The 56,114-nt window shown below is 65.8% G+C and carries 55 protein-coding genes and 7 tRNA genes (2 of these 62 running past the window's edge); 24 read left to right on the top strand and 38 right to left on the bottom strand.

Going from position 1 to position 56,114, the window contains the following annotated elements; genetic code table 11:
- The 3 genes in view from V3B41_RS00585 to V3B41_RS00575 are tightly spaced (each overlapping or abutting the next) and all read left to right on the top strand, a layout consistent with a single transcriptional unit that may run on beyond the window.
- On the top strand, positions 1-246 hold the 3' end of the coding sequence (locus V3B41_RS00585; protein ID WP_100443817.1) for a TonB-dependent receptor. The gene continues 2,226 nt to the left of window position 1, outside the view; only the last 246 of its 2,472 coding nucleotides appear in the window; its start codon lies off the left edge, out of view; it ends in the stop codon at positions 244-246.
- Entirely contained in the window at positions 233-1,033 is an 801-nt protein-coding gene (locus tag V3B41_RS00580) for a ChaN family lipoprotein (RefSeq protein WP_049429231.1), read from the top strand. Before V3B41_RS00585 ends, V3B41_RS00580 begins: the two co-directional genes overlap by 14 nt.
- Positions 1,026-1,739, top strand: a complete 714-nt coding sequence (locus V3B41_RS00575; protein WP_100443816.1) for an energy transducer TonB — start codon at positions 1,026-1,028, stop codon at positions 1,737-1,739. Before V3B41_RS00580 ends, V3B41_RS00575 begins: the two co-directional genes overlap by 8 nt.
- A 260-nt stretch (positions 1,740-1,999) precedes the next feature.
- Here the strand turns inward: V3B41_RS00575 and V3B41_RS00570 are convergent, their stop codons facing one another.
- The 7 genes from V3B41_RS00570 to V3B41_RS00540 form a co-directional block, all read right to left on the bottom strand.
- Positions 2,000-2,902: a cation diffusion facilitator family transporter gene (locus tag V3B41_RS00570; protein WP_049430542.1), complete on the bottom strand. Its 903-nt coding sequence runs from the start codon at positions 2,900-2,902 to the stop codon at positions 2,000-2,002.
- Between the two features lie 28 nt (positions 2,903-2,930).
- Positions 2,931-5,219 (bottom strand): Orn/Lys/Arg decarboxylase N-terminal domain-containing protein, encoded by a 2,289-nt coding sequence (locus tag V3B41_RS00565; RefSeq protein WP_329859613.1) that lies wholly within the window; start codon positions 5,217-5,219, stop codon positions 2,931-2,933.
- Positions 5,220-5,239: 20 nt separating this feature from the next.
- Complete coding sequence (adiC, locus tag V3B41_RS00560) at positions 5,240-6,592, bottom strand: arginine/agmatine antiporter (protein WP_049430545.1); 1,353 nt, start codon at positions 6,590-6,592, stop codon at positions 5,240-5,242.
- A 76-nt stretch (positions 6,593-6,668) separates the two neighbouring features.
- Positions 6,669-8,102, bottom strand: a complete 1,434-nt coding sequence (locus V3B41_RS00555; RefSeq protein WP_197650538.1) for a DcaP family trimeric outer membrane transporter — start codon at positions 8,100-8,102, stop codon at positions 6,669-6,671.
- 513 nt (positions 8,103-8,615) lie between these two features.
- Positions 8,616-9,458, bottom strand: coding sequence for a thiol:disulfide interchange protein DsbG (gene dsbG, locus V3B41_RS00550; protein ID WP_197650537.1), 843 nt, complete (start codon positions 9,456-9,458; stop codon positions 8,616-8,618).
- 30 nt (positions 9,459-9,488) lie between these two features.
- A complete protein-coding gene (locus V3B41_RS00545) occupies positions 9,489-10,292 on the bottom strand; it encodes a TlpA disulfide reductase family protein (protein WP_329859608.1) in 804 nt (267 codons plus the stop codon).
- Positions 10,293-10,373: 81 nt separating this feature from the next.
- Positions 10,374-11,441 carry a helix-turn-helix domain-containing protein gene (locus V3B41_RS00540; RefSeq protein ID WP_100443815.1) on the bottom strand — a complete coding sequence of 356 codons (1,068 nt, stop codon included), beginning with the start codon at positions 11,439-11,441 and terminating at the stop codon, positions 10,374-10,376.
- A 187-nt stretch (positions 11,442-11,628) separates the two neighbouring features.
- On the opposite strand from V3B41_RS00540, the gene V3B41_RS00535 reads away from it, so the two are divergent.
- The 7 genes from V3B41_RS00535 (at position 11,629) to V3B41_RS00505 (ending at position 12,965) form a co-directional block, all read left to right on the top strand.
- A complete protein-coding gene (locus V3B41_RS00535; protein ID WP_049430557.1) occupies positions 11,629-12,027 on the top strand; it encodes a heavy metal-responsive transcriptional regulator in 399 nt (132 codons plus the stop codon).
- A gap of 103 nt (positions 12,028-12,130) precedes the next feature.
- Positions 12,131-12,206, top strand: a tRNA-Ala gene (locus V3B41_RS00530).
- A 54-nt stretch (positions 12,207-12,260) separates the two neighbouring features.
- Positions 12,261-12,336, top strand: a tRNA-Glu gene (locus V3B41_RS00525).
- A 184-nt stretch (positions 12,337-12,520) separates the two neighbouring features.
- Positions 12,521-12,596: transfer RNA gene (locus V3B41_RS00520), tRNA-Ala, on the top strand.
- A 49-nt stretch (positions 12,597-12,645) separates the two neighbouring features.
- Positions 12,646-12,721, top strand: a tRNA-Glu gene (locus V3B41_RS00515).
- Positions 12,722-12,766: 45 nt separating this feature from the next.
- Positions 12,767-12,842 (top strand) — tRNA-Ala (locus V3B41_RS00510).
- A gap of 47 nt (positions 12,843-12,889) precedes the next feature.
- Positions 12,890-12,965 (top strand) — tRNA-Glu (locus tag V3B41_RS00505).
- A gap of 140 nt (positions 12,966-13,105) precedes the next feature.
- Here V3B41_RS00505 and V3B41_RS00500 read toward each other — a convergent pair.
- Complete coding sequence (locus V3B41_RS00500; protein WP_049427453.1) at positions 13,106-13,522, bottom strand: GNAT family N-acetyltransferase; 417 nt, start codon at positions 13,520-13,522, stop codon at positions 13,106-13,108.
- Positions 13,523-13,599: 77 nt separating this feature from the next.
- Here V3B41_RS00500 and V3B41_RS00495 point away from each other — a divergent pair, with 77 nt between their 5' ends.
- The gene (locus tag V3B41_RS00495; protein ID WP_049427450.1) at positions 13,600-14,556 is read left to right on the top strand and encodes an SOS response-associated peptidase family protein; all 957 of its coding nucleotides are present in this window, start codon (positions 13,600-13,602) and stop codon (positions 14,554-14,556) included.
- A 10-nt stretch (positions 14,557-14,566) separates the two neighbouring features.
- Here V3B41_RS00495 and V3B41_RS00490 read toward each other — a convergent pair whose 3' ends face one another.
- A complete protein-coding gene (locus V3B41_RS00490; RefSeq protein WP_049427448.1) occupies positions 14,567-14,947 on the bottom strand; it encodes a response regulator in 381 nt (126 codons plus the stop codon).
- 132 nt (positions 14,948-15,079) lie between these two features.
- On the opposite strand from V3B41_RS00490, the gene V3B41_RS00485 reads away from it, so the two are divergent.
- Positions 15,080-15,165: transfer RNA gene (locus tag V3B41_RS00485), tRNA-Leu, on the top strand.
- A 201-nt stretch (positions 15,166-15,366) separates the two neighbouring features.
- Positions 15,367-16,806, top strand: a complete 1,440-nt coding sequence (locus V3B41_RS00480; RefSeq protein ID WP_049427447.1) for a GGDEF domain-containing protein — start codon at positions 15,367-15,369, stop codon at positions 16,804-16,806.
- Here the strand turns inward: V3B41_RS00480 and V3B41_RS00475 are convergent.
- Entirely contained in the window at positions 16,803-18,629 is a 1,827-nt protein-coding gene (locus tag V3B41_RS00475; protein ID WP_100443814.1) for a methyl-accepting chemotaxis protein, read from the bottom strand. The genes V3B41_RS00480 and V3B41_RS00475 overlap by 4 nt on opposite strands.
- Before the next feature lie 255 nt (positions 18,630-18,884).
- The gene (locus tag V3B41_RS00470; RefSeq protein ID WP_238378688.1) at positions 18,885-19,487 is read right to left on the bottom strand and encodes a GNAT family N-acetyltransferase; all 603 of its coding nucleotides are present in this window, start codon (positions 19,485-19,487) and stop codon (positions 18,885-18,887) included.
- A gap of 96 nt (positions 19,488-19,583) precedes the next feature.
- On the opposite strand from V3B41_RS00470, the gene V3B41_RS00465 reads away from it, so the two are divergent.
- Together V3B41_RS00465 and V3B41_RS00460 are read left to right on the top strand one after the other, a co-directional pair.
- Complete coding sequence (locus V3B41_RS00465; protein WP_329859603.1) at positions 19,584-20,684, top strand: DUF5694 domain-containing protein; 1,101 nt, start codon at positions 19,584-19,586, stop codon at positions 20,682-20,684.
- Positions 20,685-20,745: 61 nt separating this feature from the next.
- Positions 20,746-21,036 carry a putative quinol monooxygenase gene (locus tag V3B41_RS00460; RefSeq protein WP_005410081.1) on the top strand — a complete coding sequence of 97 codons (291 nt, stop codon included), beginning with the start codon at positions 20,746-20,748 and terminating at the stop codon, positions 21,034-21,036.
- Here V3B41_RS00460 and V3B41_RS00455 read toward each other — a convergent pair.
- The 10 genes from V3B41_RS00455 to V3B41_RS00410 form a co-directional block, all read right to left on the bottom strand.
- On the bottom strand, positions 20,978-21,280 hold the full coding sequence (locus tag V3B41_RS00455; protein WP_080354966.1) for a hypothetical protein: 303 nt from the start codon (positions 21,278-21,280) through the stop codon (positions 20,978-20,980). The two genes, V3B41_RS00460 and V3B41_RS00455, sit on opposite strands and share 59 nt — an antisense overlap.
- A 62-nt stretch (positions 21,281-21,342) precedes the next feature.
- On the bottom strand, positions 21,343-23,532 hold the full coding sequence (locus V3B41_RS00450) for a PAS domain S-box protein (RefSeq protein WP_049427236.1): 2,190 nt from the start codon (positions 23,530-23,532) through the stop codon (positions 21,343-21,345).
- Positions 23,533-23,740: 208 nt separating this feature from the next.
- The gene (locus V3B41_RS00445) at positions 23,741-26,128 is read right to left on the bottom strand and encodes a Tex family protein (protein WP_329859599.1); all 2,388 of its coding nucleotides are present in this window, start codon (positions 26,126-26,128) and stop codon (positions 23,741-23,743) included.
- A 207-nt stretch (positions 26,129-26,335) separates the two neighbouring features.
- Positions 26,336-26,551: a hypothetical protein gene (locus V3B41_RS00440; RefSeq protein ID WP_005410085.1), complete on the bottom strand. Its 216-nt coding sequence runs from the start codon at positions 26,549-26,551 to the stop codon at positions 26,336-26,338.
- Between the two features lie 720 nt (positions 26,552-27,271).
- Positions 27,272-27,724, bottom strand: a complete 453-nt coding sequence (locus V3B41_RS00435; protein ID WP_197619826.1) for a hypothetical protein — start codon at positions 27,722-27,724, stop codon at positions 27,272-27,274.
- Positions 27,721-27,924 carry a PspC domain-containing protein gene (locus tag V3B41_RS00430; protein WP_014037612.1) on the bottom strand — a complete coding sequence of 68 codons (204 nt, stop codon included), beginning with the start codon at positions 27,922-27,924 and terminating at the stop codon, positions 27,721-27,723. Before V3B41_RS00430 ends, V3B41_RS00435 begins: the two co-directional genes overlap by 4 nt.
- Positions 27,925-27,991: 67 nt before the next feature.
- Complete coding sequence (locus V3B41_RS00425; RefSeq protein ID WP_197619825.1) at positions 27,992-28,360, bottom strand: YfeK family protein; 369 nt, start codon at positions 28,358-28,360, stop codon at positions 27,992-27,994.
- 33 nt (positions 28,361-28,393) lie between these two features.
- Entirely contained in the window at positions 28,394-29,461 is a 1,068-nt protein-coding gene (gene phaC / locus V3B41_RS00420; protein ID WP_329859594.1) for a class III poly(R)-hydroxyalkanoic acid synthase subunit PhaC, read from the bottom strand.
- On the bottom strand, positions 29,458-30,537 hold the full coding sequence (gene phaE, locus V3B41_RS00415; RefSeq protein ID WP_329859593.1) for a class III poly(R)-hydroxyalkanoic acid synthase subunit PhaE: 1,080 nt from the start codon (positions 30,535-30,537) through the stop codon (positions 29,458-29,460). The genes phaC and phaE overlap by 4 nt, the downstream gene beginning before the upstream one ends.
- A 22-nt stretch (positions 30,538-30,559) precedes the next feature.
- Entirely contained in the window at positions 30,560-31,174 is a 615-nt protein-coding gene (locus V3B41_RS00410) for a phosphatidylcholine/phosphatidylserine synthase (RefSeq protein WP_049429661.1), read from the bottom strand.
- A 350-nt stretch (positions 31,175-31,524) separates the two neighbouring features.
- Here V3B41_RS00410 and V3B41_RS00405 point away from each other — a divergent pair, with 350 nt between their 5' ends.
- Complete coding sequence (locus tag V3B41_RS00405) at positions 31,525-32,169, top strand: class I SAM-dependent methyltransferase (protein ID WP_329859591.1); 645 nt, start codon at positions 31,525-31,527, stop codon at positions 32,167-32,169.
- An 81-nt stretch (positions 32,170-32,250) separates the two neighbouring features.
- On the opposite strand, the gene V3B41_RS00400 is transcribed toward V3B41_RS00405, so the two are convergent.
- From V3B41_RS00400 to V3B41_RS00380, 5 genes are all read right to left on the bottom strand, one after another.
- Positions 32,251-33,615 carry an MATE family efflux transporter gene (locus V3B41_RS00400; RefSeq protein WP_329859589.1) on the bottom strand — a complete coding sequence of 455 codons (1,365 nt, stop codon included), beginning with the start codon at positions 33,613-33,615 and terminating at the stop codon, positions 32,251-32,253.
- A gap of 133 nt (positions 33,616-33,748) precedes the next feature.
- Positions 33,749-34,366: a DUF2239 family protein gene (locus tag V3B41_RS00395; RefSeq protein WP_197632123.1), complete on the bottom strand. Its 618-nt coding sequence runs from the start codon at positions 34,364-34,366 to the stop codon at positions 33,749-33,751.
- A 144-nt stretch (positions 34,367-34,510) separates the two neighbouring features.
- Positions 34,511-34,999 (bottom strand): NUDIX domain-containing protein, encoded by a 489-nt coding sequence (locus V3B41_RS00390; RefSeq protein ID WP_197632124.1) that lies wholly within the window; start codon positions 34,997-34,999, stop codon positions 34,511-34,513.
- Positions 35,000-35,041: 42 nt separating this feature from the next.
- Positions 35,042-35,551 (bottom strand): DUF1249 domain-containing protein, encoded by a 510-nt coding sequence (locus tag V3B41_RS00385; RefSeq protein WP_049429665.1) that lies wholly within the window; start codon positions 35,549-35,551, stop codon positions 35,042-35,044.
- Positions 35,552-35,730: 179 nt separating this feature from the next.
- Positions 35,731-36,552, bottom strand: coding sequence for a pyruvate, water dikinase regulatory protein (locus V3B41_RS00380; RefSeq protein ID WP_006452040.1), 822 nt, complete (start codon positions 36,550-36,552; stop codon positions 35,731-35,733).
- A 144-nt stretch (positions 36,553-36,696) separates the two neighbouring features.
- Between V3B41_RS00380 and ppsA the strand changes: the two genes are divergently transcribed.
- Together ppsA and V3B41_RS00370 are read left to right on the top strand one after the other, a co-directional pair.
- On the top strand, positions 36,697-39,075 hold the full coding sequence (gene ppsA, locus V3B41_RS00375) for a phosphoenolpyruvate synthase (protein WP_329859573.1): 2,379 nt from the start codon (positions 36,697-36,699) through the stop codon (positions 39,073-39,075).
- Positions 39,076-39,212: 137 nt separating this feature from the next.
- Entirely contained in the window at positions 39,213-40,109 is an 897-nt protein-coding gene (locus V3B41_RS00370) for a mechanosensitive ion channel domain-containing protein (protein ID WP_329859571.1), read from the top strand.
- Positions 40,110-40,196: 87 nt separating this feature from the next.
- Here the strand turns inward: V3B41_RS00370 and V3B41_RS00365 are convergent, their stop codons facing one another.
- The 5 genes from V3B41_RS00365 to V3B41_RS00345 all read right to left on the bottom strand — a co-directional run bounded on the left by V3B41_RS00365 (position 40,197) and on the right by V3B41_RS00345 (position 44,071).
- A complete protein-coding gene (locus V3B41_RS00365; RefSeq protein ID WP_197650389.1) occupies positions 40,197-41,312 on the bottom strand; it encodes an alkene reductase in 1,116 nt (371 codons plus the stop codon).
- Positions 41,313-41,483: 171 nt separating this feature from the next.
- Entirely contained in the window at positions 41,484-42,356 is an 873-nt protein-coding gene (locus V3B41_RS00360; RefSeq protein WP_014647556.1) for an EcsC family protein, read from the bottom strand.
- A 106-nt stretch (positions 42,357-42,462) separates the two neighbouring features.
- A complete protein-coding gene (gene orn, locus V3B41_RS00355; RefSeq protein ID WP_071227609.1) occupies positions 42,463-43,035 on the bottom strand; it encodes an oligoribonuclease in 573 nt (190 codons plus the stop codon).
- Positions 43,036-43,110: 75 nt separating this feature from the next.
- Entirely contained in the window at positions 43,111-43,635 is a 525-nt protein-coding gene (gene tadA / locus V3B41_RS00350; protein ID WP_100443812.1) for a tRNA adenosine(34) deaminase TadA, read from the bottom strand.
- A 76-nt stretch (positions 43,636-43,711) separates the two neighbouring features.
- Entirely contained in the window at positions 43,712-44,071 is a 360-nt protein-coding gene (locus tag V3B41_RS00345) for a helix-turn-helix domain-containing protein (protein ID WP_049429669.1), read from the bottom strand.
- Positions 44,072-44,149: 78 nt separating this feature from the next.
- Here V3B41_RS00345 and V3B41_RS00340 point away from each other — a divergent pair, with 78 nt between their 5' ends.
- From V3B41_RS00340 to V3B41_RS00330, 3 genes are all read left to right on the top strand, one after another.
- Positions 44,150-44,917, top strand: coding sequence for an NAD(P)H-dependent oxidoreductase (locus V3B41_RS00340; RefSeq protein ID WP_197619817.1), 768 nt, complete (start codon positions 44,150-44,152; stop codon positions 44,915-44,917).
- A 68-nt stretch (positions 44,918-44,985) separates the two neighbouring features.
- Entirely contained in the window at positions 44,986-45,423 is a 438-nt protein-coding gene (locus V3B41_RS00335; RefSeq protein WP_197619816.1) for an acetyltransferase, read from the top strand.
- A 58-nt stretch (positions 45,424-45,481) separates the two neighbouring features.
- Positions 45,482-45,688, top strand: a complete 207-nt coding sequence (locus V3B41_RS00330) for a hypothetical protein (protein ID WP_106549104.1) — start codon at positions 45,482-45,484, stop codon at positions 45,686-45,688.
- Between the two features lie 21 nt (positions 45,689-45,709).
- Here V3B41_RS00330 and V3B41_RS00325 read toward each other — a convergent pair whose 3' ends face one another.
- Positions 45,710-46,216 carry an N-acetyltransferase gene (locus V3B41_RS00325; RefSeq protein WP_197650386.1) on the bottom strand — a complete coding sequence of 169 codons (507 nt, stop codon included), beginning with the start codon at positions 46,214-46,216 and terminating at the stop codon, positions 45,710-45,712.
- Positions 46,217-46,475: 259 nt separating this feature from the next.
- Here V3B41_RS00325 and V3B41_RS00320 point away from each other — a divergent pair, with 259 nt between their 5' ends.
- From V3B41_RS00320 to V3B41_RS00310, 3 genes are read left to right on the top strand one after another with little or no spacing between them, the layout of a single operon-like run.
- Positions 46,476-47,147, top strand: coding sequence for a hypothetical protein (locus tag V3B41_RS00320; protein WP_329859563.1), 672 nt, complete (start codon positions 46,476-46,478; stop codon positions 47,145-47,147).
- A gap of 40 nt (positions 47,148-47,187) precedes the next feature.
- Complete coding sequence (locus V3B41_RS00315; RefSeq protein WP_295548719.1) at positions 47,188-47,841, top strand: hypothetical protein; 654 nt, start codon at positions 47,188-47,190, stop codon at positions 47,839-47,841.
- Positions 47,838-49,163, top strand: a complete 1,326-nt coding sequence (locus V3B41_RS00310) for an XVIPCD domain-containing protein (protein WP_295548721.1) — start codon at positions 47,838-47,840, stop codon at positions 49,161-49,163. The genes V3B41_RS00315 and V3B41_RS00310 overlap by 4 nt, the downstream gene beginning before the upstream one ends.
- A gap of 54 nt (positions 49,164-49,217) precedes the next feature.
- On the opposite strand, the gene V3B41_RS00305 is transcribed toward V3B41_RS00310, so the two are convergent.
- From V3B41_RS00305 to V3B41_RS00280, 6 genes are all read right to left on the bottom strand, one after another.
- On the bottom strand, positions 49,218-50,135 hold the full coding sequence (locus tag V3B41_RS00305; RefSeq protein ID WP_295548723.1) for a hypothetical protein: 918 nt from the start codon (positions 50,133-50,135) through the stop codon (positions 49,218-49,220).
- Positions 50,136-50,592: 457 nt separating this feature from the next.
- Complete coding sequence (locus tag V3B41_RS00300; RefSeq protein WP_295548726.1) at positions 50,593-51,597, bottom strand: XVIPCD domain-containing protein; 1,005 nt, start codon at positions 51,595-51,597, stop codon at positions 50,593-50,595.
- A 57-nt stretch (positions 51,598-51,654) separates the two neighbouring features.
- Positions 51,655-52,191 (bottom strand): hypothetical protein, encoded by a 537-nt coding sequence (locus tag V3B41_RS00295; RefSeq protein WP_295548727.1) that lies wholly within the window; start codon positions 52,189-52,191, stop codon positions 51,655-51,657.
- 1,086 nt (positions 52,192-53,277) lie between these two features.
- Positions 53,278-53,802 (bottom strand): DUF4189 domain-containing protein, encoded by a 525-nt coding sequence (locus V3B41_RS00290; RefSeq protein WP_295548729.1) that lies wholly within the window; start codon positions 53,800-53,802, stop codon positions 53,278-53,280.
- Positions 53,803-54,801: 999 nt separating this feature from the next.
- Positions 54,802-55,941 carry a type IV secretion system protein gene (locus tag V3B41_RS00285; RefSeq protein ID WP_049448488.1) on the bottom strand — a complete coding sequence of 380 codons (1,140 nt, stop codon included), beginning with the start codon at positions 55,939-55,941 and terminating at the stop codon, positions 54,802-54,804.
- Positions 55,942-56,015: 74 nt separating this feature from the next.
- Positions 56,016-56,114 carry the final stretch of a hypothetical protein gene (locus V3B41_RS00280; protein ID WP_329859557.1) on the bottom strand. The gene runs 729 nt beyond the window's last position, so the window shows 99 of its 828 coding nt (coding positions 730-828); its start codon lies off the right edge, out of view; the stop codon is at positions 56,016-56,018.

The raw sequence follows: 56,114 nt of genomic DNA, 5'->3' as shown, positions 1-56,114 counted from the left end.
TCCGGGCCCACCGAGGAAGGCTACGACTTCTTCCAGACCCGCAAGACCGGCGGCACCGGTGTGCTGCTCGACTTCTACGCCAGCTTCAAGCCACAGGCCAATACCACGCTGTGGCTGAACATCGAAAACCTGCAGAACAAGTCCTATGACAACAATGCCTCGATCGACAGCATCTTCAGCCCGATCCTGGACCGCGGCAACGGCCGTGGCCGCACCGTCTCGATGGGCATCAATGTGGCGTTCTAGCCGTCGCTGGTTGCCGCTGTGCCTGCTGGCGCTGGCGGGCGTGGCTGGCGCCCAGTCGATGCCCGGCACGGTGACCGACCTGGCCAGCGGCCAGCATCTGGACGAGGCCGCATTCGTGCAGCGTGCGGCCAATGCGCAGCGGCTGCTGCTGGGTGAACGCCATGACCTCGCCGGAGACCATGCGGCCCAGCGCTGGCTGCTGCATGCCCTGCAACAGGTGCGCCCGCAAGGCGCGCTGGTGATGGAGATGATTGCCAGCGAGCGCCAGCCGCGCCTGCAACGGGTGCAGCGCTGGCTGGCCAGGGGCACCCATGCCGAGGGTGCACGCCTGCAGGATCTGCTGGACTGGGATGCGCGCTGGCCGTGGGCCGCGTATGGCGGGCTGGTACGGGAGGCTGCCGATGCAGGCACGCCGTTGTTCGGTGGCAACCTGTCGCGTGCCGAGGTCAACGCGCTGCTGGCCTCGACCGAGGGCGTGCGATTCCCAGTGGCCGCTGCCCGCCAGCGCCTGTCGGCGGTGGTGCTGGCCCAGCACGCAGACGCGGCACCGATGCTGGAAGGGATGCTGGCCGTACAACAGGCCCGCGACACGCGCATGGCGCAGGTGCTGCTCGACGCGCCCGCACCGGCGCTGCTGGTAGCAGGTCGCTGGCATGTACTGCGCGGTACCGGGGTACCGGGCTACCTGTCACCGGATACGCCTGCGTTGGTGATCGCATTGGCTTCACCGGGTGAAACCGTCGATGCAGCTGATGCCGATCTGCTGTGGGTGCTGGACGATGAGTGAGCGCGGCCAACACTGGCAGGCGATCGCGATCACCGTCGTCCTGCATCTGCTGCCACTGCTGCTGTTGGTGCACTGGGTCGCGATGCCGCCGATGCTGCCGCCGCCGGAGCAGGACGTGCGCATCAGCCTGCGCCTGCTGGCACCGGCCACGCCGCCACAGCCGGTAGAGGAGCGCCAGGCCGAAACCCCCAGCCAGGCGCAGCAGGCCCGCGCCTCGCAGCCCACGAAGTCACCGCCGCCGCCCAAGTCTACGGCGGCGCGCGACGGAGAGCAGGCCGCCAGCGAAACGGGTGGCACGGGCCGCCAGCCAGTGCCGGTCGCCCCGCCTGCGGCCGCGACCGATGCAAGTCCCGCACCGGCATCGATCACGGCCGCGCCGCCCGCTCCGGACGCGCCACCGGCAGACTTCCAGGCCGGCGCCGCCAGCGACCAGTGGGAAGCCCGCCTGATGGCGCGGCTGGAACGTTACCGCTATTACCCCGCCGCCGCGCGCTCGCGCCGGCAGCAGGGCACTGCCTGGGTCAGGGCCAGCATCGACCGCGAAGGTCGCCTGCTGGCCCTGCGGCTGGAGCAGTCCAGTGGCCAGCCGATGCTCGATGACGCAGCCCTGCAGACCTTCCGTCGCGCCCAGCCACTCCCCCCAATTCCCGATGAACTGAAGGCACCTCAGGAACTGGTGGTACCGGTGGAGTACTACCTGCGCTAGGCGCTGTGGAGCTGCGAGGCAGTCTGCGACCTCAACCCGGGTTGAGGTCAAATACACCCCGCGCAACAGAGCAGTCCGCCATGCGCAACGATCGCAGCGTGCTGTATCGCCGGGCCGATGCTCGGCTGCTCCATGCGAACGGCAGTTGTAGAGCCGAGCCCATGCTCGGCTGCTCCATGCGAACGGCAGCCGAGCATGGGCTCGGCTCTACAGGGGAACGGAACCTGGCCGGGCGAGGCCCCGGTGCCAAAGAAGCGGGGCTACGTCCACGCCGGGTCGGCGGTGAAATCGATGGTCAGCCAGAACGTGCCGCCACGGGCATCCAGGCGTACCGCGATCTCGTCGCGCATCGCATCGACCGCGCCCACCGAACCCAACGGCGTCGTCGGGTCAGCCAGCACATGGATCTCGATGAACCGCATGCGCCCCATCTTCGCCACATGGCTGGTGAATCCGGCATAGCCGTGCTCGGCCACGAACGCCTGCATCACCTGCTGCACGCGCCGGTCCAGATCGTCCGGGGCCACCTGCAGCACCTCGCGCATGGCTTTCCAGGCGCTGCGCGCCGGCACCGGCAGCACCGCCAGGCTGATCAATGCCAGCACGATCGAATCAAGGTAAGGCACCCAGTGGTGCCACTCGCCGCCGTGCAACGCCAGTGCCAGTACGAAGGCCAGCACCACCGCCAGGCTCATCAGCCCACCCAACAGCCAGCCACGCACGTCCAGCCACAACAACGCCGAGCGCAGGCGCCGCGCACGCTGCGCGACGAACGCGGCCATCGCCAGGTTGCTGGCACTCAGCAATGCTGCCCACCACAGCGCAGGCCCGAACTTCACTTCGTGCCCGCCCGTGGTCAAACCGATCACCGCGTTGGCCAGCGCATAGACGCAGGCCAACGACAGGATCACCCCACCGAGTGCCTCGACCATCGGCTCCAGGTGCCAGTAGCCGTACTGGAAGCGCGGGCTCTGTTCCCGCGCCACCAGTCGCAGCACCGACAATGACACCAGGGTCAGGGCAACGTCGACCAGGCTGTACACGCCGTCGAACAGGATGGCCTGCGATCCCACCAGCAGGCCACCGCTGAAGCCGACCGCGCTGACCGCGATGGTGACCCCGATCGAGAACTTCAGGATGCGTTGCTCGCGCGCGGTATCCATCGTTCGCCAAAGGGCCGACCGTCGCCGGTCAGGCCTTCAGCACCTCCACCTTGTACGATGTCACGTCGCCGTCCTGCTGGATGATCAGCCCGTGCACATCCGACTCGAAGCCCGGGAAGCGCGCGTTCTGCTCGCGGGCGATGCGCAGCGACTGGATGATCGGTTCGTCACTGTCGCCGAAACGCTCGCCCGGCATGATGGTGGGAATGCCCGGCGGGTACGGAACCAGCATGGTCGCCGCGACGCGGCCACTGAGCTGCTCGATGTCGACCCGCTCGATCTCGCCCTTGACGAGGTGGTTGTAGGCATCGGCCGGGGTCATCACCGGCGTCGGCAGGTCCACGTACATCTCGCGCATCACCTTGGCCACCGAGAACTCCTGGTTGAACGCATGCAGCGCATCGCACAGGTCACGCAGGCCCCAACCAGCGTAGGCGTTCGGATAGTCGGCCGCCAGCGACGGCAGTGCCTGGCTGAGCGGCGCGTTGCGGTCGTACAGTTCCTTGAATGCCATCAGTTCGGTGACCAGCGTGCTCCACTTGCCCTTGGTGATACCCATCGAGAACAGGAACAGCACCGAGTACAGGTTGGTCTTCTCCACAGTGATGCCGCGGCCCCACAGGAACTTGCTCAGCACCGCCGCCGGAATGCCCAGCTTGCCCATGCTGCCGTCCATCGCCAGGCCCGGGGTCAGCAGGGTCACCTTGATCGGGTCGATCAGCACATAGTCGTCGACCAGGTTCTCGAAACCATGCCAGTGCGCATCCGGCTGCAGGTACCACTCCTCGCGCTTGGCCACCAGCGGTGCCGGCGTATCGCCCTTGTCCAGGCTGCGTTCGACCTTGGTGGGCTGCCACACGCTGAACCACCAGTCATCGCGGCCAAGGTCGTCACGCACGTGCAGCATCGCGCGACGGAACGCGATCGCCTCGTCATGCATTTCCTGCACCAGCGAACGGCCGGCGTCGCCTTCCATCATCTTCGACGCCACATCACAGGCCGCGATCACCCCGTAATGCGGGCTGGTCGAGGTGTGCATCATGAACGACTCGTTGAAGCGCTCGGCATCCAAGTCGCGCTGCGCCGAATTGCGCACGTGGATCATCGACGCCTGCGAGAACGCGGCCAGCAGCTTGTGCGTGGAATGCGTGGTGAAGATGATCGCATCCTGCTCGCGCGGCTTGCCCTTGGCCATGCCGTAGTGGTTCTCGTAGAACGGATGGAACGCGGCATAGGCGTACCAGGCTTCATCGAAGTGCAGGAAGTCGACCGCGCTGCCGATCTCGTCGGCGATCTTCTCGGCGTTGTAGCACAGGCCGTCATAGGTCGAGTTGGTGACCACCGCGATGCGCGGCTTGGAGCCAACCTGGTAGGCCTTGCTGGCCAGCGGGTTGGCGGCGATGCGCTGCTGCAGCGATTCCGGCGTGAACTGGTCCAGGCTGATCGGGCCGATGATGCCGTGCGCGTTGCGGCTGGGGGTGAAGTACACCGGCACCGCGCCGGTCATGATCAGCGCGTGCAGCAGCGACTTGTGGCAGTTGCGGTCGACGAACACCACGTCGCCGCGGGCCACCGTGCCGTGCCAGACGATCTTGTTGGCGGTGGAGGTGCCGTTGGTCACGAAGAAGGTATGGTCGGCACCGAAGTTGCGTGCCGCTTCGTTCTCGGCGTCCTTGATCGGGCCGGTGTGGTCGAGCAGCGAGCCCAGCTCCGGCACCGAGATCGACAGGTCGCTGCGCAGGGTGTTCTCACCGTAGAACTGGTGGAATGCACGACCGACCGGCGACTTGGTGAACGCCACGCCGCCGGCATGGCCCGGCGTGTGCCAGGAATAGTTCGACTCGGCCGCATGGTGGATCAGCGCCTTGAAGAACGGCGGCAGCAGGTTCTTCATGTAGTCTTCGGCCGCGCGCATCACCTGCCGCGAGATGAAGCTCTTGGTGTCTTCGAACAGGAAAATGAAGCCGTGGATGTACTTGAGCAGCTTGCTCGGCACCTTCTCGATGGTGCGGCGCTCGCCGTACAGGAACACCGGCAGGTTGGCGCGGCGCGCGCTCTGCTCGCGCAGGAACGCAGTCAGGCGCTGGAACTCGCCATCCACTTCCTCGCTGCCGTCGATCGAGATCAGCACCGCCGACGCCGCCACGTAGGTTCGGGCACCGGCACGGGCATCGTCCAGGTTCAGGCCACACAGCACCCGCTGGTCATTGCTGCGCAGCTCTTCAACCAGGGCACGGATCAGGATGCCGCCGATGCGCGGCGACTCGTAGTCGTTGTCGATGACAATGACCGGATAGTCCAGGGACTTGAAGTACACGTTGATTCTCCTTGTCTAACTCAGGAACGCTGGGCGCCGGCACTGATCGCCGAAGCCTCGCGGGCGCGCTGCCGCTGCTGGCGGCGCTCCTCGCTGAAGAAGGGATAGAACACGGTGATGAACAGCACGAACAGGAACGCGTACTGCACGATGGTTCCCGACGAGCCGTAGATCGCCCACAGGCAGTACACGACGGTCAGGCTGGTCAGCGTCCAGAACGCGCCGGTATGGATGATCGTGTGCGAGCGTTCGACCACGAAGTAGCAGGCCACGCACGAGTAGATGTAGGGCAGCAGGGTCAGCACCACCGCCGCCGAGGTGATCACGTCGAACTGGGCAGACGCGGTTTCCGAAGTGGAGGTGACCAGCACCGCCAGGGTCATCAGCACGGCCACGATCAGCACGCCCTTGACCGGCACGTCGTCCTTGTTGGTCTTGCTGAAAATGCTCGGGAACAGGCCGTCATCGGAGGCGGCCTTGGCGCTCTGTGCGGTCAGCAGGATCCAGCCGCCGAGCGAGCCTGCCGCACCGATGAAGGCACACAGGCTGACCAGCGCACCGCCCCAACCGCCCACCGCCTTGGCCGCAGCCAGCGCAAACGGGGCATCGGAGGTCTGCAGCTCGCCATTGGGCACCATGCCCATGATCACCGAGGAACTGGCGATGTAGGCGATCGCGGCCAGGAACACGCCGGCCAGCGTGGCACGGGCCACGTTCTTTTCCGGGTTCTCGACCACGCCCGCAGTCACCGACGCCGATTCAACGCCGATGAACGCCCACAGGGTCAGTGCCGCAGCGCTGGAGATCGCGCCGAAGTTCGACTCGCCGGACACGTTGTAGGCGCCCTTGAAGATATCGGCATCGAAGAAGAACCAGCCGAAGATGGCGATGCCCAGGATCGGGACCAGCGCAAAGCTGGTGGTGACCGTCTGCACGCGGCTGACGAAGGCCGGGCCGATCACATTGGCGAAGCTCAGCGCCCACACCAGGATCAGCACCGCGATGCAGCGCACCAGCGGCTCGGACAGGATCGGGAAAAAGTAGCTGAAGTAGCCGACCGCCGCGATCGGGATGGCGACGTTGCCGATCCAGTTGGCGAACCAGTAGATGGTGTTGGTCTGGAAGCCCATGTACGGGCCGAACCAGTCACGCGCGTATGCGTACGGACCGCCCGCCTTCGGTGCCAGCTTGCCCAGCTTGGCGAACACGAAGGCCAGCAGCAGCGCGCCCGCGGTGGTGATCAGCCAGCCCCAGATCGAGGCGGTACCGATCTTGGCCAGGCTGGAGGGCAGCAGGAACACGCCTGAGCCCATCATGTTGCCGGCGACGAGGAAGGTGGCTCCGACCACCCCGATTTTCTTTGCTTCTGCCATGACAATCTCCTGTACTGGCATGAGCCCGGTGCGGCCGGGCGTGGGGACGGTTGCGCTGGCGTAACGCCGCTGGCGCTTACTTGATGAAGTTGTATTGCAGGCTGCCCTGCACCCGGACGGTGTCGCCGCGCGCGCCGCCCTGCTGTTCCAGGCGCCCGTACAGCAGCTCCATGCCCATGGTCCACGAGGGCGCCGGGCTCCAGATCAGGTTGAACACGCCGTAGCGGCTCTGCCGGAATGCGTCGGCGGCCAATGCGGGGTTACGCTCCAGGGTCAGCTGGCCGAAGATCAGGTTCGATCGCCACAGCCCGGACCAGTAATGGGTGTAGCCAACGAAGCCGCCGTGCAGGTCCAGCGCGTCGAGACGGCCATCGGCACCGACCACCGCGTCCAGCCCGGAGCCGGTCAGGTCGGCGGTGTAGCGGCTGAGACCGCGGCCACCGAGTGCACCGAACAGCAGCAGGTCGCGCTCGCCCACCGATGCCGAGCCGCTCAGCTGCAGGCCGCCTGCCATGCGCCGGTCGCGCTCGCCTTCGCCGTCATAGGCCAGGCTGCGCGCCACCGCGCCCAGCTGCAGGTGGCCCCAGTCGCGCTCCATGCGTGCGGTCACGGTTACGTCCGGCAGACGGTTCACCGCAGCCCGCTCATCACTGGCACCGGCCAGTTCGGTCTTCGGGTCTTCGGCCGCCACGGTCAGGGTGTTGCCCTTGCCCATCGCGAAGCTGTGGTGGATGCCGGCCACCAGCAGATAGCCCGCGCCGCCGGGCCCGGCGAAATCCAGCGTGTCGGGCAGGCTGTCCGGGTCCATGAAGCTGGAATAGCCATAACCGGCATAGGTATTGCCGAGCTGGCCATAGGCATGACGCAGGCGGAACTCGTAGCCGTCGCTGCTGCCGAAGAAGTCGTTCTCCAGGTAGAAGCGCAGGTTGCCGTGCGTGGTCGGGCGCCGCGCCTCGAAGCTGAAGCGGGTCTGCTTGGCGTGGATGTTGAAGTTGGAGACATCGCGGTGGCTGCCGCCCACCGGCATCGACGAGGGAATGAACTGGTCCTCGTCGCCAGCCGCGCGCGAATCGGCGATGGCATCCAGCTTGGCGTAGCCACCGATGCGGATCACGGTATCGGTGCCCGGGATCGCAAAGAACCCCTTCAGGTCTGGATCGGTCGGACCAGCGGCGCTGTCCGGTCGCGATGCCGCGGTGGACGGATCAGCGACCGAATCGCGCTGCGGCAGTACCGGTTGCGCCACACCCGGCACCTGGATGCGATGGATCACATCGGAAGGGGCAGCGGAGGCAATCGGCCCCGTTTCAGGCAAGGCTGTTGCCTGCGCAGGCACAGCATCGCGCTGCTCCAGCCGGTCCAGCCGTTGCTGCATGCCTTCCAGCGCCTGGCGCATTGCGGCGATCTCACGCCGCAATGCCTGCGCATCCCCCGCATCACCCTGTTGGGCGTACGCCGGCGTGATCGCCAGTGCCCCCAGACACGCCAGACTCAGTACTGCCAAACGCATTGCATCCTCCCCGGACGAACACTCGCATCACGGTTCCGGAGCGCACGCATGCGCCGCCCTGGCTTCGCGTTGCCGTTGCTGGAAATGCGGGTACTGCGTCGACGACATCGGCCAGCCTGCGCGCGGCAGGCAACAGGACGATGACACTGCCCTGCCTGCACCCATGTCGCTTCCATCAAGGCCGCGCTGCCAGAGAGGTGGCGACCGCAGCGGTCTGGGTAACAAGCAGGGAGTGAGAGTGTCGTGAATGGCTGTGCCGCACTGCCCGCATCAGGGCAGCCTTGGCGCGGCATCCATGGCGCGTTGACGCTGTATTCCATGCGTCAAAGGCTAATCCACCTGTCGTTTTTGGCCTTGATTGGAATCAAGGCGCGATGCTTGATCTCAGTCACGATTCAGACGTGACCTCGAACAGGTCATGCGCAAGCGGCTGTGTCCGCCTGGGGCACAGAACGCAACAGGCCCGCATGTCGCCATGCGGGCCTGTGGGCTACATCAACATGTCGGCACGGATCAACGCGGGCCGAGCACCGTCGTCAGGTCGTCGCCCTGCGGCAGTCCGGCGCGGCGCTGCACTTGGCCCTGTGAATCCTGGAACAGGATGCCTGGCGTGCCCTGGAAGCCCATCTCCAGCATCAGGACCTGGTTGGCATCAAGCTTGCCTGCGATCTCGCGGCTGATGTTCGGCAGCGCCTTGATGCCGCCACGGTCGAACTGGTGTTCGTTCTCCAGCAGCGCCGCGCTCGGATCACGCGCGGCGAGGATGGCGGCGGCCTTGGCCGGGCTGTCCTCGCGGATCACACCCACCATGATGTGACGCAGCTGCACCTTGCCGGCATCGACCCACGGCCGCGCTGCTTCCCAGAATTTGTGGCAGTAGGGGCAGTTGGCATCGCTGAAGGTATAGATCACGCGCGGCGCGTCGGCCTTGCCGTCACGCACCCATGCGCTGGCTTCGAGCTTGGTCCACATCTTGGCCGACATCGGTGTGGCGACCAGCTTTTCGACCGCTTCGGCAGCCACATCATTGCCTTCGGCATCGAACAGGCTGCCCACCAGCACGTGCTTGCCATCGGCAGTGACATAGGCCGCTGCAGGCTGTTGACCACCCACCACACCCGCAAAACCACGCAGGCCACCCGGCGCATCGAACTCGGCAACGACCTCGAAGCCGTGCTTTTCGATGCCCTTCAGCACTGCAGGACGGTCGCCTTTGGCGGCAGAGGCAGGGGCACTCGTCGCCGGTGCCTCGGCGGCCTTGCCCGGCGGCGTCTGTGCCTGGCTGCAGGCGGCCAATGCCAGCATGACCGGCAGCAACAGCACCGCCGGGGCGGTGCGCAGGGAAGTCGACAACATGGGAACTCCGTAGTGAGATGCCCGCGCAGGCTACCGCAGCCGGCGCAGTTTGTGTTCAAGACCGGCCGCGGTCAGCTCGCCCAGGTGCAATTCACGCAGGCGCCCATCGGCATCGAAGAAGAGTGTCGAAGGATAAGCCTGCACACCCAGCGCTGTTGAAGCAGCCGCTTCATCATCCAGCAGCACATTGCCCAGCATCAGTCGCTCACCGGCAAGAAAGACCTGGACTTCATCCAGGGTTTCGCCCTGATTGAGGAATACGAACTGCACGTTGCCATGTGCCTGCTGTGCCGCTGCGAGCACCGGCATCTCCCGTCGGCAGGGGCCGCACCATGTGGCCCACAGGTTCAGCACCACCGGCCTGCCCCGGAACTGCTGCAGATCAACCGTTCCGCCCTGCAGGTCCGCGAACTGCAGCGTCGGCAATGGCATCTGCCGCTCCTGCCAGGCCGACAGCAGCTGACCACCAGCCGCCCAGAGCAGCACACCCACCAGTGCGCTTGTCAGTACCGGTGCACGCAACTGACGCCACGGCCGCAGACGCCATGATCCCCACGCCAGCCCGGCCACCAGCACCACCGTCAGGTGATAGCCACCATCGGTGACCTGCAGAATACTCCAGGGTTCCGATCGATAGAGCGCAAAATTCAGCACCACAAAACTGATACGACCACACAGCAGGCCGATCAGCAGCATGTCCAGCACCATGCTTGCTGCCGACGGCAGCGGCATTCCTGCTGCCCTGCGCGGCCAAAGACGGGCAACGATCATGGCCAGCAACGTGCACATGAGGATCAACACCACCGGCATCGGTACCGGTCCAACACTCGACATCAGCCCACCTGTTCAAGTTGCACTTGCCTGCATGGTCAAAGCGTCGCGCCCAGGTTGCAAGCGCTCGCCCGCCGCCTGTCATCAGGCCGCACTCCGCCCCAACTGCATGCCGGGGGGCGTCTGCAGGCCACGCAGGCTTCCGGCCACCGACGGCATCAACGGCCGCTCCCGCCGCTTGCAGTTGACGTGGCGACGATAGTTGGCCGGTGTCATGCCCACGATGCGGAGGAACAGACGCCGGAACGCGCTCTGATCAGCGTAGCCCACACCCCAGGCCACCTCTTCGATGCCTGCGCCCTGCTGCAGCAGGGTCTGCGCCTTGGCAATGCGCAGCCGTTGGCAGTACTCGATCGGCCGCAGACCGGTCGCCCGGAGGAAGCGCCGCTGCAAGGTTCGCGGTTCCAATCCGGAAACTTCGCAGATTGCGGCCAGCGTGGCTCCTCGTGCCGCAGTGGTATGCAGCCAGCGCTGGGCCTTCAGTACGTCGCGGTCACCGTGGGCGAAGTTGGCACTGAACCGCTCAAGATCCTGCTGGATCCCCGCGGGCACGACGATCCCGAGCTGTTGCGCGACCGCGCTCGCCACGCCTTGCCCGTGCAGCCGGTACAGCAGACGCAGGCCGAGGAACCGCCAGGCCTGCGATCCGCCGACCGTCAGCAGATCACCGTCGTCGACCAGCGCCCGCTCACTGGGGACCCAGCTCACCGCCTGCGCCTGCAACCCTGGATGTCGCCCCAGATCGGGGCCGCTGACCGTTCTTCCAGCCAGCAGTCCCGCACGGGCCAGCACGCCGACCCCATCGCTGGCGGCAGCCAGCAGGCTGCCACCGTCATAGTGGGCCCGCAACCAGTCCAGCAGGACCTCCTCGGCGCGCAGGCAGGCTCCAGGGCTGATCTGGCCGGGAACCGCGATTACCGCAGGAATGGCGGCGTCAAGCATTTCAGCACCCGCGATGCGATGTACACCGGTCTGGCTGGCGGGCACGATCCAGCGGGTGACAAGCACACGCTTGAACGGTCGGCGCTGCTGCTGGGCCAGGCGGTTTGCGACGTGGGCCATTTCGGCCAGCACCGAGGCGGCGGAGGGGTCCCCTCCCGGGTATTCGACCACCGCAACCTCGACGAATGCTTCGTTCCTGACTCCCTCCACAGACCACCTCCTCGGTTCGTTGCAGGCCATCGAACGGCCGGTTCAGGCGAAGGGTAGGAACAGGCCCATCTGCGGGGCTATGAAGAAAGTTGCAAAGTGGGCTGAATGCGCGCGCCGGGCTCAAGCCTTGACTCTAGACCAGACTCCAGGCTTCACAATGATCGGCAGGATCCGCTGGAAAACTGCCATGAACATTGGACAACTGGCCCGCCAGGCGGGCGTGCCGATCGATACGGTCCGCTATTACGAGCGGCAGCAGCTGCTGCCGACAGCGGCGCGCTCGGCTGGCGGCTACCGCATCTTCGGCGAGCCGGACCTGCGCCGGTTGCGCTTCATCCGCCGCGCCAAAGCGCTGGGCTTCTGCCTCGAGGAAATCGGCGAACTGCTGGCGCTCAGCGATCACCACCGGCAGGACATGGGAAGCGTGCGCGACACCGCCCAGGCCCGCCTGCAGGACATTTCACAACGGATGGCCGAACTGCAGCGCATGCATACCGCGCTTTCGCAGCTGGTCGATGCATGCCCCGGTCACGGCACGCTCGACCAATGCCCGATCCTGGCGGCGCTGACCGACGACAACGCATAGACATCCCTGGCGCAGATCGACATTGCAACGCACGTGAAGAAAAGTGCAACAAATGCTTGCCAACCCCCTGGGGCAAGGCTATTATTTCGCTCCTCAGCGACGTGGGGCCATAGCTCAGCTGGGAGAGCGCCTGCATGGCATGCAGGAGGTCAGCGGTTCGATCCCGCTTGGCTCCACCAATCTTTCGGCATTAGGCCGTCGAAAGGTCGCTACAGAACATTGATGAGAATTGCGTCCCCATCGTCTAGAGGCCTAGGACATCACCCTTTCACGGTGGCGACCGGGGTTCGAATCCCCGTGGGGACGCCACTCATCACGAACAACGAGGACCCGGCCGATAACCGGGTCTTTTTTGTTCACCGCCTACCGGCATTCAGGTTGTGGCGTTGCGGTTCCCCTGCCCTCGTGGCTACGGTTGAACCGGAACGAAAAAAGTTCAAAAAAAGCTTCCACAAACGTGAACACGCAGGTATGATAGGCGGCTCGGTAACACGGGGCCATAGCTCAGCTGGGAGAGCGCCTGCATGGCATGCAGGAGGTCAGCGGTTCGATCCCGCTTGGCTCCACCACTTTCGACATTAGGCCGTCGAAAGTTCTACAACTTGAAGTTTTTCGTGCGTCCCCATCGTCTAGAGGCCTAGGACATCACCCTTTCACGGTGGCGACCGGGGTTCGAATCCCCGTGGGGACGCCAGTTTCAAAACGGACTCTGCTCCCGGCAGATCATCCGGAGTTTAATGGGGCCATAGCTCAGCTGGGAGAGCGCCTGCATGGCATGCAGGAGGTCAGCGGTTCGATCCCGCTTGGCTCCACCACTTCGACATTAGGCCGTCGAAGCATCTACAACTTGAAGTTTTCGTGCGTCCCCATCGTCTAGAGGCCTAGGACATCACCCTTTCACGGTGGCGACCGGGGTTCGAATCCCCGTGGGGACGCCAATTCTTGAAAACCCCGGTTTAGGCCGGGGTTTTTCTTTGCCTGCGATTTATGGGAAGGCGCCATCCACGCATGGCGTGGATCTACCCGGGCGCTGCAGTAGATCCACGCCGTGCGTGGATGGCCTCACCGCCATCACTCCTCAGAACCGGCGATACATCCCGATCGACGCCGGCGCTGTCGGCGCGAAACCAAACTGAGCGTACAACCGATGCGCTTCACCATCGGCGAGCAGGCTGACGTACGCCGACGGCGGCAGGTTCGCCTGCATCCAGCCATCCAGGCGGCGCATCACCTCCTTGCCCAGCCCCTGTCCCTGCAGCCGTGGCAGCACGGCGATATCGCAGACCTGCAGGTGGCAACCGCCATCACCCACGATGCGGCCCATCGCTACCAGCTCATTGCCCTGGTAGGCACACACGCCATACAGGGTGTTGGGCAGTGCGCGCGTCGCCGCCTCCTGGCTCTTGGCACTGAGGCCGGCCAGCACACGCAGCCGGCAGTAGTCTTCAACCGTGGGGACTGCCTCACGGAACTGGCAGCTGACGGAATCATTCATGCGGTATCTCCCTGTAGGTCGGGCTATCCTGCCGCATCCACGTCGCAGCGACTGCGACCCAGGCCTGCAGAGTTCCCATGTGCTATTCCGCCCTGATCCGTGCCGACTACGCCACGCTGGTCCGCGAGTTCGGTGCCATCCTGTCGCTGGAGGAGTTCGCCGAACTGTACGCGCACGACCCCGGCAAGAAGCGACCGAAAACCCCCAAGGCCATGGACGACGGTTTTGCCGGCGCGCGCACCCAGCAGGGCCGTGACATCGTAGCGAAGATCCAGCAATGGCATGCGCAGGAGCGCCAGGACCTGGAGGCGGAGCTGGCCCGCCAACGCGAGCGCCGCGATATCGCTCACGCAACGCTGGCCACCCGCCCCACCCAGAAGGCACGCAACGACCTGCGCGTGGCCGGCAACCGCATTGAGCGCGCCCAGGCCCGGCTCGAAGACCTGCACCGGGTACAACTACTGCCGCGCGACAACCGCATTTTCCCCGGTACCTACGCGCCGGTGATGGTCACAGAGAACGGCCAGCGCGTGATCAAGCCGATGCGCTACCAGTGCCGGCTGCCTGACAAACCTGCACGCAACGACGCGCTCTACCCCGGCACCTACAACGCACGACGTGACAGCCTGGAAGGCTACTGGCGCGGTGCGTTCGGCCTTCGCCACGGCGTGGTGGTGGTGCGGGCGTTCTATGAGCACGTGCCACGCCACGCCATCACAGGGCGCGCGCTTGGCGCCGCGGAAAAGGAACAGGATGTGGTGCTGGAGTTCCGCCCCGACCCGCCCCGCGACCTGCTTCTGGCCTGCCTTTGGGCGGAATGGGAGGGACCGGAAGGACGCCTGCTCTCGTTCGCCACGATCACCGATACCCCGCCACGCGACGTCGCCGCGGCCGGTCACGATCGCGGCGTGATACCGATCCGCAGGGAGCATCTCGATGCGTGGCTCAATCCCGATCCGGACAACCTGGCCGGGCAGTACCGCATCCTCGACGACCGCGAGGACATCCGCTACGTGTACGAGGAGGCCGGCTGAAGCGCCATTCTCACGCCGTTGCGCTGGAACGGCCCACCGCACGGGTCAGCGCCCGGGTCAGATCCGCCGACAGATACGGCTTGACCAGCAGTATTCCGGCCAGCATCGACTCGGGCAGCTGCTCAGCCAGCATTCCGGTGGCGAGCACGAACGGTACGCCACGCGCCGACAATGCTGCCGCCACTGGCTCGCTGGTCTCGTTGCGGGCCAGGCGATAGTCCAGCAGGGCCACATCCGGGGCCGAGTCTTCCAGCATGCGCAATGCTTCAGCCACGCTCGCCGCCAACCCGACCACGGTCGCGCCGGCATGCACCAGCTGCATCTGCAGCAGGGCCGCACTCATCTCGTCGTTCTCGACCACCAGCACCCTCAGGTCCTGCAACACTGTCATCGGCTATGGCTCCTGGAGGCATTCAAGCCGGCGCAGTATAGCCATCACAGAGCCGATGCCGACAGGAAACGCCTCGATCTGCCTTGCCCCTATGAAAGCCCTGCCCTCCTCGGTTACACTCACACGCTGCCTGCCGGTGTGGCGGAATGGTATACGCAGCTGACTCAAAATCAGCCGGGGGTGACCCCATGAAGGTTCGAGTCCTTTCACCGGCACCACAGCATCAAAGGCCAGGTCCATGACCTGGCCTTTTGCTTTTCCAGGCGACGTATGCCCATTTGGCCGCCCCGGTGTCACTGCGCTGACGCATAACTGCGACCGCTGGCAGCATTGCTTCTAGACGCAGTGCACACTTTTCTTGCCAGCCTCACGTACATCTGCCTATCGTGATCCCGCCGGATCCGGGGGCGGGGGAATGCATGACGCTGCGTGCTGCACTGTTTTTTCTGGTCACGCACGCACTCGTCATCGCCTTGGTCGGCCCGCAGGACCCTGTCGGCTCCTACCTGTTGCTGATCACCGCCCCCCTGCTGGCCGCACTGGCCTGCGTGCGGCGCGCACGTGTCAGCCAGGCGGCCTGCAAGTGGCGGCTGCTCGGCGCGGCCGTCGGCCTGTTCTCACTCGCCCTGCTGGCCCTGCTGTACCGCAATGTGGCCGGCCTCGCCCCTGCGCAGATGACCGTCTCCACACTGATCCTGTACGTGTTCTACCGGATCCCCCTGACCTACGTAGCTGCAAGCCCGGGCGGCGGAAATCGCTTCATCCGTGCGGTGGACCTTGCGATCATTGCCCTGCTTTGGCTGCTGTACTACCTGCATACGCGGGCCATGGCGCCTCTCAACACCGCGCTATGGACGCAGTGCCTGAACACGATGAGCAGCGTGCAGAACAGCCTGGTGTTCTGCTTCGCGCTGATCCGCTTCCTGGCCGAGGACAATCCCGACCGCCGCGATTTCTTCCGCACACTTGCGATCTACGCGCTGGGCTACTTCCTGCTGGCGCTCTACATCAACACCTGCCAGCCGCAGACACCTGACGGCAGCTGGGGCGACCTGCTGATCAGCGGGCTGTTCGTGCTGCTGGCCGTCCTGGCCGGCAGCCACCGCCGCTATCCGGCAGTGGAGATATCCCGCAGCCTGCGACGCATCGTCGATGCCGGCGTACCACTGATGCTGCCCTTGCTGCTGATGATGGTCGCGCTGCTGGTCGCGCGCCTGCAGCCGAGCCTGGCCGCGGTAGGTTTCATCGGTGCGATGCTGGGCTACGCCCTGCGCAGCGTGCTGAGCCAGATCGAGATCCAGCGCCAGCGCGACGAACTGGAAACGCTGGCACGGCGCGATCCACTGACAGGGCTGGGCAACCGGCGCAGCTTCGATGAGTCGCTGGATGGGGCCCACCGCCGCGCGCGGCGCCAGGGCCAGGGCCTGGCGGTACTGATGATCGACATCGACCACTTCAAACAGCTGAACGACACCTACGGGCACCCGGAAGGTGATCGGCGCCTGCGTGCCGTCGCCAGCATCCTCGACGGCTGCCTGCAGCGCGGTGACGACCTGCTGGCCCGCTATGGCGGCGAGGAGTTCATCGCAGCCCTGCCATCGCCCGAGGCGATGCACGCGCTGCATCTGGGAGAACGCCTGCGTGCTGCGGTCGAAAGCGCCGCACTGCCCGCTGCCGAGGGCCATGTGACCATCAGCGTGGGCGTGGCCTGGCAGCCCGCCAGCGATGAGTCCGCGCCGGCAGACCTGGTCGGCCGTGCCGACCAGGCCCTGTACCGGGCCAAGCATGCCGGGCGCAACCGTGTGCACCTTTCCTCGGCCATGCAGTCCTCCGACGAACCTGTCGGCCCGCCTGCCTAGACGACCCGCAGGGTTGCCCCGCCATGCAGATGCCCTGCACCATCCTGCACGCGGAAACCGGCCACGGTCTGCAGCAGCTGTGCCGATTGCTCCTCCATGCTGCGCGCCGCCGCCGACGCCTCCTCCACCAGGGCAGCGTTCTGCTGCGTGCCCTGGTCGATCAGGTCGACCGCATGGTTCATCTGCTGGATGTCGTCGCTCTGCTGCTGCGAGGCCGTGCTGATCTCGGTCATCAGATCGCTGACCCGGCGGACGTTGGTCACGATCTCGTCCATGGTGCGGCCCGCGCTTTCCACCTGGGCGGTGCCAGCCCCGACGTTGGCCACCGACTCATCGATCAGATGCTTGATCTCCTTGGCGGCACTGGCCGAGCGCTGGGACAGCTCGCGGATCTCGGTGGCGACCACGGCAAATCCTCGTCCATGTTCGCCTGCGCGTGCGGCTTCCACCGCTGCGTTCAACGCCAGGATATTGGTCTGGAAAGCGATGCCATCGATCACTCCGATGATATCGACGATGCGCCGCGAGGAGGCGTTGATCACCGCCATCGTCTCGACCACTTCATGCACCACGCTTCCGCCGCGCGCGGCGACATCGGCGGCACCGCCGGCCAGCTGGCTGGCCTGGCGCGCGTTGGTGGCGGTGCGCTGCACGGTCTCGGCCAACCCCTTCATCGACACCGCGGTTTCCTCCAGCGAGGCCGCCTGCTGCTCGGTGCGCTGCGACAGGTCGCTGTTGCCCTGCGCGATCTCGGTCGCCCCCACCGCGATGGTATCGGCGGCGAACTTGATCTGGCCGATGATCGCAGCCATCGCCTCGACCAGCGAATTGACGCCGTCGCACAGGTCGGCGATGGGCCCCTGCTTGTCGGCCATCGCCACGCGCCGGGTCAGATCACCCTGCTTCGCAGCGGCCACCACCTCGCGGGTCTGCGCCACGGCGCGCTGCATGGCCTGGTTTTCATGCACCTGTGCGGTGATGTCGGTGGCGTACTTGACGACCTTGAACGGCTTGCCGTTGAGGTCGAGGATGGGGTTGTAGGAGGCCTGGATCCAGACCTCGCGGTCGCCCTTGCCCAGCCGCCGGTATTGCCCGGCATCGTATTCGCCGCGCCCGAGCTTCTCCCAGAACCGGCGATATTCGTCACTGCTGCGATGGCCTGGTTCGACGAACAGCGAGTGGTGCTGTCCACGCACCTCATCGAGAACGTAGCCGGTGACCTCGAGGAAGTTCTCGTTCGCCGAGAGAATGCGCCCGTCCATGCTGAATTCGATCACTGCCTGCGATTTACCGATCGCCGCCAACTGCCCGGCCGAATCGGCCGCCTGCAGCTTCTGTGCAGTAATGTCGGTGGCGAACTTGACCACTTTGTACGGCCGCCCCTGGCGGTCCAGCACCGGGTTGTAGGAGGCCTGGATCCAGATCTCGCGCTGGCCTTTGCCGAAGCGTCGATATTGCCCTGCGTCATATTCGCCGCGCCCCAACCGCGCCCAGAAGTCACGGTACTCGGCGCTGCGCGCCTGCTCGGGATCGACGAACATGGAATGATGCTTGCCCTGGATGTCCTCCAGCCGGTAGCCCACTGCATGCAGGAAGTTGTCATTGGCCTGCAGGATAGTGCCATCGAGCGCGAACTCGATGACCGCCTGCACGCGATGCAGCGCCGCGACCTGCGCCTCGAGTTCGGCACGGTCGGTCGCTGCCGGCTCGTTGCTGGCGCGATGCTGCGGGGCCAGGGCGCCCAGCAGCGCGCGCCACGGCGACCAACGGGTATGCAGCTCGGCCGGCGCCTGCGCGCCCGCCGTGAAGCCTGGAATGAGCATTGTCTGATCCTCGGTGTCCGACAAAGGGTTGCGACCCGACGGGCAGGATGCCCGGCGGCAACTTCAGTTGCTAAGGACTACAGGTACCGGCAGGCACCTCTCGAGCGGCTGGCAAGAACGTCTGGTGCGGGTGCGATCGGCATCTGGGAGCGGCGGAACACACAGCGCGGGCCGCCCATCGGGGGCAGCCTGGGGTCCTGCAGCGGGCGACTGGAGCGGGATCCAGAGGGGATATCGGCGATGCGGTCGGCCGCTTTAGCGGGATTCCGCGACGTCCGTCGCAACTTCGTGCATTGCAGCAGGAAGGCGATAGATGATCGTCGTGTACTTCACGCCCTGCTCACGTGCTACAGGCTCTCCACCGAGGGACTCGGCAAGCGAACGGCTGGACCGGTTCTGCTCGGCCACCGGATAGCGGAACGCCGCGCATGACAGCCGCTGCGACGCCGAAGACCACACCGCCGCCACTGCTTCCCGCCCGTAGCCATGGCCATGCATTGCTTCGGCGATCCAGATACCCAGTTCGGGCTCTGCATCAACGGTGCGATGCAGGCCGGCCAGTCCCAGGAACACGCCATCCACGCGCCTGCGGATCACGAACGTGATGTCGGTCCCATCGGCAATGGCAGGCAGCCACGCCTGCCAGACGGCGGCAAATGCCTCCTTTGACGGAGGTGGCTCGAAGGCCATGTAGCGGGTCAGCCCGGGGGTGATGCCCGCAAATGCCTCGTCAGCGTCACCGGACGCAAATGGCCGGAGGCACAGCCGCGGACTGTCGATGCTCCAGTGATCGGATGTCATGTTCTGCATTGCCCGGGCAAGGAGTACAGCATCGCTCGGCAGATCGATGCAACTCAAGGCAAAAAGGTTTGCATGACCAACGGGAGGTTCCCTGCCGGGCGAAAATGGCGAGCATGCAGCGATCCGCAGGACGTTCGTTTACAAGGAGATCGTATGTTCGTTCGCTTGGCCAGCGTCCTCATCCTCGGCCTGTGCAGCACCGGCGCGCTTGCCGCCGATGCCACCTATCGGCCGGCCTTTCATCCCGACCAGCTGAAGGGGCCGCCCGCAGGCCGCCCCAACGAGGTGCTGGTGCTGGGCAGCCCGCATCTGTCCGGCCTGCCGAAGGCCTTCACACCGAACATTCTGCAGCCGTTGCTGGAGCCTCTGCTCGAGCGCCTGCAGGCATGGCAGCCCAATGCCATCGCCGTGGAGAACCTGTCCGGCCTGCAGTGCGACTTCATGCGCCGCAACCCCACCCGCTACGCTGACAGTGTCGAGACCTACTGCATCGACCCGGCACCGGCCCAGGCCGCGACCGGGCTGGACGTTCCCAGTGCCAATGCCGAGATGGAGCGCCTCCTCGCGCAATGGCCGAAAGCCCCGACGCCGGCCCAGCGCCGCCGCCTTGCGGCCGTGTTCCTGGCCGCAGGCGAGAACGGTTCGGCGGTGGTGCAATGGCTGCGCCTGCCCATCGACGAACGTCGCGCCGCCGACAGCCTGACGCCGGAGCTGGTGCAGTTCCTTGACAAGCGCATTGCCAGGCGCGACGAGGCCGGCATGATCGCCGGCGTCCTCGCTGCACGCCTGGGCCTGGAACGGCTGTGGTCGGTCGATGACCACACTGCCGACGCGCCCACTGCAAAGGACAAGGAGAAGGCCTATGGCGCGGCCCTGCAGGCGGCCTGGGACAACCCGGCAACCACGGCGCGGTTCGCCGCCGACGAACCGCTGCACGCCAATCTGGCCAAACCCGATGGAATGCTCGCGCTCTATCGCAACTACAACGCACCGGAAACGGCGATGACCGCCTACCACAGCGACTTCGGCGCGGCCCTGGTCGAGCCGTCACCCGAGGCCTTCGGGCGCAATTACCTCGGCTACTGGGAAACCCGCAACCTGCGCATGGTCGCCAACATGCGCGACGTGCTCGGCCAACACCCGGGCACCCGCATGCTCACCATTGTCGGTGCCTCGCACAAGGGCTACTACGAGGCCTACCTCAACCAGATGCACGATGTGCAGCTGGTCAGTGCGGACGCAGTATTGCGTTGACAGGATGGGTGCCGGCCACCTGCCGGCACTATCCTGCAGGGCCACATCCACAGGTGCCCGCATGCTCAAGGTCATCGCCGAAGACTTCATCCATCCCGACGCCGTGGACACCGTGCTTCCGCTGTACCGGGAACTGGTCGCGTGCACGCAGCGCGAGCCGCTCTGCCTTGGCTATGAACTGTTCGTGGACCAGAAGGATCCCGGGCATTTCGTCTTCATCGAGCAATGGCCCGACCGCGCCGCCCTGGACATCCACTGCGCCAGCGAGCATTTCCAGCGGTTGGTGCCGCAGATCAATGCCTTCCAGCGCGCGCCATGCCGGTTCCTGCTGATGGATGCTGCGCCTCTGTAGTGCCGGCATCAACGCAACCGTGATCCCGCCGACTGTGCCGCCACAGCACCAGGCTGGCCACCATCGTGCACGCCAGGGTCAGGGCCAGCAGCGCCAGCACGCTTCCCTGCAGCACCGGCAACATTGCCTGGGCCAGACGATCTTCACGCACCTCCTCCAGCCGCAGCCAGGCGGCCAGGGTCAGGCACCAACCGACCATGGCCGGGGCGAAGGTGCGCACCGTCATCGGGTTCCAGACATTCATGGGATCACCTGTGCGAGAGGAAGTGGGCGGAGTATTCGCGCCCGCCTTCTCACTGGATGAGATCAACCCTCGGCCGCGTCGGTATCGTCGCCCGGCAGCTCGCTGGCCTCGCCCTGCACCTGCACGTTGTTGCGGCCCATCGCCTTGGCCCGGTAACACTGGGCATCGGCCGCGGCCACCGCCTGGTCCACGCTCATCCCGCCGGCCAGCGGCGCGATGCCGATGCTGGCCCCTACCCGCAACCGGTTCTGGTCCCACGGAATCGACAGCGACGCCAGAGTGTGCAGCAGCTCACCGCCAATGCGGGCGGCACGACGCGGCGTGCAGCCGGACAGGATCACCGCGAACTCGTCGCCGCCCAGCCGCGCCACCACATCCGAATCGCGCACCCCGTGACGCAGAACGCTGGCCACCGCCCAGAGCACCGCATCACCAGCCAGATGGCCCCAGGTATCGTTGATCGGCTTGAACCTGTCCAGATCGATGTACATCAGCGACGCAGCCTGGCCGGTACGTTCAACGCGGGTGATCGCCTGCTGCAGGTGCACCTCGAAGCCACGGCGGTTGCTCAGTTCGGTCAGCGGGTCGATCTCTGCCAGATGACGTGCCTCGCGCTGGCGGGCACGCTGCTGGGTATCGTCGCGCAGCACCCAGACCGCGCCGCGAACGTGGCCCTCGTCATCGCGCAACCAGGCGCGGGTGAGGTCCACCGGCACCGTGGCGGTACCCAGGCGCAGCAGCAGGTCGGCATGCAGGTCCACCGCGTTGCTTTCCGGATCCAGCAGTACCGACACGTCCAGCACCGAACCCGGCGCATACTCGGTGGTCAACGCCAGCACATCCTGCACCTTGTGCCCGGCCAGCGACAACGCGCCATCGCCGGCCAGCGTGCGTACCGCGGCGGCGTTGGCGTAGTCGATACGGCCATCGAGGCTGACGCTCAGCACCAGGTCGGCCACGGCATCCAGGGTGATGCGGCTGCGCTGTTCGCTTTCGAACAGCCGCTGCTCGCTGCTGCGCTGGGCGGTGATGTCCTGGATCTGCGACACGAAATGCAACGGCTCGCCATGCTCGTTGCGCACCAGCGATACCGACAACCGGGCCCAGATCACCTTGCCGTCGCGATCAAGATAGCGTTTCTCCAGGTGATAGTGGCTGCGCCGCCCAGCCAGCAGGTCCTGCACCAGCGACAGGTCGGTCTGCAGGTCATCGGGATGGGTCAGGCGCTGGAAATCCACCTGCAGCAGCTCTTCCCGCGGATAGCCGAGGATCCGGCACAGCGCATCGTTGACGTCCAGCCATCGCCCTTCCAGCGACACCAGCGCCATGCCCAGCGCAGCCGAGGTGAACGCACCAGCGAACTTCTCCGCGGACAAGCGTGCCTCGGCTCGCGCCTGCAGTATCTCGGTGATGTCGATGGCCATGCCGACATAGCCGATGCGTGCACCGTCGGCACCGTCCATGCGGCTGATCGACAGGCGTACCTGGCGTGGCTGGCCGTCCTTGCGCAGCAGCGTCCATTGCCGCGAATAGGTCTGGCCATCGGCACGCGCACTGAGTGCCTCGAACACGCCTGGCAGATGGCCAGCGGCATCGGCCAGCGGTCGCAGCCAGGCGTTCAATTCCTGCGGATCGTGGAAGGCATCCAGCCGGCGCTGGCCAACCACCTCGGCCGCGCTGTAGCCCAGCAGGCGTTGCGCGCCGGTATTGAACAGGGTGATGGTGCCATCGGTATCGGTGGCGATCACCGCCACCTCATCGGAGGCATCGACCACAGCCTGCAGGCGTTGACGGGTCTCGGCCGCATCATGGCGGGCCTGCTGCAGTTCGGTCACGTCGGCATGCGCGCCGGCCATCCACAGCGGCCGGCCCTGCCCGTCCCATTCGAAGACGCGGCCACGGTCCTGGATCCATATCCACTGGCCGTTCTTGTGGCGCATCCGCAGCAGGCACGCGTAGTTGTCGGTGCGTCCCTCGAAATGCTCGTCCAGTGCCGCGTCGGACAGCGCTATGTCATCGGGATGGACAAGCTTCAGGAAGGTCTTCTGGCAGATCGGCTCCAGCTCTTCCAGGCGGTAACCGACAATCTCGGCCCAGCGCGCGTTGACCCGCATCTCGCCGGTCTGCACGTTCCATTCCCAGGTGCCCGCAGCGGTGCCATCGATGATCATCGCCAGCCGCCGACGCTCTTCGGCCAGCTCCTGCAGGCGACGCTCCAGCAACCCGTTGCCGTTGGTGCCCTGGCCCGCCATCAACGCTGCCCCCGGCCCGCGCAGGCAGGCGTTGGCCGCAGCAATGCGCTGCAGCGTGCAACGAAGACGGCGGGTCGTGCTGGCGTCATGGCCCTCCCCAGCGACAGCGGGGGGGCCGAACGCCTCCCCTCCAGCGCAAGTGTGCGCAATCACGGGGAAAACCGACAAGTCCCCCGTCGCGGATCAACCGTGACGGGGGGCACGGACCTCAGCTGCGCTTGGCCCGGGCGAAGGCCTCGGCCAAGGCGTTGTTGGCCGGCGGCGCCGACTGCGCGGGCCGCCCGCTGTTGCCCTGGCCCCGGTTCGGCACGCGGTTCTGCCCGCCTGCGTCACGGCGCGGCCCCTGGCCCTGCCCGCGCTCCTCGCGCTGGCCAGGGCGGCTGGTGGCCTGCCCCGGGGTGTCGTCCAGGCGCCGGGTCAGCGCGATGCGCTTGCGCGGCACATCCACTTCCAGCACCTTCACCTTGACGATGTCGCCAGCCTTGACCACGTCGCGCGGGTCCTTCACGAACGTATCGGACAGCGCCGAAATGTGGATCAGGCCGTCCTGGTGCACGCCGATATCGACGAAGGCACCGAATGCCGCCACGTTGCTCACCACGCCTTCCAGCACCATGCCTTCGCGCAGGTCCTTGATGTCCTCCACGCCTTCGGCGAAGCGCGCGGCCTTGAACTCCGGACGCGGGTCGCGGCCCGGCTTCTCCAGTTCCTTCAGGATGTCGCGCACGGTCGGCACACCGAAGGTGTCATCGGTGAACTGCTCGGCCTTCAGTCCGCGCAGGAAGCTAGCATCGCCGATCAGCGCCTTGATCGGGCGCGCGGTGCTGGCGACGATGCGCTCGACCACCGGATAGGCTTCCGGGTGCACCGCCGAGGCATCCAGCGGCTGGTCACCGTCAGCGATGCGCAGGAAGCCGGCGCACTGTTCGAAGGTCTTCTCGCCCAGGCGCGCGACCTTCAGCAGGTCCTTGCGGCGCTTGAACGGGCCGTTGTCGTCACGATGCCGCACGATGTTCTCGGCAACCGTGGCCGACAGGCCGGACACACGAGACAGAAGCGCGGCCGAGGCGGTGTTCACGTACACCCCGACTGCGTTCACGCAGTCCTCCACGCGTGCGTCCAGCGCCCGCGCCAGGCGGTACTGGTCCACATCATGCTGGTACTGGCCCACGCCGATCGCCTTGGGCTCGATCTTGACCAGCTCGGCCAGCGGATCCTGCAGGCGACGTGCGATCGATACCGCACCACGCAGCGACACGTCCAGCTCCGGGAACTCCTTGGCCGCGAACTCGGAGGCCGAGTACACCGACGCGCCGGCCTCGCTGACCACTACCTTCTGCAGCTTCGGGTTGGCAGCGGCCTTGATCGCTTCACCAGCCAGCTTGTCGGTTTCGCGGCTGGCGGTGCCGTTGCCGATCGCGATCAGTTCCACGTTGTGCTTGGCGCACAGCTGCTTGATCGTCTGCAGCGACTGCTCCCACTGGCGACGCGGCTCGTGCGGGTAGATGGTGTCGGTGGCGACCAGCTTGCCGGTGGCATCGACCACGGCGATCTTGCAGCCGGTGCGGATGCCCGGGTCCAGCCCGAGCACGGTCTTCGGGCCGGCGGGTGCCGCCAGCAGCAGGTCCTTCAGGTTGTCGCCGAACACCGCAATGGCCTCAGCCTCAGCCTTCTCGCGGGCCTGGTTGAACAGGTCCAGCAGCAGATGGGTGTGCAGCTTGGCGCGCCAGGTCAGGCGGCACGCATCCAGCAGCCAGCGGTCGGCGGCACGGCCCTGGTCGGAGATGCCGGCCTTGCACGCCACGCGTCCTTCGGCGTACAGGTGACCCGCCTCGGCATCGCTGCCCGGGTCCAGCTCCAGGAACAGGATCTCCTCGCGGCGCGCACGGAACAGCGCCAGCAGCCGGTGCGAGGGGATCTTCGCCAGCGATTCGGCGTGCTCGAAATAATCCCGGTACTTGGCACCCTCGGTTTCCTTGCCCTCGGCCACACGGGCACGGATCACGCCGGTGTCGCCCAACCAGGTGCGCAGCTCGCCGACCAGCGCGGCGTCTTCGCCCCAGCGCTCCATCAGGATCGCGCGCGCGCCTTCCAGCGCGGCCTTGGTGTCGGACACGCCCTTGCCGGCGTCGACGAATCCGGCAGCGAAGACCTGCGGGTCCTGCGTCGGGTCGGCCAGCAGGCCATCGGCCAGCGGTTCCAGCCCCGCCTCGCGGGCGATCTGCGCCCGGGTGCGGCGCTTGGGCTTGTACGGCAGGTAGAGGTCTTCCAGCCGGCTCTTGGTATCGGCCGCCAGGATGTCGTTGCGCAGCTCGTCGCTCAGCTTGCCCTGCTCGCCGATGCTGGCCAGCACCGCAGCGCGACGGTCTTCCAGCTCGCGCAGGTAGGTCAGGCGCACTTCCAGGTTGCGCAGCTGGGTGTCATCCAGGCCCCCGGTCACTTCCTTGCGGTATCGCGCGATGAACGGAACGCTGGCGCCTTCGTCGAGCAGGCCGACGGCGGCACGTACCTGGGCGGACTGGGCACCGATCTCGTCGGCGATGGTCTGGGCGATCTGCTGGGCGAGCGCGCTCTGGGCGTTCTTGGCGTCGTGCATTGCTTCAGGTCTGTGCCGCGTTACGGGAAGACCCCATTCTGGCAATCGACGACGCAGCCGGACAAGGCATTGACAGGGGGCAAGGTTCAGCGGCGAGGCCGGATTGGACGCCGGCATCCTGGCGGAGAGCGGGCTCGGACTGGCCCGGGGCTGGGATGCCGGCGCGGGCGCGCGATGGTGGGCGCGCCCTGCCGCGTGTTGCGGAGGTCAGCGGTAGTGGCGGGCGGCGCGCTGCATGACGATCTCGTCACGCATGCCTTCCAGGGCCATCAGGCGGACCTTGCCGACACCCTGCAGTTCCATGAACCGCTCCGTGTAGAACTCCGGCCCCAGCGCGGTGTCGGCGCGGGATTTGCTGAAGCCGTAGGGCACCACGCCCTTCTCGCCATCCTTGCTACCACCGACATAAAGAACGATTGCCATGTGATGTCTTCCTCCAAATTGCTACTGCGTACTGCACTCGATGAGCGATGCTGCGAGCTCATCGAGGGAGAGCTTACCGCGTCGAACCTGACTGGAACGTCACGAAGTCTAATGACGATCGGTTGCATGGAGATGACGGCGGGATCGCAGCAGAATGCTTACGGATCTTTAACCTCCGGCTAACGAATCGCGGGGATTCCAGCCAACGGCGCAGCCCCTCGTGGGTGGTTTGGTTGGTCGCGGAAAGCCGGTTTCCTGGGGGCTGGCCGGGAAGGTGGGTAGGCCGGGGACGCCGTGAACCCGTCCCTGGGGGCTTGGCCGCGGCATCCATGCCGCGGACACCCCGCCCTACCCACCCTCCCGGCCGCTGACACGCTCCTGGTGCCTGCCGCCACCCACGGAGAAGAAAAAAGAAGATCAAAAGCAAAAGCAGCCGGGCTGGCCGCTTTTTGTGGAGCCGAGCGCAGGCTCGGCTCTACACGAGCAAGCGCAGCGCGCGACCCGCTTCTGCTGTTCTTTTTCTTCTCCGTGGCTGGACGCGCACGGAAACTGTCAGGGGCCGGGCGGGGTGGGTTCGCGGGACCGTTGGCGCCATGGATGGCGCCATCGAGCCCCCATGGATGGGTTTACGGCGTGTCCCGCGAACCCATCCTGCCCGGCCCAATCGCATGAAACGCATTCCGCGACCACGTCACGAGGGGCTGCGCCGTTGGCTGGAAACTACGGCCACCAGCCACGCCCGTACCGGGCGAAATAATCGGCCGCGCGCTCGAATGGATTCCGCGCACTCACCCCGCCACACAGCAGGTACACCGGCAGGTACAGCGGCCCCAGCACCATGTACTGATAGACGTGCGCGCGTTCGTGGTCGTCCAGCCGGATCAGCGGCTCCACGCCCCACCCCGCCTGATGTGCATAGGTCCGGCACGAAATGCCCAGGTCATGGCCGGTGTGCAGGATCACATTGCCCAGCGTGATCGCCCCACCCGGCCCCCATGGCCAGCGGTCGAACACCAGCGCACAGTCACGGCCGCTCCAGCGCAATGTCGCGCCGCCGAGCATGCCGGCCAGGCCGCCGATCACGCCGATCAGGGAATTGGGTGACGTCCACACCGCGCCCAGCACCTGCAGCGCGCGCAGCCAGATCGGCCAGGGCTCCGGGGCAGTCTTCAATCGGCCTCGTTCGGCATCAGCAGCCACAGGATCAGGTAGACCAGGATGCCGGGGAAGGCCGCCGAACCGATCGAGACCAGCACGAACACGATCCGCACCAGCGTGGGGTTCCAGCCGAAGCGGTGGGCGATGCCGCCCATCACGCCGGCAATCATGCGGTCGTTCAATGAACGCGACAGCGTCTTGGGCGTGGTGTTCATGGCGGTGTCTCCTCAGCTTGCGGGCAGAGCCAGTCGAGCATGGCTCGACTCTACACCGCCCCCATATCTACGGCGTGCGATGGCGCAGCGCCTGCAGGCGTGCGCCGAACCAGGCAGCTGCGCTCTGTTCAGGCTGTCCCGGGCACTGGATACGGTACGGCTTGCCGCTCATGCTGCTCTGGCTGGCGGCTCGCTCGATGAACTGCTCGGCACTGTCGATCTGGTTTTTTTTCAGCAGATAGTCGTACTTGCGCTGCAGGTGCGCACGCGCGTCACTGCCGTCATACCAGCTGCCGTTGCGCTGGAACCTGCATTGCGAGCCATCAAGGCTGGAGATCAGCTGGGCGATCTCGCGCTGTGCATCCGCACTGGGTGCGGCGTGGGCAAGCGGCACTGCCAGCAGTGCCGCAAAAATCAAAAGAATCCGGTACGTCATCATCCCCCCAGGTCAGTCGAGCATGGCTCGACTCTACAGGTCACGCGCCTTCAACCAGTCATCAATCGTCGCCGGCACTTCGCGCTGCGCGCGGCCGGACACGTAAATGCCGATATGCCCGCCACGGAAACTGGACTCGGTGTAGTCGTCGGTGCCCAGGCGCCCACGCATCGCGCGCGATGCATCCGGCGGCACCAGATGATCCTGCTCGGCATAGATGTTCAGCACCGGCAGGGTCACCTGCGACAGATCCACCGCTTCCTCGCCGATCCGCACCGTGCCGTTCACCAGCCCGTTGCCCTGGTAGAACTGCTTGATGAAGTCACGGAACGCCTCGCCCGCCAGATCCGGCGAATCGAAGATCCATTTCTCCATGCGCAGGAAATCCTCCAGCGCGGCCCTGTCATCCAGGATGTCGAGCAGACCGACGTACTTCTGCACGTTCAGCCGGAACGGCTTGAGCATCAGGTAGCTGGCATTCATCAGATCGGCCGGGATGTTGCCCAGCGTGTCGACCAGCAGATCCACATCCACCTGCCGTGCCCAGTGCGAGAGCATGTTGTCGGCGGTCTGGAAATCGACCGGGGTGACCATGGTGATCAGCTTGCCCAGCTTCTGCCCGCGCAGTGCCGCATAGCACAGCGCGAACACGCCGCCCTGGCAGATGCCGAGCAGGTCCACCGGGCCACCGCTGCGCGCGCGCAGCGCCTCCACCGCGCCATCGATGTAGCGCAGCAGGTAGTCCTCCAGGGTCTGGAAGCGCTCGGAGCGGTCCGGGTAGCCCCAGTCCAGCACATAGACGTCCTGGCCCAGCGCCAGCAGCTTCTGTACCAGCGAGCGGTCGGCCTGCAGGTCGACCATGTAGGGCCGGTTGACCAGCGCATAGACAATCAGCAGTGGCGTGCGGCGGGTCGGGGCCTGTTCGCCGACGAAGCGGTACAGCACCACCTTGCCGTCGCGCCAGACTTCCTCGCGGGCGGTCACGCCATAGTCCACGTCTTCCACCTGCGGCAGCAGCTTCAGCCCTTCCATCAGCTTGCGCTGCATGGCCAGGGTCTCCTGCATCAGGTCATCGGCATTGAAGCCCAGCGGTCCTTTCATCGGTCACGCGCCCGTGCGGTGGTGCGTGCGGCAGCCTTCTTCGCCGATGCTTTCTTCGCCGGCGCCTTCTTCGCGGCCGGCTTCTTCGCCGGTGCGACCTTCTTCGCAGCTTTGCGTGCCACGGGCTTCACCTTTGCCGGTGCCGGCTGCGACACCGGATCCACCGCGGCAGTGCCCGCCAGCACCGCCACCTGCGCCTGCAGGCGGCGCAGGCTGCGCTCCAGTTCGGCAATGCGGCGATGCGCAGCGTCCATCTCGCTGCGGGTCGGCAAGCCGATACGCTCACTCATCTGTTCCACCTCGCGCTGCAGGCCGGCGCGCAGTCGCATCTGTGCGTTGCCCAGCGAGGCATACACCTGCTGGAACGGCTCGGACATGGCGACCTTGGCGTAGGCCTCCTCGGCCACTTCAATCCACAGGTCGAACATCGCGCGGGCACTGGTCAGCTGGCTGCCGGGCTGCTCGTGCTGGGCCAGGCGCTGCTCGAACAACGCGAAGGCCTCGTCCAGCGCCTGCCTGATCTGATCGACGTAGGCCCGCGAATGCTGCTGGTATTCCTCCTGCGCCCGCAGCAGGGCCTGCCAGCGTGCCTGGTGCTCGCGCCCGGGGCCGAACGCCGGGCTCTGCAGCCACGGACCGGCCTGCAGCTGGAACTGCTGCAACCACGCGGCGAATTCGGGCACGGCGGCGCCGGCATGGGTGCTGCCACGGGCACCCTGCAGCATCCACTGCAGCATGCCGTCGCCCTGCCCCTGCACCGCCTCGCGCCAGGCCTGGGCCACATCGGCGCTGCTGGCGTCGCGGCCAGCAAAACGTGCCGCCACTTCCTGCATCGTGCCGTACCAGCTACCCGCCTGTTCGCGGAAACGGCGCACGGCATCTTCCGGCGCACCCTGCCCCTGTTCGGGCAGCAGCTGGCCCCACCAGTCGAACAGCCGTTGCCAGCTGCCGGGGTCATCACCGGCTGGTGCACCGGGCGTGGTCGCATGGCGCAGGGCATCGCCCCAGGCACCGAAGTACTGCCGGGCCAGGGCTTCGAAATCGCTGCTGCCGGCGTCGTGGGCCGAGCTGGTCATCGCAGGCCTCCGCAGGGCTGGCTCATGGCTTGGGAATGCGCAGGGTCTTGCTGATCATCAGCGACCCGGACAGGGCGAACAGCAGCACCATCGGGTGCAGCTGCCAAGGGCCGATCTGCCACTGGCCGAACCAGAGGTCCTGGCCGATGGCATCGGTACCGGCAGCGATGGCCAGCACGATCACCAGCACCAGGCTGGTCGGGATCGGCGTGCCCTCGAAATACTTGACCTTGCCCTCGTCGCCGGCCAGCGCCTCGGCGGTGACGTTGTAGCGCGCCAGGCGGCTGACGCCGCAGCAGACGAAGTAGCTCAGCACCAGCCAGTCCCAGCCGCCCTGCATGCCGCATGCATAGGCCAGCGCCGCCGGGGCCACGCCGAATGAGATCACGTCGGACAGCGAGTCCAGCTCGCGGCCCAGGGTGGAGCTGGATTTGCGCCAGCGCGCGATGCGCCCATCGAGGGCGTCGAAGATGAAGGCCAGCGGGATCAGCGCCATGCCGAACAGCAGGTAGCCGCGCTCGCCGTCCTGCAGGAAACGCATCGCGGCGAACACCGCACCGGTGCCGCAGAAAGCATTGGCCAGGGTGAACCAGTCGGCCAGCTGGAATTCGCGCAGCATCGAGAAGTGACGTTTCATGGAGTCTCACGGAGCATCAAGGCCCACAGGTTACCGCGAGCACCGCCATGGGTGACAGCGCCTGCCAGGCCCATTCTTCACCATGCCCTCACCCACCCTCACCAGCGGTGAATTTTTCGCCACCCATCTTGACAGCCTAGGGGGGTGGCGCCTGTCGCGGCTTATCCACAAAGTTGCCCACGCGTAATCCACACCCCCTGTGGACAACCAGATCTCACCGACTGCGACGCTGGACATTTCCTCATCACCCCGCAGCGGGGTTTCCCTACTTCCCAAGCCGCAAGGTCAGCGCTATCGTCACCGGCGGACCCGCCGCCGCCACGTCCGAATCTCTTCGATGGACGACGACGATGCTGGATGCTTCCACCTTGGCCGCGCAGCTGCGGCAGCCACATGGCGACGCCGCGCTGGCGGTGGCCGACTCGATGAACCGCAGCAACAGCGCCCTGAACCTGGCCGCGATCGGGCTGCTGTCGGTGGCGGCCGGCGAGCACATCCTGGAGATCGGCCCCGGCAATGCGGCCTTCGCGCCACAGCTGATGCAGGCGCCGGGCAGCCAATATCTGGGCGTTGAACTGTCCGCCGCCATGGTCGAGGCCGGCAACCAGCGGCTGGCCAGTGCCGGCCTGGGCGACCGGGCGGCGATGCGGCTGGGCGATGCCCATGCGCTGCCGGTGGACGAGGCATCCGTGGATGCCGCACTGGCGGTCAACACCCTGTACTTCTGGCCCAACCTGGCCCCGGTGCTGGACGAACTGGCGCGCGTACTGCGCCGGGGAGGCCGGCTATGCCTGGCGTTCGGCGATTCGGCCTTCATGCGCAGCCTGCCGTTCGCCGCCGATTTCCAGCTGCATGAGCTGGACGCAGTGGAGCTGGCCCTGCGCGTATCGGGATTCAACGTCTCGGCCTGGCGCAACCATCGCGAAACCGCCGCCGGCAATGACGGGCAGACGCGGGAGAAGCATTTCCATCTGCTGCTGGCGCATCGGCGCTGATTGCCGCCGGGCATGGCCGGCGCTACCCGACCCGAATCGGCGCTGATTATCGCCGGGTGCGATCCGACCGAGCGGCCGGCACTACCCACCTTGCGTCCGTCGCCGCCATCGCGCGAAACAGAGCGCCTGCAACAGCAGCATCGCCACCAGTCCCAGCGGCCACGCCCACCACAGGCCGGCCAGCCCGTGCCGCGCCTGCAGCCACATCGCCAACGGCAGCTCCAGCAGCAGCACCGCTGTCACGCCCAGCAACGCCGGCATCAGCACAATCCCGCTGCCGCGCATCACGCCGACCAGCACCGTGGTGACGCCCATCGCCAGCACGCCCCACGCCACCGTGCGCAGCTGCAGCGTGGCCAGTTCACGCACCTCCGGTGCCGCCAGGATCAGGCCGGTCAGCCACGGCGCCAGCGCCATCACCAGCAGCACCACGACCGTCAGCATCGCCAGGCCCAGCATCACGCCGGTGCGGGCAATGGCGGGCAATCGTGCCGCACGCCCTGCCCCCATCGCATGCGCGGCGAGGATGGTGGCGGTGATGCCCAGCGACATGGCCGGCAACTGCACCCAGCTCATCAACTGGTTGACCGCACCATAGGCCGCCGTGGCGGTATAGCCATAGCGGTTGATCCAGCCGAGCAACACGATCTCGGCAATGGCCAGGCTGAGCATCTGCAGCGAGGACGGCACGCCGATGCGCAGCATCGAACGAATGATCGCGCCATCGAAACGGATGGCCCACAGCAGTTCACGCCCTGGCGCCAGCGGATGCCCCAGGCGATACCAGCGCCACAGCAACCAGACCAGCGCCAGCAGCGAGGCAGATGCGGCCGACACCGCGGCACTGGCCGCGCCCAGCTGCGGCAGGCCGCCCCAGCCGAGGATCAGCAGTGGCGTGCACAGCAGGCCGAGCGCGGTCGCCAGCAACAGCGCGTGCAGCGGCGTCTTTGCGTCACCCACCGCGCGGCTCACGGCCGTCGCCAGCCACAACAGGAAGAACGCCGGCGCACTCAGCAGCAGCACCCGCGCATAGACGATGGCCTCGCCGAGGACCGGCGCCGGCGTCCCCAGTGCCGCCAGCATCTGCGGCGCGAACACGCCGCCCACGCCCATCACCAGCAGTGACAACAGCAGGGCAAGCGCCACCGCGCTGCCGGCCACCGCGCGTGCCCGCTGCAGTTGGCCGGCGCCCCAAGCCTGGCCGATCAGCACCATTGCGCCTGTTGCCAGACCCATCACCAGGGCCATCAGCAGGAAGAACACCGGGAAGAGCGCAGCGGCCGCAGCCACCGCCTGCGTTCCGAGCAGATGGCCTAGGTAGACGTTGTCCAGCGTGCCGGCGGCCAGCTGCAGTGCATTGGTCAACAGCATGGGCAGCAGCAGGGCCAGGTAGGTGCGCGACAGCGGCGGCGCAATCGGAGGTGTCGCGTGTGCAGAAGGGCTCATGGGGTTTCTCTGGGCAAGGCGCTGCCCTGCCCGGCGTTTCCGCCAGCAAAGCAAGCACGAGGGAAGCGGGCAATCGCCCGCGATCAAGCGGCGCCGCCGTTCAACCACGGCGCCCCGGGTCGGTCGTCAGTACTTAAACAGGTGGGGTATCGAAGGCCAGCTGCAGGGCGTGATCGCGCACGTCCCCGGGCCAGCGGTGCAACGTCGCTTCCAGGCCCACGCGGTCATGCGCGAACAGGAGGCGGATGGCCTCCTCGAAGCCGGGAAGATCACCGGCAATGGCCTGCAGGAAGTGATAGGCACGCTCGGCATCGCGGCGCTGCCGGTCCTTGTCGGCACCCGCACGGCTGGCCGCTTCCACCAGCCTGCGCAGGACCACGGAGGCGCCACCTGGTTGTTCGGCCAACCACGCCCAATGGCGCGGTAGCAGCGTCACTTCGCGTGCGACCACGCCCAGCTTCGGGCGTCCACGACCACGTGGGGCGGCAGGTTCGCCTGCGAGAGCGGTTTCGGCATCCGCTTCCACGGCCGACGGGAGCGCATCGGCCACTCGCGCCAGCAGCTCTGCGTCACTACCGCGCGTATCGAAATCACGGGTGCGGCCGGTGGCGTTGTCGAACACCAGCAATGGTCCGGCCGCGTTGCCGGCGCGCAGCTGCTTGAGGGCCAGCGCGGCCACTTCCGGGGTACCGGAAACGACCAGGCGATGGCCGTCGAAGCAGCTGAAGGGGGGCAGTCGGGACGTGGGCATGGCAATGGCAACAGGGGTGATGCACAAATATTGCCCGGGTAATTTGCGCCCGTCAATATCACCCGGGTATTAATAATACGGGGAGAGCGTGCCCACCAAGGTTGGCACCCACCGGAATGGTTGGCACCGACCCGATTCCCTGGTTCACAGGCGGCTGTAGGACCAGCTGACCATGCGCCCGTCCTTGTACGGCATCACTCCGTGGAACGGGCGCGGGTCGGCGTCGAACACCAGCGGCAGGAAGTTGCGGTCGCCCTCCCACATCGGCAGCGTGTCCAGCTTTTCCAGGTCGACCCATTCCAGCGTGCCTTCGTGGTTGCCGCCGTGCGGGGTACCTTCGAAGGTATCGATGACGAACACGAAGCCCAGCCAGTCCTCGCCGTGCTTGCCGAAGCCCGGCCAGCTGAGGGTGCCGCGCAGGCGCATGCCAGTGCAGTCGATGCCGGCCTCTTCCTGGATCTCGCGGCGCATGCTGGCGGCCACGTCCTCGTCCGCCTCGATCTTGCCGCCCAGGCCGTTGTACTTGCCCAGGTGCTGGTCACCGGGGCGGGTATTGCGATGGATCATCAGCACCTGGCGACGATCAGGCGACAGCACGTAGCCCAGGGTGGCGACGATCGGGGTATACGGCATGAGGCAGCATCCAGCGGCAGGTCAGCCGTGGATTATGGCCGATCAGCGCACCAGCGACAGGCGGCGTTCGGCAGGCGTATCCGCGCCATCGGGATCACGGCGCAGGGTGGCCACGCCGTGGCCGCGCTCGGCCAGGTATTCCAGCCACTTGCCAAGGAAGGTGTTCATCCGCATGCGGTGGCTGATCAGCTCCGCTGGCGGCGGGTAAAGGCCCATGGTGTCCTGCCAGCGGCGGCCGACGTAGCAATGGGTGGTCTCGGCCTGGCGCGCGTCACGGTACAGGCGCACATAGGCCGACGGATCCGGTTCGCCGGTGACCGGGTCGGCCAGATCGTAGGTCAAGCGCAGCTCCACCGTGTAGCGGTGGCACTCGATCACGTCCAGGCGCACGTCCAGGCCGTCGCCGATCGAGGAAATGTAGCTGCCCGCCGCCAGTCCGGCCGGTTCGAACAGGCGCACCAGATGGCGGTAGTTTTCCGCGTACAGGCCCATGAGCCAGCTCAACCGGCTCAGGCGGGGAATGCGTTCGGTACGGGGCAAGGCTCGGGCCACGGGTCGATCCTACACGTTGGTGCTTCAACGTGGGGGCGGTTCGAGGCACAGCCAACCCGCCGGTCGCTGTCACCGCTGTAGCGTCGAGCCCATGCTCGGCTGGGCCACCTGGTTCTGGCCGAAAGGCAGCCGAGCGTGGGCTCGGCTCGACAGGGCCCAGCATCCACTGGGCGCGCGCCTCAATACAGCTCGCGCTGCAGCCCCAGCGTGGCCAGCACCTTGCTGGAGATCTCCTCGATCGAGGTATGGGTAGTGCTCAGGGTCGGGATCCGCTCCATCTGGAACATCACCTCGGCCGCGGCCACCTCGCGCTTGCAGGTGTCCAGGTTGGCGTAGCGCGAGTTCGGGCGGCGCTCCTGGCGGATCTGCTGCAGGCGGTCCGGGTCGATGGTCAGGCCGAACAGCTTGCGCCGGTAGTTGCGCAGGCGCGGCGGCAGGCGGTCGCTTTCCAGGTCCTCGTCGGTCAGCGGGTAGTTGGCCGCGCGCACCCCGTAATGCAGGGCCAGGTAGATGCAGGTGGGCGTCTTGCCGGCGCGCGACACCGCCACCAGGATCACGTCGGCGTCGTCATAGTTCACCGCAATGCCGTCGTCGTGGGTCAGCGCGAAGTTCATCGCATTGATGCGGCGGTGATAGGTGTCGAAATCGACCATGCCGTGGGCCTGGCCGACCCGGGCCAGGCGCGGACTGGCCAGTTCACGCTCCAGTGGCTCGATGAACGGCGCAAACACATCCAGCATCAGTGCCCCGCTGTCGGCCAGGATCAGGCTCAGGCTCTGGTCGACGCAGGAGTTCACCACGATCGGCCGGACCTGGTACCGCTCCCCCGCCGCCTGGATCCGGGCACAGGCTTCACGCGCTTTTTCGGGGTCGTCGACAAACGACATCCGGTCGGTAATGAAGCTGAACCCGGAGAACTGGGTGAGGAGGCTATGCCCAATGGTTTCAGCGGTGATACCGGTTCCATCGGAAACGTAGAACACCGGACGGATGGTCGACATGCGCGCTTTTACCCCCTACGAAGCTTAAAAAGGCCGCCAGCACAAGCTTGTGCCGACGGTGCTCTGCCCGGCATCATATCGGCTTCTTCCTACGGACGCGGCCACTCAGCCCGCCTCGGGCGATGGCCAAACGGAGCATCGCGCTTGAACGAGAACATCCTGTGGTTGCACGAACTGCGTCTGGCCGATCTGGCCCGCGTAGGCGGCAAGAATTCGTCGCTGGGCGAGATGATCGGCAACCTGGCCGGTCTGGGCGTTTCGGTGCCGGGCGGTTATGCCACCACCGCTGAAGCCTTCAAGGACTTCATCGCGCACAACGATCTGTCCAAGCGCATCTTCGACAAGCTGGCCACGCTGGACGTCGAGGACGTCAACGCGTTGACCGCGGCCGGCAAGGAAATCCGCACCTGGGTGATCGATGCCCCGCTGCAGCCGCAGCTGGACCAGGACATCCGCACCGCCTACGCCAAGCTGAGCGCCGACAACGGCGGTGGCGACGTGGCCGTTGCCGTGCGTTCGTCGGCCACCGCCGAGGATCTGCCGGATGCGTCCTTCGCCGGCCAGCAGGAGACCTTCCTCAACGTCACCGGTGCCGACGACGTCGTGCACAAGGTCAAGGAAGTGTTCGCCTCGCTGTACAACGACCGCGCCATCGCCTACCGCGTGCACCACGGCTTCAAGCACGAGGACGTGTTCCTGTCCGCCGGCGTGCAGCTGATGGTGCGTTCGGGCGTCGGTTCTTCCGGCGTGCTGTTCACCCTGGACACCGAGTCCGGCTTCCGCGACGTGGTGTTCGTCACCTCCTCGTTCGGCCTTGGCGAAATGGTCGTGCAGGGTGCGGTGAACCCGGACGAGTACTACGTCTACAAGCCCACCCTGCAGGCCGGCAAGCCGGCGATCCTGCGCCGCTCGCTCGGCAGCAAGGCGATCCGCATGGTGTATTCGGATGTCCCCGGTGAGCGCGTGAAGATCGAGGATACCCCGGTCGAACTGCGCACCACCTTCTCGATCAGCGACGAGGACGTGCAGGAACTGTCCAAGCAGGCGCTGGTCATCGAAAAGCACTACGGCCGCCCGATGGATATCGAGTGGGCCAAGGACGGTGTCAGCGGCAAGCTGTTCATCGTGCAGGCGCGCCCGGAAACGGTGAAGTCGCGCAGCCACGCCACCCAGATCGAGCGCTTCGCGCTGACCGAAAAGGGCGGCACCGTGCTGGCCGAAGGCCGTGCCGTCGGCGCCAAGATCGGTTCGGGCGTGGCCCGCGTGGTGAAGACGCTGGACGACATGAACCGCGTGCAGCCGGGCGACGTGCTGATCGCCGACATGACCGACCCGGACTGGGAACCGGTGATGAAGCGCGCTTCAGCCATCGTCACCAACCGCGGTGGCCGTACCTGCCACGCCGCGATCATCGCGCGCGAGCTGGGCGTGCCGGCGGTGGTTGGTTCAGGCAACGCCACCAAGGTCATCGAAGATGGCCAGCTGGTCACGGTCAGCTGCGCTGAAGGCGATACCGGCTTCATCTACGAAGGCAAGCTCGGCTTCGAGCGCACCACCACCGATCTGGGCAACATGCCGCCGGCACCGCTGAAGATCATGATGAACGTGGCCAACCCGGAACGTGCCTTCGACTTCGGCCAGCTGCCGAACGCCGGCATCGGCCTGGCCCGCCTGGAAATGATCATCGCCAGCCACATCGGCATCCACCCGAACGCGCTGCTGGAATACGACCGCCAGGACGCGGCGACCAAGAAGAAGATCGACGAGAAGATCGCCGGTTACGGTGATCCGGTCAGCTTCTACGTGGACCGCCTGGCCGAAGGCATCGCCACCCTCACCGCCTCGGTTGCACCGAATGCCGTGATCGTGCGCCTGTCGGACTTCAAGTCCAACGAGTACGCCAACCTGATCGGCGGCAGCAACTACGAGCCGCACGAAGAGAACCCGATGATCGGCTTCCGCGGCGCCAGCCGTTACGTCGATCCGAGCTTCTCGGCCGCCTTTGCGCTGGAGTGCAAGGCCGTGCTGCGCGTGCGCAACGAGATGGGCCTGGACAACCTGTGGGTCATGATTCCGTTCGTGCGCACCCTGGAAGAAGGCCGCAAGGTCATCGAGGTGCTGGAACAGAACGGCCTGAAGCAGGGCGAGAATGGCCTGAAGATCATCATGATGTGCGAAGTGCCGTCCAACGCACTGCTTGCCGATGAGTTCCTGGAGATCTTCGATGGCTTCTCGATCGGCTCCAACGATCTGACCCAGCTGACCCTGGGCCTGGACCGCGATTCGTCGATCGTGGCGCACCTGTTCGACGAACGTAACCCGGCGGTCAAGAAGCTGCTGTCGATGGCCATCAAGGCTGCGCGCGCCAAGGGCAAGTACGTCGGCATCTGCGGCCAGGGCCCGTCCGATCACCCGGATCTGGCCGAGTGGCTGATGCAGGAAGGCATCGAGTCGGTGTCGCTGAACCCGGACACCGTCGTCGATACCTGGCTGCGCCTGGCCAAGCTGAAGGCCAACGGCTGATGCACTGACCGCCGCAGGCTGACGTCGTGTTCATCGGCGTCAGCCCATACTGCTGCTGCACGCAAGCCCCGCCTCTGCGGGGCTTCGTGTTTCTGGCGTGCACGCACGCCCTGCCCTTAGCAGCAAAGGATGTCCGCATGATCGCCGCCGCAGCACCCGCCACTCCCGCCGCAACGCCCTGGTTTCACTCACTCGACTGGGAACGCCTGCTGGAAACCTATGGCGTGCCGTTGCTTGCTGCCATCGTGGTGCTGCTGGTCGGCATGTGGGTGGCACGTCGTCTGTCCAACGCGATGCCGCGCGCGACCGCGCGCATGGGCGTGGACCCGATGCTGGGCAGTTTCCTGCGCAACGTGGTCTACGCCGCATCACTGGTGATTGTGGTGGTACTCGCCATCGGCACGCTGGGCGTGCAGATCACCCCGCTGCTGGCCGTGCTCGGTACCGCTGGCCTGGCGGTCGGCCTGGCATTGAAGGATTCGCTGTCCAACATCGCCTCGGGCGTGATGCTGGTGACGCTGCGCCCGTTCCGTGTCGGCGACGTAGTGACCGTGGCCGGGCAGACCGGCACGGTCCGCGAAGTGCGCATCTTCCAGACCGTGCTTACCGGTGCCGACAACCAGCACACGACCATCCCGAACACGCTGATCACCGCCGCGCCGATCATCAACCTGACCGCCGAACCGACGCGCCGCGTCGAACTGGTGATCGGCATCGGTTACGAGGACGACATCCAGCTGGCACGCGATACCGCGCTGGCACTGATGAAGGCCGACCCACGCGTGCTGCAGACGCCAGCACCGGACGTGGTGGTGTACGAACTCGGCGCGCACGCGATCAACCTCGGCATCCGCTGCTACGTGAAGTCAGCCGACTGGTTCGGCACCAAGGTGACGCTGCTGGAGCAGCTGAAGCTGGGCTATGACAAGGCCGGCATCAACATTCCGTATCCGCAGCAGGACATGCACCTGTACCTGCATGGCAAGGATGGCGGCGTGGTTGAGGCGGATGCGCTGGTGCGCGACAAGCCCTGATCCATCCCGGTCGTGCCCACCAACGGTCGGCACCCACCCAACCGACTCCATCCCCGGGCTGCCGGCCAGCGGCCGGCATACCCGTCATCAGGCCTCGGCAACCTCTTCCAGTACCGGGTAATCGGTGAAGCCCTCCGCGCCACCGCCGAAGAACCTCGCACGATCCGGCGGATTGAGCGACGCACCCGTACGCAGGCGCTCAGGCAGATCCGGGTTGGCAATGAACGGCCGGCCGAACCCGATCAGGTCGGCCCAGCCTTCGGCCAGCGCCTGATCGGCGCGCTCGGCGGTGTACTTGCCGGCATAGATCAGCGTGCCCGGGTAGACCATGCGCAGCGCCTGCTTGAACGCCACCGGCATCACCGGCGCATCCTCCCAATCGGCTTCGGCAATGTGCAGGTAGCCCACGCCCAGCTCGCCGAGCAGGTGTGCAGCGGCCAGATAGGTCGCCTGCGGCGTATCGTCCACCGCACCCTGCAGCGTGGTCAGCGGCGCCAGGCGCACGCCAACGCGATCACCGCCGGCCACTGCCACTACCGCCTGCACCACTTCGCGCAGGAAACGCAGCCGATTCTGCAGCGAACCACCATAGCCATCGGTACGCTGGTTGGCCTGCGAATCGATGAACTGGTTGATCAGGTAGCCGTTGGCGCCATGCAGTTCGACGCCGTCGAAGCCTGCCTCCAGCGCATTGCGCGCGGCCTGCGCGTAATCGGCGACGATGCCCGGGATCTCGTCCTCGCGCAGCGCGCGCGGCATCGAATGCTGGATCATCTCGCCCACGCCCGCTTCCGGGCCTGCGCCCGTGGGGTCAACAAACACCTTCACGCCTTCGGCCAGCAACGCCGACGACGACACCGGCGCTGCGCCATCGGGCTGCAGGGCCACATGCGAGACGCGGCCGACGTGCCACAGCTGCGCGTAGATGCGGCCACCGGAAGCGTGCACCGCATCGGTCACCTGCCGCCAGCCCTGCACCTGCTCGGCACTGTGGATGCCCGGGGTCCAGGCATAGCCCTGGCCCTGCGCGCTGATCTGGGTGCCTTCGCTGACAATCAGGCCCGCGCCGGCACGCTGCGCGTAATAGGTCGCCATCTCGGCGGTGGCAACGTTGCCGGCAGCCGCACGCGAGCGGGTCATCGGCGGCATCACGATGCGGTTGGGCAGGGTCAGCGGGCCCAGACGGTGGGAGGTGAACAACATGGCGGACATCTCTTGCAGGGGGAGTGCCAGCAAGAATGGGGACCGCCTGCGAAAGGCAACAGGCGTGTCGTGGCAAAACAGTTGTGCCCGGCAGGCAAGGATGGCCTGCCCAGGGGTCGGATCCCTTGGCAACGCAAAGGGCTCTGACCCCAAAAGCGACCCCAAAGCCGGTTACAGCGTCGGCTCGATCAACACGCCACCATGTGCCACCCGGTCATAGCAGGTGCGCACCACATCTTCCCCGTACTTCAGCTCCAGCCGGCGCACGATGAAGTGGCCACGCGCCATGTCCTGGTAGTAGTCGGTGAACATGGTATTGAGCGTTGCCCCGGCAGCGGCACCGACAATCGGCACCGCCTGCGCGGCGAATTTCTCGGTGACCACTACGCCGAAACGCGCCGCCACCTTCTCCACCATCTTCGCCAGCAGCTTGCCGGCTTCCTTCGGCGCCACGCCCAGGGTCAGGTCACGGCCGGTCACCACACGCCCGGCCAGTTCGGCCGACAGATGCCGCATCACGTCGGTGGTGAAGCCGCGGGCCAGGTAGTAACCGGTCTCGCTGGCGTCATCACGCGGCGAGTTGCCACCCAGCGCGAATACCTCCAGGCAGGCCTGGCGGGTGCTGAACTCGGACAGGTCGAAGCCCTCGCTGCGGGCCACGTCGGCCACCGCGCGCATCATGATGGTGGTCGACACCGGCAGCTCGATGAACAAGGCCGCGAAGCCGAACGCCCCGCCGACCGCGCCGGAGGTGGCCGCCGCCAGTTTGTGCCAACGGGTTGAAGCGCCTTTGCCCGGCGTGTTGTCCATGCTCCACAGCGCGGCCTGCGCGGACTTGGACAGTGCCGCCTGCACGGCGCCATGGATGCGATTGGAGACCGAGCTGGGCAGCGCCTTCACCGCGAACTCCAGCGGCGTGCCGACCAGGTTGGCCATGCGCGCGGTCAGGGTCGGCGCTTCCAGCAGGGCCACCGCCCGCTGCAGGTCGGACCAGTCGCGGGCGTCGTGGGCGATGTCGCGGGGGAGCAGGATCGGCTCGTTCATGGCGCCGATCTTAGCGCCAGGGAGTTGAACGGTTCGTCGCGGGGCACGACAGAGGGATCAGAGTCCTTTCCGCCGGAAAGGGATCCGACCCCAACGAGTGACAGCATCAGGCAACCGGCAAGCCCGACAGCGCCCCCATGAACTGGCGGTAGTGGCGCAGCTCGGCGATGGAGTCGTGCACGTCGCTGAGGGCGGTGTGGTTGCTGTTCTTGCCCACACCGGCGGCCACGCTCGGCGCCCAGCGCTTGGCCAGTTCCTTCACCGTGGACACGTCCAGGTTGCGGTAGTGGAAGTACTTCTCCAGGCGCGGCATCTGGCGGTGCAGGAAGCGGCGGTCCTGGCAGATCGAGTTGCCGCACATCGGCGACAGGCCTGCCGGAATCCACTGTGCCAGGAAGTTCACCGTCTGCGCCTCGGCCTGGCCAAGGGTGGTGGTGCTGTCCACCACGCGCTGCCACAGGCCCGAACGGCGATGCTGGTTGCGGTTCCACTCGTCCATCGCCTCCAGCGTTTCCAGCGGATGATGGATGGCGAATTCCGGACCTTCGGCCAGCACGTTGAGCTGGGCGTCGGTGACCACGGTGGCGATCTCGATGATCGAATCGTTGTCGGTGTCCAACCCGGTCATTTCCAGGTCGATCCAGATAAGTCGTTCGTTGGCCGCGCCGGTGTCCGCCATTGTGTCGCCTCGTTGCTGGGCAGGCGCGCGGCCTACCGGTGAAGGAAAGAGGCGCCCATCATACCCGTTCGCCCCTCAGCCCTCGCCGACATGGTCTTCCAGCAGCAGCGGCGGCTTGCCGCGCTTGGCACGGAAGTAATTGGTCAGGCGCGTGCTGGCTTCCTTGGCCAGCACCCCGCCGTGGATCTCGACCCGGTGGTTGTGGCGGGCATCACCGAGCAGGTCGAACACGCTGCCGCACGCACCGGTCTTTGGATCGCTGGCGCCGTAGACCAAGCGCGATACCCGTGCATGCACGACCGCCATCGCGCACATCGCGCACGGCTCCAGGGTCACGTACAGGGTGCTGCCCAGCAGGCGATGGTTGGCCAGCAGCTTCCCCCCTGCCCGCATGGCCACGATCTCGGCATGCGCGCTGGGATCGTGCGAGGCAATATTGAGGTTCCAGCCCTCGCCCAGCAGCTGGCCATCGGCGCTTACCAGCACCGCGCCAACCGGGATCTCGTCAAAGTCACGCTGTGCGCGCTCGGCCAAGGCCAGTGCATGGCGCATCCAGTGTTCATCGGCGTCGTGCACCGGTACACCCAGGACATCGGTCATGGCGGTTCTCGCTTTTCAACTGGGCCAGGATGGCCGCCGGGGCCGCATTGTACGCCCCGGGGTCGTGCAGGCGCCGCTAACGCGCGTCGAAGCGCTCACGGGCGGCGTCCAGCACAGGAAAGTTGTGCTCGGCCCAGCGGTCCAGGGCAGCCAGCGTGTCGACCAGGCCGCGCGCAACCTCGGTCAACCGGTACTCCACATGCAGCGGCCTGCTGCCCCGTTCGCAACGCTCGACCAGGCCATTGCGCTCCAGCTGTCGCAGGGTCTGGGTCAACACCTTCTGCGAGATACCTTCGATCTTCCGCAGCAACACGCCGTTACGAAGCGGGCCCTGCGCCAATGCCGGCAGCAGCAGCATCACCCACTTGCCTGAAATCAGCGCAAGCGCATCGCGTGCGGAGCAGTCGGCGGCATACACGTCTCCGGGACAGGCCATGGTTACCTCAAGGTGCGTAATTGCCGGGGCAGGCCGGCATCGCGAGGATGGTCGCACACTCCATGAGCCCCTCGCCCCATGCGCGCCCTGATCCTGCTTGCCCACCCCGAGCCCCGCTCGTTCAATGCACATCTGGCCGCGCAGGCCGCCGAGCAGCTGCGGCATGAGAACCTGCAGGTGGACGTGATCGACCTGTATGCGGATCGCTTCGATCCGCTGGAAGCGGCTGACCACCATCCGCATCGCCTGCATCCCGACCACTTCGACGCCCAACGCGAACAGCGGCACAGCGCTGAGCAGGGACAGCTGCCCGCCGAGGTGCAGCGCCATCTGCAGCTGCTGCGGGCCACCGACCTGCTGATCCTGCAGTTTCCGCTGTGGTGGTTCGCGGCTCCGGCCATGCTGAAGGGCTGGCTGGACCGCGTGCTCGTCTACGGGCCGATGTACAACAGCCGGCACCGCCACGAGCGCGGCGTGATGCAGGGCAAGCGTGCGTTGCTGAGCGTCACCACCGGCTCGTCGGCGCGGGCATGCGCGGCGGATGGCCGCGAGGGCGACACCCGGTTGCTGCTGTGGCCGTTGATGTACAGCCTGCGCTACGTCGGCTTCGAGGTGATGGAACCGTTCGTGGTGCATGGCGTGCGTTCCGGGCTGCCAGCGGATCGGGTGCAGGCGCACGATGCGGCACTGGCGGCGGCCACCAGCGACTACCGCGAACGGCTGGCAGGCTGGCGACAATGGCCGAGCGTACCCTTCAACGACAGCGGGGATTTTGACGGGGGTGTGGCGCTGCGCGCGGAAGCGACCGCCCACAGCCCTTTCATCCGCCATCGCAACGTGGAATGAATCCCCACCTGCAGACGCCATCGGAAGGCCTCATACTTCCCCCTCTTACGAAGCACCTTGGTGAACCCATGACCACCCTGCGCCCCTCGCGCGCCGACGAGGGCGCCGCCCTCGTCGACCTCTGGCGTCGTGCCGTCGACGCCACCCACGACTTCCTCAGTGCCGAAGACCGCCAGGCCATCGATGCCGAAGTGGCCGGTTTCCTGCCGCAGGCGCCGATGACCGTTGCTGTCGACGCACAGGATCGCCCCCTCGGATTCATGCTGATCGACGGCACCCACATGGAAGCGCTGTTCATTGACCCGGACGTGCGTGGCACCGGGGTTGGTCGCCAACTGTTGCAGCACGCGTTGACCCTGTGCCCACAGCTGAGCACCGACGTCAACGCACAGAACGCGCAGGCCGTGGGCTTCTATCTGCGCATGGGCTTCGTCGAAACCGGTCGCTCACCGCTCGATTCGCAGGGGCGTGCGTATCCACTGATCCATCTTCGGCATAACGGCTGACATCTGTCGGCCGCAACCGCGTGCTAGCGTGGCTGCCTTCGATCAAGGAACGCCGTGCATGGATGGTGCAAAAGCCCTGTTGACCCTGTTTGCGCTGGGCATCAGCCTGGTCTGGATCCTGGTGCCATTTGCCATCTTCGCTGTGCGCAGCCTGCTGCGTGAGGTACTGGCGGAACAACGTCGCACCAATGAACTGCTTGAACACATCGGCGGTTATCGCATTCCAAAGCCACAACCCGAACCGACCGTCTGGCGCGCGCCCTGACGGGCACGCGCTCGCCCTGGATCAGGCCGTCGCCTCGAAGGCCGGCGAGTACTGCACCTCGCCCTGCGCCAGCGGAGGCTGCAGGCAGAGCGCCTGGAAGTACTCCGCAGGCACACCCGGCAGCACCAGGCCTGGCTCGGCACGGAAGCCGAAGCGGCCGTAATACGCCGGCTCGCCCAGCAGCACGCAACCCTGTGCGCCCAGTCCACGCAGCGCGTCGAGTGCCGCGCGCATCAGCGCCGCGCCAATGCCCTGCCCCTGCCACGCGGGCAGCACCGAGATCGGGCCAAGGCCGAACCAGCCTGTGCTTCCATCGCTGATGGTGACCGGCGACAGCGCAATGTGTCCGACCACCTGGCCTTGGGCTTCGGCAACCAGCGAAATGCTCAGTTCACCACGCGAACGCAGCGCATCGACGATGAACTGCTCTGTGTGGCTGCTGTGCGGGGCTTGGCGGAAGGCAGCTTCGGTGAGCGCATGGATGACGGCGTGGTCGGCAGTGGATTCGGGGCGGATCGTGTAGTTCATGGTGAAAGACTTCGCTTGGTGATGATCGCGTGAATTAATGATCGATGTCACAGAACGGCGGCAGAATGTCGAATGCGGTGCGCAGTCGTTCCGATGCCGGCAAATCGACTGTGCCGCAAGCGCTTCCACACCACCGCCCAATCCTGAATGCGTCAAATTTCTGGCACCCATGCCCGCTCGCGGCTGGCGCCGGGTTTCCCGGGCACCCCATAATCGGGAAACCTGTCACCAGGGAAGGATATATGGACATGGATGCACGATGCAGGAACACGCCTTGAGCGCGACAACGCCATCGCGCAGCGCACGATACTGGGTGCCGGCGACCCTGCTGCTGGCACTGGCGGCGTGCTCGCCTTACGCAGACGCAGAGCGCGATGTCGCCGCGGGTGGACGCGGCCTGGCCAAGCTCAATCCCGCACCGAAGCAGGCCTATGAGCTGGTGCTGACACTGAAGGACGCGCCGGGTCCGTTCGCGATCGTTGAGGGCGTGGCCCAGTACGACGTCAGCAACTACGCAGATTGTGGTCGGATCCTGCCTGCGACAGGTACTGCAGGGCGCATCACCAGCCAGGAACCCGTCGAGCTACGCAAGGTCGGTGAGAACGAATACCGCGGCACTTTCTACCTGGACCGTATGCAGGACGAGGAGTACTACGGGCGCGGCACGTGCCACTGGGCTCTGACGGGCGTCGGCGCGATGTTGCGCGCCACCACCGGCGAAGCGGATACGCGATTCCTGACCTTCATCAACAAGGAACGCATGAACGCGGGGAACCCGTTGACGCGCTTCTACCCACGCGCCGATTACCCGCAGATCGATGAGATCAATGGATACGGAGCGAGCGGCGAGGAAGATCCTTCCAGCTATCGCACCGATCTTCGCGATGCGCTGTTCTCAATCACCACCACTGTGCAGAAACTCGCGCCATGAGCTGCCAGTTCAACCATCCCTACCCCCAAGGAGGCCGACATTGCGCCACAAGATGATCCCGTGCCTTGCTCTGCTTCTATTGACCGCCTGCAACCCGGAGACCGCCATGAACCAGGAACGTGCCGCTGCCGAAGCCGATGTCGCCCAGGGTGGGCGCGGCCTCGCCAAGCTCAACCCCAGCCCGCGCAAGGCCTATGAACTGGTACTGCGCCTGAAGGACGCCCCCGGCGATTTCGCGGTGGTCGAAGGCGTGGCGCAGTACGACGTCACCAACGAAGACCAGTGCGGCCACATCGAACCCGCCACCGGCACTGCCGCCCGCATTACCAGCCAGGAACCGGTGGAGCTGCGCAAGGTCGCTGAGGGCGAGTATCGCGGCACGCTGTACGTTGACCGCATGCTGGATGAGGACTACTACGGTCGTGGCACCTGCAAATGGGAGTTCACCGGCGCAGGCGCGATGCTGAAGGCAACGGGTGCTGAAGAGGAGACCCGCTTCCTGACCTTCGTGAAGGCTGAGCCGCTGACCGAGGGAAAGACCCACACTCTCTATTATCCGGACGCAGCCTATCCACGCGCGCCACTTGCTGCGAACTATCCTGCCACCGGCAAGGCTGACCCTGCCGAGTATGTAGCCGAACTGCAGGGCAAGTTGTTCACGATGAGCCTCAGCGCCAGTGAGGTCACCCAATGACCGTCACAAGCCAGGACTACGCCGCACTTTCCAATGATGCCTACAAGGATCGAGCTGTTGGTCGTCGGCGGCCAGGAGAGGAAGAGCTCGTCACGATCAACGGGCATGAATACAAGATTCTCGATCACGTCAATAACCGCCTCAACGGTTACCAAGGTACGGTTTACCAGCGAACCGACACCAACGAGATCGTCGTCGCTCATCGCGGCACCGAGCAGATCGCTCGTGACGCGATCCTCACCGACGGAGGCATGGTCGTTGCCCGCACCAATGTGCAGGCCCCCGACGCCATCGCACTGACCAAGAGCGCGCTGGACTTCGCGAAGCAGGAAGCTGCATTTGGAGGCCGCGCGCCCCAGGTCACCGTCACCGGCCACTCCCTCGGCGGCGCCCTGGCCCAGATCACCTCGCACCATTTCAACGTCAAGGGCGAGACCTTCAATGCCTATGGCGCGGTCAGCCTCAGCTACCGCATCCCCGAAGGCGGCAACACCATGATCAACCACGTCATGGCCTCCGATCCGGTCAGCGCCGCATCGCCGCATTTCGGCCAGGTCCGCATCTATGCGAAGCCGGATGAAATCAAGACACTCGCCGCAAACGGCTTCAGCAACCATCCGATGCGCGCCCTGATCCCGGACAGCCCGCTGATTGCAGCAGGCAGCTCGTTCGGTGCGCACAAACTGGGCAACTTCCTCGACGAAGGCTCGGTGCTGAAGCATCCGGAAACGCAGAAGCTGGCGAAAGACAACGCCAAGATGATCGAGGAGTACCGCGATGACGTCGAGTCACTGCGTCGCGGTGTCACCCGCGCGGCACGCGGCATCCCGGGCGGCGCCATCGATCTGTACGACCACATCCGCGGCCCGCTGCAGCCCGGTGAACCGGCACGCCGCGAAGCGGAGAAGAACGGCCATCACACCAGCATGCTGCGCATGGACGATGCCAACCACCTGGGCAACCCGTTGTTCAACGACGCGATCCGCGGCGTGCATGCTCATGACGTGCGGGTCGGGCGCGTGCCGGACGTGATGAGTACTCAGCTGGCGGGCAGCCTCGCCGCCGAAATGCACGCGGCAGGCGGCAAGCGCATCGACGAGGTGGTCATGAATGCCGATGCCTCGCGAAGCTTCGCGGTGCAGGGCCAGGGCGGCGACCCGGCACACCTGCGCGTGTCGGTGGACACGGCCATGGCGATGAACACGCCGCTGGAGCAGAGCAGCCAGCGCATCGACCAGCAGGCCGCCGGTCAGCGCCATGCACTTGAGCGTGACCAGCAACTGGAGCAGCAGCAGAACCAGACCCGCAGCATGCAGGCCTGATGGACTGCACGGGAGCCGGTCATTCCGGCTCCCGCTGCACGTCGGCACTCCGGCTCAGGGACCGGAGGCAGCCATCGGCGCGGAGGTACCGGCCGTCACAAACAGATCCGGGCCAGAATCCGGGAAGCCGCCACAGGCCCGATCCCCCGGTGCCACCGGGTCGCAGGGCCACTGGCTGCGCGAAACCTTTTCGCGCAGCTCGAAGCGATCTCCGGTCCAGACCACGAATGCCAGGTGCTCGCGGTTCCAATCACTGAACGCACGCGGGCCACCCTTCTGGGCGGTCTCCGGGTACTGCACGAACCAGCGCATGGCCGGGCCGTACTGCAGCTTGCTGTGGTCCAGGCTGATCCGGCCTTCGCGCGACAGCTGGCGTGCACGATCGGCCTCCGTCAACGGCGGCATCGTCGGCATTGCATCGGCGGTCACATCCCGCGGCGCCGCATCCCCGCGGACCTGGTACACACGCTGGGCCACATAGGCCTCGCGGCAATCCCCCGCTGGCACGCGTACCGGCTCCGCGCCGTACTCATCGCGGTTGGCGACCCGGTCGCTGCAGGTGAACGGCGCCGACACCAGGTAAAACGTACTGTCGGCGTCACGCCCTTCCAGCGAACGCACCCAGATGTCGCCCATCCGCACGATGAAATCAGGGCGCTGGCCGTAGCCCGGCACCGCCTTGAACCAGGCCTTCTGCTGTACCTCTCGCTCGCGCCAGCCGCGTGGCAGGTGGATATCCTGCGCGGGCAGCGCGACCAGCAGCGCGGCCAGATGCGCCGGCATCGTGCCCTGGCAGGCGCCAATCAGCAGGTCGCCCTGGGTCGCCAGTCGCCCGGCCAGATCCACCGGGCAGCGGGCACCGAGTGCACGCTCGGTGGCCTGTTCCGGAGGCAACGGCACGATGGCCAACGCGGGCGGTGCGGGTGCTACCGCCGGAACGGTTGGCTCGACGGTGGCAGGCGGTGCAGCCACAGGCGCCGCCACTGCGGGCGCAACGGGCGCAACCGGCGCAGGCACCAGGTCCGCGGCCGGCGCCGGCTGCGTGCCCCCCCCAGGTGCCGCAGGAGGTGTCACGGCAGCCGGTACTTCGGGAGCCGGCGCCGCGACAACGGCTTCGGCCGCCATGGGTGCTGCAACGGGCGCCGCCCCTGCAGGCGCGTCAATGATCGCCTCGGCGGCGGCGGGCGCCTCCACGACGGGCACCGCTGTCTCCTGAGCCTGTGCCGACGCTGCGGCAAGTCCAAGTGACAGCAGCCAGAGCGGCGGCAGGCGGCGCGCGGATGCACTGCAGCGGGCAGCAGCGTGCCGGGCATTCGAGGGAACGATTCGCATGTAGTGTCCTTACGTTTGGGTTTCCATGTCGGCGCCACAGGGCGCCACGCGTCGTACGTAAAAATACCGGCGGCCCCCTGCCCGCCGGCATCAGGTGTTACATGGATCGAGAACGCTGCTCCTGCTCGCGGGCGAGCGCGGCCGTCGGATCCTGCTGCGCAACACTGGCCGCCAGCTGCTGACTACTCTGCGCCAGTGGCTGCTGTGCGGCCTGCTCCCGGTCTACGGACGCACGCAGCATCGCCGGATCACCCAGCGTGCCCTGCACCGCAAACAACGTGCGGCCGTCGTTGCCGGCCAGCAGATGATCGATACGCGACAGGCCAGCCTTCTGCGCGCCCAACGCCAATGCGCCAGCGGTATTGTCGAGTTCCTGTGCACTGCGCAGCCCACTCTGCGGTCCCAGCTGCTGCAGATGCCGGCGCGCATCCTCGAACAACGCATTGCCGGGCTCACCGGCATGCGACATGTCGCGTGCAACGGTCTGCGCCGGCGCACCGACTTCGCCACGATCCAGTCGCGCCATCACGTCCGGCGTCAACTTCTGTTGCCAGACCTCGAAGCGTTGCCGGCGTGCCTCGATGCCATTGAGCGCGCCATTGAGCGCATGCGTTGCTTCGCGCACATCCTCGCGCGCCGCCTCCGGCACCCGCGTCTGCCACTGCCAGACGGCAATACGGCCTGCGTGCTCGGGCTGCGCGGCCAGCTCCGGCTGATTCACCAGGTCCAGATCCAGCGCCTTGCCGGCACGCTCGTAATTTTCCTTGCCGACCAGCGGCAGATAGCCACGGCCGTGATACTTCAGTGCATCACCGGGCGCATCATTGCCCATGCGCCCGCCATACATCAGCTCGGCCAGGTTTTCCGGGCGGCCACGCAGCGCTTCCTGGCGGGCGCTCTCCAGCGCAGCGTTGCCATTGCGCCACGCAGCCTCCACCGGGATCTGCGAGATTCCCCGGGTGAAGTTGAAACTCTCGTTGAGCCGGCTCAAGCCGCGCGACTCGTGCCCTGCCTGGGCCATGAAATTGGCCAGTTCAAGCGGGGAATCGATGCCGGCTTTGGTCGCCTGTCGCAACAGCTGCGACTCTCTATCGGTCGACACAGTGCAACTCCTGAATCTTCATCAGCGCGGATTCCCTTCCGCCGGTTGGAGCTTGGCTCATGGAAGCGACACCTCGGCGACACTGGACGGGTCGAAGTCCTCGAACCGCACCCTGCCCAGTTCCGCCACCGAGTAATCCCGGATGTTGGTCGCTTCGGTCTCGATATCCACGACCTTGCGTCTCACCCCGTCCACCCAGCAGGCCTTGTCCGCAGGCGCATAGCGGAACCGGTAGGTGCTGCTCCAGCGCTCTCGGCTACCGCCGTTGGTGATCACGCTGAAGGCACCATCCTCGATCGTCACGTAGGCGAAGGGATCGCCTGCAATGCCGCCGCGGGTGGAGCACGGCACCAGCTTGTCGTTGCGCGCGGCCAGCTGCCAGCGCCCGCGCCCGTCGCCGCGCAGCAACAGCAGCACCCGGTTCGGTCCGTGCTGGCCGGGTACCAGCCCTTCCGGTGTCGGCTGGTCGATGACCAGCAGCTGATACTCGATGCCATCGCCGGTGAGATCGCCGCGTACCGCTTCCAGCAGGTTCGCGCCGGACGGAACGAACGCCAGGGCATTGTCCATGTGCGTGCCACTCCCCTTCTCCATCCCCTGCAACTCCTTCCAAGCCGTCTTGCCAGTATCCATGCAACGGCCGGGACACCGCGCAGTACGCGACCCGTCCCGATGCCCGCCAAAGCGGATGATAGCCCTGGCCCTGCGAGGGCTTCGATGGTCATGAGCGTCGCCCGCACGGTGGGTCGTCAGAGTCCTCATGGACGGAAAAGCTCCTGCGCTCGATTGCACCGACGCGCCGGACTTTTGACGCGCACGCAGCTTACTTCGAGGAAGCACCGTTCGTCGAAGGGGACCCAAAAAGAAAAGCGCAATTGATCACACAAAAAGCGGGCCTATCGTGAACAGTCACCAACCCGCCGAAACTACAGCACCTGAATTCGATGAACGCATCATCGTTGCCCCACCTCACTCAAGGAAAGTGCCCTCAGGGCAGGCTACATCCCGAATAGGCAATCTCACATGCTTGGCCAAGCTTCTCTCGACACTCCCGCGTGGCACCGGAACGGGCAAGGACCTCGCTACCGGCAGTCCTCACGACACTGGTTGCGCCAGGGGCAAGGGTTCCAACGGGATCTGCAATGGCGACGCACTGATCCCGGAAGGCGATCCAGACCTGGCACTTCTGTCCACCGTCGCTTCTGCACGCGTCCACCGCGAGCGAACGTGCCACACGCTTCGACTTCTGGGAAACGGCTGCTCCTCTGGGCCTGTAGCTTCCCGGCTCACGCGCGGAAACATCCTGAGCAATGGCTCCCCATCGCCTCTGCCAAACGCCCGTTGACATGGGCGTGCCCGATTCGCCTCCTTGCGCACCGGGTATCGGGGCACACCCACCGACACCCTGATCACCGATTGGATACTGGCCCGGAGGGCAGCGGCCTTCGGCCGAGGCAGTGAACGGCAGCAGGCCTGCAATCAGCAGGCACAGGAGAAAAGCGAGGTGGATTCGTTTCATGGGGAGACCCATTCCTTTGCTGCCCATTGTGAGAGGTGGGACGGTCTGAGCGGACGATCGTTGTCGGGGAGCTCCCCGCGAAGCGTTCTGCCGCGTCGAAGACCGAGGAAATCGAAAAGCGGAATTGATCGCAGAAAACTGGGCTTAGCGTGAATGGCGCCTTACCTGATGAACAGATCCGCCGTGCAGGCCGTTCTGGCGATCCCGCATTGTCCCTGCGGCAGCCGCTTCCATACCGCCTTCGCGTTGCATTGCTGCATCGCGACAATGACCGCCCCCTGTTCGGACATGGCGGTGGCAACGCTGGTGGTTTCAGTGCCCAGGCCCGCGTGAGCGACCGCCACGCATTGGGCCTGGAACAGGGTCGCCAACGTACATTCGCCTTTCCCGAACTCCTTGCACTCCTTCATGGATGCACGCTTTGCCTTGCCCCGCGAGCGCATCGAGTTGCTGATGAAGGTATCGCCGCGGGCATCCATCGCCACGCCGCGCACGGTCTGCGCCCAGTTGGGGCGATTGTTGTACGGGGATCCTGAGCTGCTCACCGGAATGGGCGCACAGCCCTGTACACCCTGGCCACCGATGGGATACATGCCCTGCGGGCAGTTGCCTTCGGCAAGCGCGGTGAACGGCAGCAGGCCTGCAATCAGCAGGCACGGGAGAAAAGCGAGGTGGATTCGTTTCATGGGGAGACTCATTCCTTTGCTGCCCATTGTGAGAGGCGGGACGGCCTGAGCAGACGATCGTTGCCCAAACTTGCCTCCCGGGTTGGGAAGGCTTCGCAGAGCAGACAAGGCCCAGGCTGGCCGGGCACCTGATCATTGGAGAACTCTGCGATTCCAACCGGAGTGCTCGGCAAGCACCATGGTCGCGTAGCCACGCTGAACGCTCAAGGTCAATCGCGTCAGACTGTGCATCAGCGCAGGCTCGACTGAAGTAAATCACCCAGTTGAAATAGAGCCGGGGCACAGCAAGTTACTGTCGATCAAATAGACGCCGTCGCACCAATATCGCCTTCACGTCGGCATGTCGAAGCTTGCCCTAGCCGTTGCCCTGAGCAATCAACACGCTCCAAGTACTGGCTGTCAGGATCCTTTAGCTAGAACGCCTCATAGACCGGCTCAGAACACGCTGAGTAGGCGACTTTGCATTGCGTTCCAGCCGGATCCACGCAGATCTTTTGTGCCTGCGCAATGGCTTCCTTCAAGTCTTGACCGCTCGCAACGCCACCACGCGCCCCATTGCCTTGGCTCTGAGGAACGACCCAAGCGGCACACTGGTTTCGGTACGCGATGAGTATTCGGCAGTCGCGAGCAGCGTGCATGCCGCATCCCTCGAGAGCGACACGCTCTGCATCCTCTTTCGTCGCCCTCCCTGTCGCCACGCCTGCTTCGTTCGTACTGGGCGAGGAAGCAATGGCACCCCACGTCTTATGCCACTGGCCAGCGGGTTCCGCCCCACGGGCGCTCCCCCCCGCTCCAGGGATGGGGGCACACCCCCCCACCCCTTGATCGCCGATGGGATACTGGCCGGACGGGCATCGGCCCTCCGCATTGGCGTTATTGGCAACGAGGAATGCAGCAAACAGCAGCGTCAGAATCACGAACGCCGGATTACCGCGTAGAGGTTTGAAATCGGCCATTGTCTTGAATCTCTGAAAATTCACGGCGCCTCAGTCTCACAACTCATTGACCTGTTGCATTCCCTCGCATACCTGGGCTTTGAGTCGGAGCAATCGCGTTATTGACAACAGGGGAGGTTGCTGCGACAGGCGCCCCCACCGAGCCACGATCTCCCGACGGCGCCGGCGGCGGAGCCGACATGCCCGGCGGACGACCATCGGCACTCGGCGAGGCACTGGCACCACCGCCTATCTGCGAATATGCCATGAAGGTGCCCAGGGTACCCTGGAAGAACATCGCTGCCATTGGGGGTGTAGTCAGGATCAACGCGGTGAGGATCAGGCCCATGCCTCCCTGCTGCATTGCCTGGCTGGTCATGCCGTCGGACATGCTTTCCTTGAGGATGAACTCCTGCACCAGCGCTGTGGTCCAGAAAGTGGCCGCTACACGTACCACCATATCCAGTGCAATGGAGACCATCGCTGCAAGTACGGCCATGGAGAACATCGTGCCGATGCCGTAGAACAGCCAACGCTGGAACAACTGCTTGGTCTGGTCGAACAACAGGCAGAGGATGAACAGAGGGCCAAAGCCGATGAACAGCGCCATGGCGATTTCATACAGCATCAGCATCGCACCAGCGGTGATGGCTGGACCTGCGGTGCCCATGCCGATGAAGAACAGTGCCCGCTTCTTGTCCTCCAGCAGCTCCCCGTCATTCATGATCTGGATGGCGTCGATACTGGAAAGCGCCACCTGCATCCATGCCAGGCTCTTGTCGATCTGAGCTTCGGGTGACTCGTTCGAGCCTGTCACGACCTTCGTGATTTCTGCCTTGACGTCGTGGGTGAGGAAGCTCTGCAGGTTGGTGCCGAAAGCGCCCATCGTGGTGGCCGCGCTGACGATCAACGCCGCACGCGCCATATTGGTCACCAATACCATCATTGAGTCCCGGCTGCGGCCGGTCACGATGCGGAAGCCCTGCACCAGCACCCACAGGGTCATGAGCGTGAGGGCGATGCCGCCGACCCACTGCATCATTTCCCCCATCATGTCGATGCCGAACTTGTTTATCTTCTTTCGCAGGAAGTCGAAGATGAACTTGAAGAACACGAAATCCCCGATCGACTGGACACGTGCAACGTGCCCCATCAAATCCTGGAATCCGCCATTGAAATCAAAATTGGCAATCGACCTGATCATTTCCGCAATCCCTTGATGTATCCCTACCGGACAACCTCATGGAGCCGGTGCCTATGCACCTGCCCCAAGCGACGTCAGTCGATGTGCAAAGCGCCTTCCAATGCAGCCGTCTTGACCAGCTGCGAGATGACGCCCGGCTTGCCCTTCAATGCCACGCGCGCCAGCACGCGCTG

Origin of the sequence: Stenotrophomonas sp. SMYL89, assembly GCF_036319985.1 — a bacterium.
Lineage (GTDB): Bacteria > Pseudomonadota > Gammaproteobacteria > Xanthomonadales > Xanthomonadaceae > Stenotrophomonas > Stenotrophomonas maltophilia_Q.
This window is presented reverse-complemented; position numbering and strand designations above follow the sequence as displayed.

Coding starts and splice junctions, on each gene's coding strand:
- V3B41_RS00580 (WP_049429231.1), top strand. CDS start 233: ATGTGGCGTTCTAGCCGTCGCTGGTTGCCGCTGTGCCTGCTGGCGCTG.
- V3B41_RS00575 (WP_100443816.1), top strand. CDS start 1,026: ATGAGTGAGCGCGGCCAACACTGGCAGGCGATCGCGATCACCGTCGTC.
- V3B41_RS00570 (WP_049430542.1), bottom strand. CDS start 2,902: ATGGATACCGCGCGCGAGCAACGCATCCTGAAGTTCTCGATCGGGGTC.
- adiC (WP_049430545.1), bottom strand. CDS start 6,592: ATGGCAGAAGCAAAGAAAATCGGGGTGGTCGGAGCCACCTTCCTCGTC.
- V3B41_RS00555 (WP_197650538.1), bottom strand. CDS start 8,102: ATGCGTTTGGCAGTACTGAGTCTGGCGTGTCTGGGGGCACTGGCGATC.
- dsbG (WP_197650537.1), bottom strand. CDS start 9,458: ATGTTGTCGACTTCCCTGCGCACCGCCCCGGCGGTGCTGTTGCTGCCG.
- V3B41_RS00545 (WP_329859608.1), bottom strand. CDS start 10,292: ATGTCGAGTGTTGGACCGGTACCGATGCCGGTGGTGTTGATCCTCATG.
- V3B41_RS00535 (WP_049430557.1), top strand. CDS start 11,629: ATGAACATTGGACAACTGGCCCGCCAGGCGGGCGTGCCGATCGATACG.
- V3B41_RS00500 (WP_049427453.1), bottom strand. CDS start 13,522: ATGAATGATTCCGTCAGCTGCCAGTTCCGTGAGGCAGTCCCCACGGTT.
- V3B41_RS00495 (WP_049427450.1), top strand. CDS start 13,600: ATGTGCTATTCCGCCCTGATCCGTGCCGACTACGCCACGCTGGTCCGC.
- V3B41_RS00490 (WP_049427448.1), bottom strand. CDS start 14,947: ATGACAGTGTTGCAGGACCTGAGGGTGCTGGTGGTCGAGAACGACGAG.
- V3B41_RS00480 (WP_049427447.1), top strand. CDS start 15,367: ATGACGCTGCGTGCTGCACTGTTTTTTCTGGTCACGCACGCACTCGTC.
- V3B41_RS00475 (WP_100443814.1), bottom strand. CDS start 18,629: ATGCTCATTCCAGGCTTCACGGCGGGCGCGCAGGCGCCGGCCGAGCTG.
- V3B41_RS00465 (WP_329859603.1), top strand. CDS start 19,584: ATGTTCGTTCGCTTGGCCAGCGTCCTCATCCTCGGCCTGTGCAGCACC.
- V3B41_RS00460 (WP_005410081.1), top strand. CDS start 20,746: ATGCTCAAGGTCATCGCCGAAGACTTCATCCATCCCGACGCCGTGGAC.
- V3B41_RS00455 (WP_080354966.1), bottom strand. CDS start 21,280: ATGAATGTCTGGAACCCGATGACGGTGCGCACCTTCGCCCCGGCCATG.
- V3B41_RS00450 (WP_049427236.1), bottom strand. CDS start 23,532: ATGGCGGGCCAGGGCACCAACGGCAACGGGTTGCTGGAGCGTCGCCTG.
- V3B41_RS00445 (WP_329859599.1), bottom strand. CDS start 26,128: ATGCACGACGCCAAGAACGCCCAGAGCGCGCTCGCCCAGCAGATCGCC.
- V3B41_RS00440 (WP_005410085.1), bottom strand. CDS start 26,551: ATGGCAATCGTTCTTTATGTCGGTGGTAGCAAGGATGGCGAGAAGGGC.
- V3B41_RS00430 (WP_014037612.1), bottom strand. CDS start 27,924: ATGAACACCACGCCCAAGACGCTGTCGCGTTCATTGAACGACCGCATG.
- V3B41_RS00425 (WP_197619825.1), bottom strand. CDS start 28,360: ATGACGTACCGGATTCTTTTGATTTTTGCGGCACTGCTGGCAGTGCCG.
- phaC (WP_329859594.1), bottom strand. CDS start 29,461: ATGAAAGGACCGCTGGGCTTCAATGCCGATGACCTGATGCAGGAGACC.
- phaE (WP_329859593.1), bottom strand. CDS start 30,537: ATGACCAGCTCGGCCCACGACGCCGGCAGCAGCGATTTCGAAGCCCTG.
- V3B41_RS00410 (WP_049429661.1), bottom strand. CDS start 31,174: ATGAAACGTCACTTCTCGATGCTGCGCGAATTCCAGCTGGCCGACTGG.
- V3B41_RS00405 (WP_329859591.1), top strand. CDS start 31,525: ATGCTGGATGCTTCCACCTTGGCCGCGCAGCTGCGGCAGCCACATGGC.
- V3B41_RS00400 (WP_329859589.1), bottom strand. CDS start 33,615: ATGAGCCCTTCTGCACACGCGACACCTCCGATTGCGCCGCCGCTGTCG.
- V3B41_RS00395 (WP_197632123.1), bottom strand. CDS start 34,366: ATGCCCACGTCCCGACTGCCCCCCTTCAGCTGCTTCGACGGCCATCGC.
- V3B41_RS00390 (WP_197632124.1), bottom strand. CDS start 34,999: ATGCCGTATACCCCGATCGTCGCCACCCTGGGCTACGTGCTGTCGCCT.
- V3B41_RS00380 (WP_006452040.1), bottom strand. CDS start 36,552: ATGTCGACCATCCGTCCGGTGTTCTACGTTTCCGATGGAACCGGTATC.
- V3B41_RS00370 (WP_329859571.1), top strand. CDS start 39,213: ATGATCGCCGCCGCAGCACCCGCCACTCCCGCCGCAACGCCCTGGTTT.
- V3B41_RS00365 (WP_197650389.1), bottom strand. CDS start 41,312: ATGTTGTTCACCTCCCACCGTCTGGGCCCGCTGACCCTGCCCAACCGC.
- V3B41_RS00360 (WP_014647556.1), bottom strand. CDS start 42,356: ATGAACGAGCCGATCCTGCTCCCCCGCGACATCGCCCACGACGCCCGC.
- orn (WP_071227609.1), bottom strand. CDS start 43,035: ATGGCGGACACCGGCGCGGCCAACGAACGACTTATCTGGATCGACCTG.
- tadA (WP_100443812.1), bottom strand. CDS start 43,635: ATGACCGATGTCCTGGGTGTACCGGTGCACGACGCCGATGAACACTGG.
- V3B41_RS00345 (WP_049429669.1), bottom strand. CDS start 44,071: ATGGCCTGTCCCGGAGACGTGTATGCCGCCGACTGCTCCGCACGCGAT.
- V3B41_RS00340 (WP_197619817.1), top strand. CDS start 44,150: ATGCGCGCCCTGATCCTGCTTGCCCACCCCGAGCCCCGCTCGTTCAAT.
- V3B41_RS00335 (WP_197619816.1), top strand. CDS start 44,986: ATGACCACCCTGCGCCCCTCGCGCGCCGACGAGGGCGCCGCCCTCGTC.
- V3B41_RS00330 (WP_106549104.1), top strand. CDS start 45,482: ATGGATGGTGCAAAAGCCCTGTTGACCCTGTTTGCGCTGGGCATCAGC.
- V3B41_RS00325 (WP_197650386.1), bottom strand. CDS start 46,216: ATGAACTACACGATCCGCCCCGAATCCACTGCCGACCACGCCGTCATC.
- V3B41_RS00320 (WP_329859563.1), top strand. CDS start 46,476: ATGCAGGAACACGCCTTGAGCGCGACAACGCCATCGCGCAGCGCACGA.
- V3B41_RS00310 (WP_295548721.1), top strand. CDS start 47,838: ATGACCGTCACAAGCCAGGACTACGCCGCACTTTCCAATGATGCCTAC.
- V3B41_RS00295 (WP_295548727.1), bottom strand. CDS start 52,191: ATGGAGAAGGGGAGTGGCACGCACATGGACAATGCCCTGGCGTTCGTT.
- V3B41_RS00290 (WP_295548729.1), bottom strand. CDS start 53,802: ATGAAACGAATCCACCTCGCTTTTCTCCCGTGCCTGCTGATTGCAGGC.
- V3B41_RS00285 (WP_049448488.1), bottom strand. CDS start 55,941: ATGATCAGGTCGATTGCCAATTTTGATTTCAATGGCGGATTCCAGGAT.